Annotated in this window: 42 protein-coding genes and 1 other RNA gene (1 of these 43 running past the window's edge); 20 read left to right on the top strand and 23 right to left on the bottom strand. The window is 54.2% G+C overall.

Annotated elements, in window-relative coordinates:
• Nucleotides 1–196: 196 nt before the first annotated feature.
• A complete protein-coding gene (locus RC85_RS03145; protein WP_068258559.1) occupies nt 197–397 on the bottom strand; it encodes a DNA gyrase inhibitor YacG in 201 nt (66 codons plus the stop codon).
• 47 nt (nt 398–444) lie between these two features.
• Nucleotides 445–837, bottom strand: an RNA gene (rnpB, locus tag RC85_RS03150) — RNase P RNA component class A.
• Between the two features lie 125 nt (nt 838–962).
• Between rnpB and RC85_RS03155 the strand changes: the two genes are divergently transcribed.
• Nucleotides 963–2,141: a PDZ domain-containing protein gene (locus tag RC85_RS03155; protein WP_068258561.1), complete on the top strand. Its 1,179-nt coding sequence runs from the start codon at nt 963–965 to the stop codon at nt 2,139–2,141.
• A 67-nt stretch (nt 2,142–2,208) separates the two neighbouring features.
• Nucleotides 2,209–3,279 (top strand): A/G-specific adenine glycosylase, encoded by a 1,071-nt coding sequence (mutY, locus tag RC85_RS03160; RefSeq protein ID WP_068258563.1) that lies wholly within the window; start codon nt 2,209–2,211, stop codon nt 3,277–3,279.
• Here mutY and RC85_RS03165 read toward each other — a convergent pair.
• Entirely contained in the window at nt 3,276–3,938 is a 663-nt protein-coding gene (locus RC85_RS03165) for an NAD(P)H-hydrate epimerase (RefSeq protein ID WP_068258568.1), read from the bottom strand. The two genes, mutY and RC85_RS03165, sit on opposite strands and share 4 nt — an antisense overlap.
• A gap of 50 nt (nt 3,939–3,988) precedes the next feature.
• Complete coding sequence (locus RC85_RS27385) at nt 3,989–4,225, bottom strand: hypothetical protein (RefSeq protein ID WP_162273159.1); 237 nt, start codon at nt 4,223–4,225, stop codon at nt 3,989–3,991.
• Nucleotides 4,226–4,228: 3 nt separating this feature from the next.
• Here RC85_RS27385 and RC85_RS03170 point away from each other — a divergent pair, with 3 nt between their 5' ends.
• The 8 genes from RC85_RS03170 to RC85_RS03205 all read left to right on the top strand — a co-directional run bounded on the left by RC85_RS03170 (nt 4,229) and on the right by RC85_RS03205 (nt 13,191).
• Nucleotides 4,229–4,798, top strand: coding sequence for a paraquat-inducible protein A (locus RC85_RS03170; RefSeq protein ID WP_235033447.1), 570 nt, complete (start codon nt 4,229–4,231; stop codon nt 4,796–4,798).
• Nucleotides 4,791–6,290: an MlaD family protein gene (locus tag RC85_RS03175; RefSeq protein ID WP_068258569.1), complete on the top strand. Its 1,500-nt coding sequence runs from the start codon at nt 4,791–4,793 to the stop codon at nt 6,288–6,290. The genes RC85_RS03170 and RC85_RS03175 overlap by 8 nt, the downstream gene beginning before the upstream one ends.
• A gap of 7 nt (nt 6,291–6,297) precedes the next feature.
• The gene (locus RC85_RS03180; protein ID WP_084422312.1) at nt 6,298–6,801 is read left to right on the top strand and encodes a hypothetical protein; all 504 of its coding nucleotides are present in this window, start codon (nt 6,298–6,300) and stop codon (nt 6,799–6,801) included.
• Nucleotides 6,802–6,928: 127 nt separating this feature from the next.
• The gene (locus RC85_RS03185) at nt 6,929–7,873 is read left to right on the top strand and encodes a phosphatidate cytidylyltransferase (protein ID WP_068258570.1); all 945 of its coding nucleotides are present in this window, start codon (nt 6,929–6,931) and stop codon (nt 7,871–7,873) included.
• A 103-nt stretch (nt 7,874–7,976) separates the two neighbouring features.
• Complete coding sequence (locus RC85_RS03190; RefSeq protein ID WP_068258573.1) at nt 7,977–8,969, top strand: PhoH family protein; 993 nt, start codon at nt 7,977–7,979, stop codon at nt 8,967–8,969.
• 27 nt (nt 8,970–8,996) lie between these two features.
• The gene (locus RC85_RS03195; protein WP_068258575.1) at nt 8,997–11,390 is read left to right on the top strand and encodes an HD family phosphohydrolase; all 2,394 of its coding nucleotides are present in this window, start codon (nt 8,997–8,999) and stop codon (nt 11,388–11,390) included.
• Nucleotides 11,391–11,398: 8 nt separating this feature from the next.
• Nucleotides 11,399–11,905: an rRNA maturation RNase YbeY gene (gene ybeY / locus RC85_RS03200; RefSeq protein ID WP_068258577.1), complete on the top strand. Its 507-nt coding sequence runs from the start codon at nt 11,399–11,401 to the stop codon at nt 11,903–11,905.
• Entirely contained in the window at nt 11,902–13,191 is a 1,290-nt protein-coding gene (locus RC85_RS03205) for a hemolysin family protein (protein ID WP_068258579.1), read from the top strand. Before ybeY ends, RC85_RS03205 begins: the two co-directional genes overlap by 4 nt.
• A 49-nt stretch (nt 13,192–13,240) precedes the next feature.
• Here RC85_RS03205 and RC85_RS03210 read toward each other — a convergent pair whose 3' ends face one another.
• On the bottom strand, nt 13,241–14,527 hold the full coding sequence (locus RC85_RS03210; protein WP_068258716.1) for a SufS family cysteine desulfurase: 1,287 nt from the start codon (nt 14,525–14,527) through the stop codon (nt 13,241–13,243).
• A 61-nt stretch (nt 14,528–14,588) separates the two neighbouring features.
• A complete protein-coding gene (locus RC85_RS03215; RefSeq protein WP_068258582.1) occupies nt 14,589–15,047 on the bottom strand; it encodes an iron-sulfur cluster assembly scaffold protein in 459 nt (152 codons plus the stop codon).
• Nucleotides 15,048–15,995: 948 nt separating this feature from the next.
• On the opposite strand from RC85_RS03215, the gene RC85_RS03220 reads away from it, so the two are divergent.
• Nucleotides 15,996–19,091 carry a vitamin B12-dependent ribonucleotide reductase gene (locus RC85_RS03220; protein WP_068258584.1) on the top strand — a complete coding sequence of 1,032 codons (3,096 nt, stop codon included), beginning with the start codon at nt 15,996–15,998 and terminating at the stop codon, nt 19,089–19,091.
• Between the two features lie 135 nt (nt 19,092–19,226).
• On the opposite strand, the gene RC85_RS03225 is transcribed toward RC85_RS03220, so the two are convergent.
• The 5 genes from RC85_RS03225 to RC85_RS03245 form a co-directional block, all read right to left on the bottom strand.
• Nucleotides 19,227–22,472, bottom strand: a complete 3,246-nt coding sequence (locus RC85_RS03225) for a DUF7133 domain-containing protein (RefSeq protein ID WP_068258586.1) — start codon at nt 22,470–22,472, stop codon at nt 19,227–19,229.
• A gap of 112 nt (nt 22,473–22,584) precedes the next feature.
• Nucleotides 22,585–23,421 carry a class I SAM-dependent methyltransferase gene (locus RC85_RS03230; protein WP_068258588.1) on the bottom strand — a complete coding sequence of 279 codons (837 nt, stop codon included), beginning with the start codon at nt 23,419–23,421 and terminating at the stop codon, nt 22,585–22,587.
• Nucleotides 23,418–25,148 carry a DNA polymerase/3'-5' exonuclease PolX gene (polX, locus tag RC85_RS03235; protein ID WP_068258590.1) on the bottom strand — a complete coding sequence of 577 codons (1,731 nt, stop codon included), beginning with the start codon at nt 25,146–25,148 and terminating at the stop codon, nt 23,418–23,420. The genes RC85_RS03230 and polX overlap by 4 nt, the downstream gene beginning before the upstream one ends.
• A gap of 224 nt (nt 25,149–25,372) precedes the next feature.
• Complete coding sequence (locus tag RC85_RS03240) at nt 25,373–25,630, bottom strand: hypothetical protein (RefSeq protein WP_068258592.1); 258 nt, start codon at nt 25,628–25,630, stop codon at nt 25,373–25,375.
• Nucleotides 25,627–29,079: a hypothetical protein gene (locus RC85_RS03245; RefSeq protein ID WP_068258594.1), complete on the bottom strand. Its 3,453-nt coding sequence runs from the start codon at nt 29,077–29,079 to the stop codon at nt 25,627–25,629. The genes RC85_RS03240 and RC85_RS03245 overlap by 4 nt, the downstream gene beginning before the upstream one ends.
• Nucleotides 29,080–29,575: 496 nt before the next feature.
• Between RC85_RS03245 and RC85_RS03255 the strand changes: the two genes are divergently transcribed.
• Complete coding sequence (locus RC85_RS03255; protein WP_068258598.1) at nt 29,576–30,739, top strand: helix-turn-helix domain-containing protein; 1,164 nt, start codon at nt 29,576–29,578, stop codon at nt 30,737–30,739.
• Here the strand turns inward: RC85_RS03255 and RC85_RS03260 are convergent.
• Entirely contained in the window at nt 30,701–31,330 is a 630-nt protein-coding gene (locus RC85_RS03260) for a DUF2238 domain-containing protein (protein ID WP_068258600.1), read from the bottom strand. The two genes, RC85_RS03255 and RC85_RS03260, sit on opposite strands and share 39 nt — an antisense overlap.
• Nucleotides 31,331–31,414: 84 nt before the next feature.
• Entirely contained in the window at nt 31,415–32,458 is a 1,044-nt protein-coding gene (locus RC85_RS03265) for a hypothetical protein (RefSeq protein ID WP_068258602.1), read from the bottom strand.
• A gap of 438 nt (nt 32,459–32,896) precedes the next feature.
• Between RC85_RS03265 and RC85_RS03270 the strand changes: the two genes are divergently transcribed.
• Both RC85_RS03270 and rdgB read left to right on the top strand, forming a co-directional pair.
• Nucleotides 32,897–34,033 carry a hypothetical protein gene (locus tag RC85_RS03270; RefSeq protein WP_068258606.1) on the top strand — a complete coding sequence of 379 codons (1,137 nt, stop codon included), beginning with the start codon at nt 32,897–32,899 and terminating at the stop codon, nt 34,031–34,033.
• Nucleotides 34,034–34,038: 5 nt separating this feature from the next.
• Nucleotides 34,039–34,647: an RdgB/HAM1 family non-canonical purine NTP pyrophosphatase gene (gene rdgB / locus RC85_RS03275; protein WP_068258614.1), complete on the top strand. Its 609-nt coding sequence runs from the start codon at nt 34,039–34,041 to the stop codon at nt 34,645–34,647.
• 141 nt (nt 34,648–34,788) lie between these two features.
• Here the strand turns inward: rdgB and RC85_RS03280 are convergent, their stop codons facing one another.
• The 3 genes from RC85_RS03280 to mnmL form a co-directional block, all read right to left on the bottom strand.
• On the bottom strand, nt 34,789–35,190 hold the full coding sequence (locus RC85_RS03280; RefSeq protein ID WP_235033449.1) for a zinc metalloprotease: 402 nt from the start codon (nt 35,188–35,190) through the stop codon (nt 34,789–34,791).
• Between the two features lie 19 nt (nt 35,191–35,209).
• A complete protein-coding gene (locus RC85_RS03285) occupies nt 35,210–35,788 on the bottom strand; it encodes a hypothetical protein (protein WP_149753005.1) in 579 nt (192 codons plus the stop codon).
• 288 nt (nt 35,789–36,076) lie between these two features.
• The gene (gene mnmL / locus RC85_RS03290; RefSeq protein ID WP_068258618.1) at nt 36,077–37,174 is read right to left on the bottom strand and encodes a tRNA modification radical SAM protein MnmL/YtqA; all 1,098 of its coding nucleotides are present in this window, start codon (nt 37,172–37,174) and stop codon (nt 36,077–36,079) included.
• A 161-nt stretch (nt 37,175–37,335) separates the two neighbouring features.
• Here mnmL and RC85_RS03295 point away from each other — a divergent pair, with 161 nt between their 5' ends.
• The 3 genes from RC85_RS03295 to RC85_RS03305 all read left to right on the top strand — a co-directional run bounded on the left by RC85_RS03295 (nt 37,336) and on the right by RC85_RS03305 (nt 39,732).
• On the top strand, nt 37,336–37,776 hold the full coding sequence (locus RC85_RS03295) for an FHA domain-containing protein (RefSeq protein ID WP_068258620.1): 441 nt from the start codon (nt 37,336–37,338) through the stop codon (nt 37,774–37,776).
• A 375-nt stretch (nt 37,777–38,151) separates the two neighbouring features.
• Nucleotides 38,152–39,390: a DUF1559 family PulG-like putative transporter gene (locus tag RC85_RS03300; protein WP_068258622.1), complete on the top strand. Its 1,239-nt coding sequence runs from the start codon at nt 38,152–38,154 to the stop codon at nt 39,388–39,390.
• A gap of 162 nt (nt 39,391–39,552) precedes the next feature.
• Nucleotides 39,553–39,732: a hypothetical protein gene (locus tag RC85_RS03305; RefSeq protein WP_149753006.1), complete on the top strand. Its 180-nt coding sequence runs from the start codon at nt 39,553–39,555 to the stop codon at nt 39,730–39,732.
• Nucleotides 39,733–40,030: 298 nt separating this feature from the next.
• Here the strand turns inward: RC85_RS03305 and RC85_RS03310 are convergent, their stop codons facing one another.
• Nucleotides 40,031–41,293, bottom strand: coding sequence for an AraC family transcriptional regulator (locus tag RC85_RS03310; RefSeq protein WP_068258626.1), 1,263 nt, complete (start codon nt 41,291–41,293; stop codon nt 40,031–40,033).
• A 427-nt stretch (nt 41,294–41,720) separates the two neighbouring features.
• Between RC85_RS03310 and RC85_RS03315 the strand changes: the two genes are divergently transcribed.
• Both RC85_RS03315 and RC85_RS03320 read left to right on the top strand, forming a co-directional pair.
• Complete coding sequence (locus tag RC85_RS03315) at nt 41,721–45,041, top strand: DUF5107 domain-containing protein (RefSeq protein ID WP_235033450.1); 3,321 nt, start codon at nt 41,721–41,723, stop codon at nt 45,039–45,041.
• Between the two features lie 249 nt (nt 45,042–45,290).
• Nucleotides 45,291–46,775 carry a sugar porter family MFS transporter gene (locus RC85_RS03320; protein WP_084422313.1) on the top strand — a complete coding sequence of 495 codons (1,485 nt, stop codon included), beginning with the start codon at nt 45,291–45,293 and terminating at the stop codon, nt 46,773–46,775.
• A 645-nt stretch (nt 46,776–47,420) separates the two neighbouring features.
• Here RC85_RS03320 and RC85_RS03325 read toward each other — a convergent pair.
• The 3 genes from RC85_RS03325 to RC85_RS03335 all read right to left on the bottom strand — a co-directional run bounded on the left by RC85_RS03325 (nt 47,421) and on the right by RC85_RS03335 (nt 52,972).
• Nucleotides 47,421–48,173 carry an SGNH/GDSL hydrolase family protein gene (locus RC85_RS03325; protein WP_068258629.1) on the bottom strand — a complete coding sequence of 251 codons (753 nt, stop codon included), beginning with the start codon at nt 48,171–48,173 and terminating at the stop codon, nt 47,421–47,423.
• Between the two features lie 322 nt (nt 48,174–48,495).
• Nucleotides 48,496–51,291, bottom strand: a complete 2,796-nt coding sequence (locus RC85_RS03330) for an FtsK/SpoIIIE family DNA translocase (RefSeq protein WP_068258631.1) — start codon at nt 51,289–51,291, stop codon at nt 48,496–48,498.
• Nucleotides 51,292–51,859: 568 nt separating this feature from the next.
• Nucleotides 51,860–52,972, bottom strand: a complete 1,113-nt coding sequence (locus RC85_RS03335; RefSeq protein ID WP_068258633.1) for a hypothetical protein — start codon at nt 52,970–52,972, stop codon at nt 51,860–51,862.
• Nucleotides 52,973–53,172: 200 nt separating this feature from the next.
• Between RC85_RS03335 and RC85_RS03340 the strand changes: the two genes are divergently transcribed.
• Complete coding sequence (locus RC85_RS03340) at nt 53,173–53,808, top strand: YbjN domain-containing protein (protein WP_068258635.1); 636 nt, start codon at nt 53,173–53,175, stop codon at nt 53,806–53,808.
• A 148-nt stretch (nt 53,809–53,956) separates the two neighbouring features.
• Here the strand turns inward: RC85_RS03340 and rsgA are convergent, their stop codons facing one another.
• The 3 genes from rsgA to RC85_RS03355 all read right to left on the bottom strand — a co-directional run.
• Nucleotides 53,957–55,093: a ribosome small subunit-dependent GTPase A gene (gene rsgA / locus RC85_RS03345; RefSeq protein WP_068258637.1), complete on the bottom strand. Its 1,137-nt coding sequence runs from the start codon at nt 55,091–55,093 to the stop codon at nt 53,957–53,959.
• 106 nt (nt 55,094–55,199) lie between these two features.
• Entirely contained in the window at nt 55,200–57,242 is a 2,043-nt protein-coding gene (gene ftsH / locus RC85_RS03350) for an ATP-dependent zinc metalloprotease FtsH (RefSeq protein WP_068258639.1), read from the bottom strand.
• Nucleotides 57,243–57,374: 132 nt separating this feature from the next.
• A protein-coding gene (locus tag RC85_RS03355) for a RecQ family ATP-dependent DNA helicase (protein WP_068258641.1) crosses the window boundary here: on the bottom strand, nt 57,375–57,671 show its 3' end. 2,640 nt of this gene lie beyond the right edge of the window; 297 of the gene's 2,937 nt are visible here — the last part of the coding sequence; its start codon lies beyond the right edge, outside the window — the gene reads right to left on this strand; its stop codon occupies nt 57,375–57,377.

Consider the following 57,671-nt stretch of genomic DNA (forward strand, 5'->3'; position numbering starts at 1 on the left):
TTGCAATGTTCATTTTGCAATTTGCAATGTTCGACTGGTTCGCGAATAACATCACCCACCGCATTTTCATCAGCCCAGGCATCGCCCCGCGCGTTGTGCTGGACCCGAACGCGCGGGGCGATGCCCACGCGGTTAAACGATTTAGAAACCCTTCACGGCGTTGGCTGTTACCGCTCCGCGGCTAGGTGGCTTGTTCTTATTGCTCCTCCGACTCCTCGACGGCCTCGCCCTTGGCGGGGCCGCCTTCGTGTGGGACTTTGATTTCTTCGTCCAACCATCGGCCTAGGTCGATCATTCGGCAACGCTCGCTGCAAAATGGTGGCGTCTTGGTCTTGCTGAAATCAAAGGTCTCACCGCAACTGCTGCAAACCATGAACTTGGTTGGGTCTTTGGGCATGGTCGATTTGGGATTCAAAGGCAAGCTGAGTCGGTTCTAAAAATGAAATTGCGAGTGGGCTTGTAAGCCGGGTTCTGTGCCGCGGTAAGGCGAGCCCTGCCGCGACGACGATCATTTATCTTTGCACGACGATTGCTCGTCGCCTCCACTGCGACCTACCCGAATGTTCTTTTGCGCGACGGACCGCCGCTTCATTCTGTTTGGTCTAGCTCCGGATGGGGTTTACCAAGCCGACCGAGTCACCTCGGTCGCTGGTGCGCTCTTACCGCACCGTTTCACCCTTACCACGCATCCACCGTTGGCGGACCGTTCGGCGGTCTATTCTCTGCTGCACTTTCCCTAGCCTCGCGGCCGGTCGACGTTATCGACCATCCTGTCCTACGGAGCCCGGACTTTCCTCCAGTCAGTTTGACCTGACCAGCGATCGACCCGCCCGCTCGCAATTTCAACTGTAAATGATGATCGACAATCGACAAATCAGCAAGATCTACAGATGACTTTCGGTTTGCATTGCCGCTACACTGTGAATCGAGATACGTTGTCACGACGGTAAAGCAGACAAATCATGGATCAAATGAAACACCTTCGGCCTGCGGCATTGATCGCCACCACTTTGCTGGTGGCGGTTTATTGTCCTGGTTTGCACGGTAAGCTGCAGGGGCAAGACACCGCCGCCGTTGCAAAAGCAGCGGCATCCGGCATTGATTCACTCGACATTGACTACTGGGTAACCCAGTTGTCGCATTCGCATTACCTGCGGCGCGAAACGGCCGAGCAGAAATTGACCGAGGCGGGGCCGGATGCGGTCAAGGATTTGGCGGCCGTGATGTTAGACGGCGACCTGGAAGCGATCGAGCGTGCATCGTCAGCGCTGACTCAAATTGCCATCGATCATCATCCGTCCAAAGATGGCGGCGCGTGGCAGAATCTGGCAGACCTGTCAAATTCCACGACCGGTTTGATCGCGGCATCGACACGCCGAGCGGCGGACGAGATTCGTCGGCAACGCGGTTCGCAGGCTCTCGCCGAATTGCGTGCAGCAGGTGTCTTTGTTGGCGTGGCTGACTTTATGATTCGTGCCGTCAGCGAACCCAAAATCGTTGCCCAAATCGACGACAAGTGGAACCAAGACATCGCCGCTCTCGATTGGCTTCGTTGGCTCAACAGTGTCGATTCGATCAAACTGGTCGGCCCGGCAATCAACAAGGACGTCCTAAAACGTGTCAGCCAAATGCCTGACTTGAAGTCGTTAGCGATGGAAGATGGAATGCTGGCCCCCGAGGACTTGGAAGCTTTGAAACAGGTCCGAACGATGCGGTCGCTTGACCTGCGATACGTCGAACTGTCAAAGGAAGTTTCAACGGTCGTGGCATCGCTGCCGATTCGTGATTCCATCACATTGATGGGAACCGGCACGTCCGATGCAGACGTTGAATCGATGAAAGCAGCCGCGCCGGGCGTAACGATTGAACACAAGAAAGGTGGCTTCCTTGGCGTGAAGTGCATGGACCGTGCCGCCGCCTGCGAAATCACCGAAGTCGTCGCCGCCAGTGCAGCAGAACAGGCTGGCCTGATCCGCGGTGACGTGATCGTAAAGATCGGCGACGCGGTCGTCGAACAATTCAGCGATCTGCAAGCCAAAGTCAACCAGCACTTTGCCGGTGACGAGATGGAATTGAATTACCTTCGCGGCGGTCAGCTACAAACCACCAAGGTCAAGCTTCGCAGGTTGATCGATCGCTAACGCAGGCCCATCACAAGACCAGCCCGAACATGATCCGGTTTGGCAAGACGCGACGTATCGCAGCAGCGTGCGTCGGAAATTGCTGTCATGGTTTTCCAAGAACGCGCGAACGTTGCCTTGGCGATCGCTGCCAACGCCTTACCGCGTTTGGATCAGCGAGATCATGTTGCAACAGACGCAAGTCAAAACGGTGTTGCCGTACTACGATCGCTTCCTGAAAACCTTTCCCGATGTTTTCAAGCTTGCCGAAGCCGAAGAGGCAACGCTGATGCAGCATTGGGAAGGTCTGGGGTATTACCGCCGCGCCCGCAGCATGCATGCGGCCGCCAAGCGAATCGTCGAAGATCACGACGGCGTCTTCCCCAGCGACTTCGACGAAGTACTCGCACTGCCCGGCATCGGCCGTTACACCGCCGGCGCGATCTTGTCGATTTCGGGCGACCAACGCTTCCCCGTACTCGAAGGCAACACCCAACGCGTCTTCAGCCGCTGGGTCGCTCTACGTCGCCCACCCACCGAAACCCAGTCCACCAAACTGCTATGGCAGATCGCCGAATCCATGCTGCCGCCAAAAAAGGGGTCAGGACTCTTTAATCAAGCGGCGATGGAATTGGGGGCGCTCGTTTGCACGCCCAAGAACCCGAATTGCGGCGAGTGTCCGGTACGCAAGCACTGCGCTGCTCATCGATTTGGCAAAGAAGCTGAAATTCCCGGCAAGCTCGCAAAGATCAAGTACGAAAGTCGCCGCGAATATGCGTTCGTCGTTCGCGAAGCCGGCGCGGGCGATGATGAACCGCCTCGCTACCTGATGCGAGCGCTTCCCGAAGGTGTGCGTTGGTCAGGGTTGTGGGACTTTCCGCGAACGATCGAACGTTCGATCGACAGCGTGGAAGAAGCCGCTGTCGAAGTTTCCGTGTCGTTGAACCAGCCACTGCAAATTGGCGAACCGTTAACACGAATCAAACATGCGGTGACCAAGTATCGAATCGAATTACAGGTTCACCATGCGGATCTTCCGTCGCCAAGTGCAAGTCAGAATCATGATTCTGAATCACCCTGGAAATTCGTGACGGCCAAGGAAATGAAGAAGCTGCCGCTAAGTGTGACCGGACGCAAGATTGCGAAGCTGTTGGACTAGCCAATCGATCGCAGCAGCTTGCTTGGGACTCCGATCGAAACGACGTGAACTTGCCCAATGTGCTTGCTGGCGTTGGGGGAGGCAAAACCCGTTTTCGGTGCAACGAACGTTATCGTGTGATCGGCGATGAAGGTTGGATCAATCGCTTCGCCGGTGTCTGCGTTCATGCCCGTGGGAATGTCTAACGCGATGCGCATGCATGGTTGATTGTTGGCGGCGCGAACTAGATCTGCGTACATTCCACGTAGCGGCGGTTTGGATCCGGTGCCCAGCAATCCGTCGACGATCGTGGCGGCAGGATCCAGGATCAGTTGCAACCTAGATGACTCGTCGACCTTTTGAATTGGAATGTCCGAACGTGCTGCGATTTCGGCATTGGTTTTTGCATCGCCCGAAAGATCGCTGATCTCGCAAGTCGAAACAATTTGAATGGAGCGTCCCAGCAATTCCAAGTGCCGCGCGATGACATAGCCATCGCCGCCGTTGTTGCCTTTTCCGCAAAGGATCGTGATCAGTCCGGGTGGTGCAACGCCGTGGATCTTTTCAGCAGCGCCGCGGCCAGCATTTTCCATCAGTACAATCCCTGGAATTCCGTATTCATCGATCGCAATCTGATCAACACGACGAACCTGTTCACAACTGAGCGACTTGGAATTCATAGAAAGCTTTTAACGTAGGGAAGTTAATTCGCAGTGCCAACGGTCATGGATTATAGGGCAATTGTCTCCATTGACTGAAACGACAGTTGCGGAGGACAATTCCTTGTGTTGCTTTCCAGCTTGTAGGCTTGTTGTTCTTCCTGCGGCACCGCCGTAGAACCGAATTCATTCAGTTTTACCGTGAACCATTTTTGCAAGTGCAACGGAATAAATTCCGTTCTGCGTTTATTATGATGACCAATAATCAAGAACTGTTTCGGGCTTGCCATTGCTGTGGGCTGATCCATCAGATGCCAAACGTTGATGCCACTGCGGTTCAGGCGAATTCGGTCGCTTGCTGCACTCGTTGTCAGACTTGGTTGGTGTCGCCAACGCCTCGCCGCGTTAGTGCTTCGCGGACTGCGGCGGCGGCCGTGGGTGCGTTCATTCTTTTTTGGCCAGCGATCTTGTTACCGATTCTGCAAATTGAGCGTCTCGGTCAAACCGCTCAGCAAAGTATCCTCAGCGGGATCATCGATCTGTTTCATCACGGCAGCTACTTCGTCGGCGGCGTTGTCCTGTTGTTCTCGATCATTTTTCCGCTGATGAAAATTGTTTTGTTGATCGAGCTGAGCTGTTTGGAATGGCTGGGGACGCGTCACAAAGCGTTCACGTTGCGGATGATGGAACACGTCGGCAAGTGGAGCATGATGGACGTGATGTTGTTGGCGTTTTTGGTCATGTTGGTGAAGCTTGGCAACCTGGTGCATTTTGAATTTGGGCCAGCGGTGATCGCGTTTGTTGCCTGCGTTGCGATGAGCATGGCTGCGTCGTTATCCTTTGACCCACATTCCATCTGGGAGACGCCGTCCGATGCCTGATTCCTTTCCCGCTGCCAACGTTGTTGATCGGCCTCGCGCCGCTGCGCATTTGTCAAAGTTGTGGTGGCTGACTGGTGCATGTTTGTTGCTTGCGATCGGGCTGGTCTGGTCATCGTCGCGTGATTCCGGAATCGCGATTACGATTCAGTTTGATCAAGGTCATGGATTGAAGGTCGGCGATTCGGTTCGTCATCGCGGCATCGACATTGGACAGGTGACGGCGATCACGCTTAGCGAAGATTTGTCCAGCATCATTGCAAGCGTCAGCATTGATCCAAGTGCGTCGGCGGTGGCGACCGAGGGATCTCGGTTTTGGATTGTGCGTCCGCAAATTGATATTAGCGGCGTCAGCGGTTTGGACACTGCGGTTGGGGCGAAGTACTTAGCCGTCATTCCAGGCGAATCGGAAACGGTGAAGACAGAGTTTCGCGGTCTTGGCACGCGGCCCGCCGACGACCAGGGCAGCGATGGAATCGAATTGGTGCTGCGTGGTGATGACCGTCATGGAATTCATCCCGGCGCACCGGTGACATGGCGTGGGATCGAAGTCGGTCGAGTGTTATCGGCAAGCCTAGCCCCCAACGCGTTGAAGGTCGATGTTCACGTGCGAATCGATGACGGCTATCGGCGGTTGGTGACCGGCGGTTCCAAGTTTTGGGTGACCAGCGGCATCGACATTGACGTTGGCGTGACGGGCGTGAATGTGAATGCGGAATCTTTGGCGACGATCGCACGCGGTGGCGTGGCAATGATCAGCACCGCCAACGAAACGGATGCAGAGGTTGCGCCCGGTTCGGTATTCAAACTTCACGACCGGCGCGACGATGATTGGATCGATTCGGCGGTGGAGATCAATCTGCTGAAACAGTCGCCGCCAGCAACATTGAACGTCATTGCGACCTGGACTGAAACTTTTTTGGGGATCAATCGAACGTCCCAGGCAACGTCACTTGGCGTCGTGATCGCGGATTCTAACAACCAAGCGGTTGCGGTGTTTCCGGCTGATGTGGCGGCCGCGGGCGAAGATGCGAAAGAAGATTCGTTCGCCGCAGGTTATCAGTTGCGTGACGGGTTCTTTCCGATCCAGGCACAACCAACGATCGTTGGTTCGATCGCCAAGACCTTCTTCCCGCACGAACCGCCTGGTGGCCGCGTCATTATGCCGGATCGAATTCGCGCCGCCAGCGAGCCGGAAGATTGCTTTGTGGTTCGGGCTGACGAAAGTGCTGGCAAAGTCACCATGCAGATGATTGGGCGACAATCAATCTCACGTGGCGGCGAACTGAATGGAGACGCCAGTGCTGATTCCAGTGCTGATTCTAGTGCTGATTCCGGTGTTGATTCCGGGGGATACTGGAACGTTGCCAGCGGCGGGCTAAGCCGGTCAATGTGGCATGGCGCGCCCGTGATTTCGGCGGTGGATGAACGAATCATCGGTTTACTGATCGTGGAAAAGGCGGGTGCCAGAATCGTTCCTATTCCTGTCCAATGATGCGACTATGAAAGACAACCCAGCAGAACCTGAATCAGAACCTGAATCAGAACAGAATCAATCAAGTCCGCCCGCAGTCGCCCCCACGATGCGTCTGACTCGTACCGGTTTGATCGCGTGCTTGGCCACGATGGTAGTTTGCGGCTTGAGCGTTTATGCACTGTTCCCGGACAGTGTCGGTGGGCCGCCGTTGCCCGTGTTGGCGACGATCGAACTGGAACCGGTTGAAACCGTCAGCGGTGTCGGGGCTCTGATGACCGAGGTCGTTGTGATCGAGAATTTGCTGGACGATGAAATTGGAAAGCTAACGATCGATATCAATGGTCAGTATTTGTATCTGCAAAATTCGCCGCTCGCTGCGCGGGAAAGGTTAGTCATGCCGCAACGAACGTTTACGGACAAACGAAGTAGTGCTCGGTTTGACCCGGTCAAGTATCCCGTCGAAGACATCGTCGTCACGGGCCAGTTACCAAACGGGGCGCGAGGCGTGTCGAGGTTTGAGTTTGAGTAGGGATTTGGTATCCAAGCTATCGCGTGACGGCTGATCAAAGTAACGCGGTCAAGTTAGGCTCGAATAAAATTTCATCGCTCGGCTGACACGCTCACCTTCTTAGAAAGAATCCTTAGAAAGAATCTCTGTGTTAAAAGATCGCTTGCGAACCTCCGCCGTCATTATCACTGTCGTTGCAGTGCTGTTGTACTTGGACGGGAACTACAGCATCGTTGGTGCCGAAGGATTGTGGTTGTTGCCGTTGTTGTTGTTCTTTTCGCTTGGCACGGCGTGGGACATTGCGACGATGGTTCGCGCCAGTGGTCGGCAATGCCAACGCAACAGTGCGTTGGTCGCGACCGCGGTGGTGACTTTGTCATCGACGATCCCAATGGCGTGGCCGGTCGCCGGCGCGGTGTATCCGGCGGATTGTCCGGTTGGCGAATTGGGGTGGATTGTGATCGGTGGCATCGCGGCGGTCTTCATCACGTTGATGGTCGAAATGAATCGTTACCAATCGGATGAAAAAGGAACGATTGAGCGCACCTTTTCTGGCGTCTTTGTGTCAGCTTACGCGGGGCTGCCGTTTGCGTTGATGGTGGCCCTTCGATCGCTTGGTGATGGGAACTGGGGTCTGGCAGCTCTGCTGACCATGATCGCGGTGACCAAGTCCGCTGACGCGGGTGCCTATTTTGCAGGAAAGACCTTTGGCAAACATAAACTGATCCCTCGGCTTAGCCCTGGCAAAACCTGGCAGGGCCTCGCGGGCGGCATTGTGACCGCTACGATCGTTGCGTTCGCCTGTCTGAGTTGGCTTTTCCCGATGATTAAGGGGGGTGCCGACGGGCCGGTCAGCGAGGCCGTGATTGATGGACTGGCGACGCCGTTTTTCGGAGCCCTACTGCTCGGACCGCTGCTTGCGGTTGCTGGATTGATCGGCGATTTGGCGGAATCGATGATCAAACGCGATAGCGCTGCTAAGGATAGTGGCACCCTGTTGCCCGGTTTGGGCGGCGTTTGGGATGTCAGCGATTCGCTGATTGCAACGATTTTGCCAGCGTTTTTGTGCTTTGCGGCCGGCGTCGCGGCATGAACTAGACTTCACACTGAAAACTCACCGCTACCGGCCCAGAATCGATACAATTCGGGCATCGGCAATTTGGATGGCAAACCATCCATACATCCATGGAAAACCAATGACTGAAAACACGCTTTCGATTACCGATCGCGATGAAATCTTGGCCTTGTTTGGGCCACGCGACCAACACCTACGCAGACTGCGCAAACTGTTTGATGTCACCATCACTCAGCGGAATGGCAGCGTTCGAATCACTGGCGAAGAAGAGCCGGTTCAGAAAGCGACCCGCGCGGTGGAAAGGCTACGCCATCTGTCTCGCAAACAGGGTGAACTCAGCATCGGCGACATCGACAAGGCGGCCGCCGAAGAAGGCGTCACGCCGGCGGCCGATTTGAGGCGTGGCGGAAGTGCGTTGCATCAACCTGCCACCGGCGAAGAGATCAACATTCAGCACGCCGGTCGCCGGATCAAACCGCGAACCAAGGGGCAAGCACTTTACGTTGACGCAATTCGCGACCACGATTTGACATTCGCGACCGGCCCAGCGGGCTGCGGGAAAACTTACTTGGCCGTCGCCATGGCGGTGGAAGCCCTGCGTGCTGGCCACGTTCGCAAAATTGTCCTGGTCAGGCCCGCTGTCGAAGCCGGAGAAAGTCTGGGATTTTTGCCCGGCGATTTGCGAGCAAAATTGAATCCCTACCTGCGTCCGCTGATGGATTCGCTTGGTGAAATGGTTGACTTTAACCAGGCACGTGAGTTTATGGAGCAGGACATCATCGAGGTCATTCCGCTGGCGTACATGCGCGGCCGAACGCTCAATGATGCCTTTATCATCTTGGACGAAGCTCAAAATACGACGGTTCCGCAGATGAAAATGTTCCTGACCCGGATGGGGGAACAGAGCAAAATGGTGGTCAGCGGCGACGCAACTCAGTTAGATTTGCCTCGCGGCGTCACCAGCGGGCTAAAGGACGCCATTAAACGACTCGGAAACATCGATGACATAGGTTTGGTTAAGTTAACCGCCGGCGATATCGTCCGTCACCGTTTGGTGCAAAAGATTGTCGCCGCGTACGAATCAGATAACACCAGCGAGGAAGTGTCAGGTTAGTCATCGATTGATGACCAACCGCCCGCGATGAGTGGACAATCCAAACCGCGAAACCGCCAAGAGCGGATCGATTCGCTTGGCATCCAAAAACCACGACTGATTCAGTGGTGGCAGGATGCGAACAAGACCGACGTGTTTTCGCGTGTTGGAATCGCGATCACCGGTGCGCTGTTGCTGTTGGTTCTTTGCCAAAGTTGGCGACCGCCATTCGCCTATCGCGTCGGTGCGATCCCCGCACGCGACCTGGTCAGCCGGGTTACGTTCGAGGTGCCCAACATCGAAGAAACCAAGGCGATTCAAAACACGCGTCGCCGCGAAACATTAGCGTTCTATCGCAACCGAACCGAACCGCTGAAACAATTGCAGGCGGCACTGCGTGACCAATTGTTCCTGGTGCTCAGCGAGAGTTCCTATGAAGAATTGACCGAAGAAGAAAAGTTGGCGTTCAGTCAGTTCTATGACATTTCGCAAGTCAGTCCGCCCGCGGAAGGCAAAACGCTGGACACACCAGCGATGCGTTTTGCGATGCTGAAAGATGTGCTGTCCGAAGACAAGGAATTGAAGAAGCTGCAGGAAGCACTCGACATTGCGATGAAGAAGAATTTCGAGAAAGGTGTGATTCTTAACCTGACGCACAAACCGGATCAGGGCAGCAAGGATCTGATCCAGGTTTACCGTGCCGGATTGCCTGATGAATACAAACCGGTGGACGTGAGTGATGTTCGAATCGCTGAAGCGTCGCTGGAACTTGTCAAACAATTGAAGGAACAATTTCGCACGCGGTTTTCTGGCGAAGAATCAAAGACGGCATCGACTCAGAAGGTCGCGCAGATGATCGGCGACTGGATCGTCACGCGGCTGAAAGGCTACGAAACGCTTCAGTACGACGACGAGCGCAGCGAACAGGCTCGCAAGGAAGCCGCGGCGTTGGTCGAGCCCGTGATGACGCCGTACCGCTTTGGTGAATCGCAGTTGGCCGAAGCGGGGAAACCGTTGGCGACCAAGGAAATTGGTCTGCTAGAAAAAGAGTGGGTAGAGCTGATCGGAAAAATGACGCTATCGGATAAGCTTGCCCGCGTCGCGGCCTATGGCGGAATGATTGCGGCGCTTTATCTGTTATGCGGTTCCTACATTTTCTTTGTTGATGATCGATCGCTGCTGTTGGATCGATGGAAGCTTGGCAAAGTGCTGGCCGTTGTTGTCGGGGCGATCGTGCTGGGGTACTGGGTGTCGGGTGACCGTTGGCGAGGCGAGTTGATTCCGCTCGTGATGGCGTCGATCGTGTTGTCAGTTGTCTACGGACGTGAGCTAGCACTTTTGTTGATGGCCGCCGCCTGCATTTCAACGACGTTATTCTTGGGCAGCGACTTGGCCGAATTGGTTTCCATGGCAGCCGCCTGTACGAGCTGCATTTTGTTGCTCGGTCGCATTCGCACGCGAACTCACTTGTTGTACGTCGGTGCTGTTTCTGGGTTGATTACGTTGATGACCGTTGTCGGCGTCGGGATCGTGACCGGTCAAACCCTTTCGGCTGGGGCGCTCGGTTCAGGCATCGAACCGGTGTATCGCGGGCCACAAGCCGACATGGTGTTCTGGGGTTTGCTGAAAGAAGCGATGCGGTCGGGCGTTTACATTTTGGTTTCGTCGCTCGCGATGACTGGTTTGTTGCCCTTGGTTGAGAAAGCGTTTGGCGTGCAGACGGACCTTAGTTTGCTGGAACTTGGCGACGCGTCGCACCCGCTGCTTCGCCGATTGGCCCAGCGTGCGCCGGGGACTTACAACCACTCGATCAATGTCGCCTCGATCGCCGAAGCTGCGGCCGATTCGATTGGTGCCAATGGATTGCTGGTTCGCGTCGGAGCGTATTTCCACGACATCGGCAAAATGTTCAAACCTGAATACTTTATCGAAAACCAATCCGCGGGAGTGAACCAACACGATTCGCTGCAACCGGCCATGAGCACGTTGGTTATCATCGCGCACGTCAAAGACGGTGCCGACCTGGCACGCAGTCACCATCTACCTGAACCGATCATCGATTTCATTCTGCAGCATCACGGCACAACGTTGGTGGAATACTTCTACCGCGAGGCCGCCCGCCGCAGCGAAGAAGACCCCAACGGCGAATCAGTCAGCGATAAAGATTTCCGTTATCCGGGACCGAAGCCGCAAACGCTGGAAGCCGCTGTCATGATGTTGGCTGATACCGTTGAAAGTGCTAGCCGAACGCTGGTGGACCCAACACCGTCGCGAATCACAAACTTAGTTGAATCGATCTCGAACAAAAAAATGGGGGATGGTCAGTTCGATGAATGTGGACTGACTTTCAAGCAGCTTGACCGAGTCCGACGCAGCCTCGTGAAATCGTTGACCGCGATCTATCACGCTCGAGTCAAATATCCCGGTCAGCAATCAGCCTAAGCGAAAAAGTGAACGAACCTCCGCCGGAACCTGACGCCCCGAACCTCGACGTTGAAATTACGATCGATGCACAGGTCCACGCTCCCATTCATTCATCGTTGATCACGCAAGCGGCCCGCGCCGCGGCGATTCAGCAAGGCTTCCATCGCGGCGAATTGGGCGTTCGCATCACGGACGATGAAACCATCAAGCAAATTAACGCAAAGCATCTTGGGCATGATTACGCCACCGATGTGATCAGTTTCGGTTATTCCGCCGAAGGATCAACGATCCAAGGTGAATTGGTCGCCAGTGTTGATACGGCTCGTGCGCGTTCGAGCGAACTGGGCTGGTCGATCGATTATGAATTGGCGTTGTACGTCGTCCACGGTGTCTTGCACATCACTGGTCTGGACGACCACAACGACAAAGACCGTGCTGAAATGCGCCGCTGCGAAACGGAAGTGATGACGTCGCTTGGCATTAACGACATCGTTCGATTTGGTGTCGATACCAACGAAGGGGATTCCGAGTGAATCATCTCTACGTTTGGTGGGCCGTTTCGGCGGTCGGGTTTATCCTCAGCAGCATTGGCGGACTGGGCAGCGAGCTTCTGGATCGGTTTGCCGGTCGCGCATTGGAAGCCTATTGTCGGCTGAAGAAAAATCGCGATCGTTTTGGTGCGGTGCTTGACCATCAAGACGACGCAATCGACGGGGCAGGCTACCTGCGGATGATCGGAACCGTGATTTTCCTGATTGCTGGAACAGGAGCGATCTTTATTAATCATGTTTCGCCGCCGCCGATCCGATTGATGGTTTGGGGCGTCGGCGCGGTCGGCATCATGATGATGGTGCATGTCTGGTTACCAGCCGCAGTCACGCGGTTTGCATCAACACCAGTGCTGTATCACACGTGGCCGTTTTGGCGTTCGTTGTCGATCATCATGAGCCCGTTGTCGGCTCCGGGGCAATTGGTGGATTTGGTGACGCGTCGATTGATGGGCACCGCCGAGAACGAAGACGAAGACGAAGAACAACTGGAAGACGAGATCCGAACCATGGTCACCGCGGGAACTCGCGAAGGCTACTTTGGTCCGGGTGTTCGTGAGATGATTCAGGGCGTGGTGACGCTGCACGAAAATACGGTCTCGCACATCATGACGTCCCGCGGCGAAGTCGATGCGATCGATGTTACGTGGGATTGGGATAAAATTTTGACTCAGGTCGTCAAAGCAGGACGCACGCGTTTTCCCGTCTACAAGGAAACACTCGATCAAATCGTCGGTGTTCTTTACGTCAAGGATTTGCTGCCTTACTTGGCCGATTCGGGTATCAAGGGCAAGCAGTTGACGGATGTGATGCGTCGGCCATGGAACGTCGCTGATTCGCGTAGCGTTGAATCAATGCTTCGCGAATTCCTACATTCACGAAGCCACATGGCGATCGTGTTAGACGAATTTGGTCAGACCGCCGGTGTCGTTACGATCGAAGATGCTTTGGAAGAAATCGTCGGCGAAATCGTTGATGAATCGGATGCCGAAGAAGAGTTCGGCGTCGAAGTGATCGACGATGAAACGGTCGAAGTCGACGGCCGTGTGATGATCGATGACCTGAATGAAATGCTCGATTGGGGTTTGCCCGAGAGCGAGGATTACGAGACTGTCGCGGGCTACGTGCTGTACCACATCGGTGCGATTCCCGATGAAGGTCAGAAGCTAACGATCGAAGAGATTGAGATCGAAATTCTAAGAGCGAGCAATCGCAAAATCGAATCGATGCGGATCCACCGTTCGGGGCAGCCCAACCAAAAAGTTGGGTAGCGAGGTTTGGAAATCCGCTACGTCAATGAGTCCTCGGTTTCTAGCGGCTTCACGATCGCTTTCGTCGTCGCCCCGTCGGTGCAAACTTCTTTTGCACTTTCGCAAGCGATTCGATGAACTGGTCTACTTCGTCCATCGTGTTGTAGAAATAAAAGCTCGCGCGGCTAGTCGCGGTCACGCCCAGGTATTCATGCAGCGGCATCGTGCAGTGGTGTCCGGCGCGGACTGCGATGCCGTCATGGTCGAGCCCCTGGGATACGTCATGCGCGTGGATGCGATCGACTTGAAAGCTGACGATCCCACCTTTCTTATCCGGCGTCGGACCGATCACTTTCACTCCGTCCATCGATCGCAGTGCCGCATCCGCTCGTTCGCACATGCGATGTTCGTGATTGGCAATGTTGTCTAGGCCCAGCTCGCTGACGTATTGCATCGCTGCGGCCAAACCAATTGCTTCGGCGATCGGCGGCGTTCCGGCTTCGAATTTGTCCGGCAGTGCAGCGGTCGTAAAGCCAGAGGTTTTGACTTCGTCAATCATCGCTCCGCCACCCAAAAACGGTGGCATCGCGTCCAGCAACGTTTGCTTGCCGTACAGAACGCCGATGCCGGTGGGGCCACACACCTTGTGCCCGCTGAAGACGACAAAGTCGGCATCCCAGTCTTGAACGTTGACGGCACGGTGCGGGACCGCTTGGGCAGCATCGATCAACACGATCGCGTCGTGATCATGTGCGATCTTGGTCCATCGCTTCACGGGGTTTTCAGTCCCCAACACGTTGCTGGCCGCCGTGAAAGCAAACAGCTTGGGTTGGTGTTTCTGCAACGCCGCCTGAACGACTTCGTCGCTGATCAGAAAATCATCATCGATCGGCAGGAATTCAATTTTGCAACCAACGCGCTGGGCCAATTGTTGCCAAGGAACGATGTTGGCGTGGTGTTCGGCGATCGTCAGCAAGATCACATCACCCGGGCCGATGTTGGTATCACCCCAGGTGCGTGCGACGGTGTTGATCGATGCGGTGGCACCGGCCGTGAAGATGACTTCGTGATCGACCGCTGCACCGATGAAGTTGGCTGCGACCGTTCGGGATTGCTCGTACGCCGCGGTTGATTCTTCGCTGAGCGTGTGGATGCCGCGATGAACGTTGGCGTAGTAATTTCGGTAGCAATCACCCATTGCCTCGATGACGGCGACCGGTCGCTGGGTGCTGGCAGCGTTGTCCAGAAACACCAGCGGAGCACCGCTGGCGGTCGTACGGCCGAGGACCGGGAAGTCGTCGCGGGAATCAAGCAGGGGCTGCAAGGTTGCTTCGTCAGAGGCGGTGAGGGCCGTCATGGAGAGAAAGGTTTTGTTGTTTGGATCGGACAAGTAAATTCGCGACTCTTCGTCAACCGGCTCAGGTTTCTTCACCCAGCGTTGGGCCGCCAAACTTTCGTCGAGCGCCGTTGGATTCGACGTCGTCGTCTCCGGCGGCAACAGGCGACTTCAACGCCCCCTGCAAAATTCGCCAAGACAGCAAGCAGCATTTTTGGCGGTTGGGCGTCAACGGGTGTCCGAACAATTCAAGCATTTCGTCTGCTGTGAACGCTTGGATCTCTTCCATGGTCTTGCCGTCAATTTTTTCCATCAGCATGGAAGCCGAAGCTTGGCTGATCACGCACCCATCCCCGTCAAACCAGGCTTCGATGATCTTGCCGTCGTCGTCCATCTTCAAATCAATGTGAACGACATCGCCGCACAGCGGATTTTTCCCCTCGTCGGTATGCGTCGCCGTATCCAGCGGGCCACGATTGTAGGGATCCTCGTAGTGATCGAGGACATGTTCGGCGTAAATGTCTGGTTCGCTTGGGGACATCGCTTCGTTGCGTTTTAGAGAGTGTTTTAAGAGTGTCTGTTCGTATCTGTTCTCTGTTCGTATCTGTCCTTGGGACTTCTACTCAAAGTCTATGATCGTTGTCAAAAATCGCGAGGGCACTGCAGGTCAGTATCAACGCAGAACAATAGTCTTTGTTGCCGGGCCAAATGGGGCAATCGCCCAACGCCGTGAAGGGTTTCTAAATCGTTTAACCGCGTGGGCATCGCCCCGCGCGTCCATGCGGGGCGTAACGCGCGGGGCGATGCCCACGCGGCTAAACGAACTAAACCGTGTTTTCCGGGACCAAAACTCTTCACGGCGTTGGCAATCGCCCTGTGAAAATCTCGGGAAAATCTCGGGAGGATCCCGGCACCAAACACCCACCAATAATTTCCTAATTCTGACAAGTTTTCCACTTCAGTCATGCAAATGCTATCAAAGATTCACTAACCCTTAACGAGCGTTGATCTTACGTCGCTTCGGTAGTCAATTGACACCCGTTGTTCACCTGTCCCCCGCGGCGCTTAAACAGCCTGCTGGCAACGGTTTAGGACGTTCAGAAATTTGAATTTGACTCAGTCGGCCAAATCGCTAGGATTCTGCAGTCGCCCATATCTAGTGGTCAGGGCAGGCGGTAGCCACTACCGGTAGTGCTGTCATTAACGTTTGCTCAAACATTGAGGGCAGCGTTCTTGTTGGCACTTGCGGTCTCAAAAATTTCTTCCGAGGGATTGAGGCCGGCTAGCTTTTAGGCGACAAATGTACACTGTTTGGTTTGATATGTATTCTGGCTAGTAGTCGCCGTTTCGCACGGAGTTCGTTCTGGCTCGCAACGATGGTCCCTGATCCGATTGATTCGGTCGGAAATCGATTGCGAGATTCGGAGCGCCGCGAAGCTTGGCGTCGGTTACCGGTCCCACGGATGACACCTAAGGAGTCTCAAAGTTTATGGCCACCGTTCTGTCCACCCCCAACGTCACTTCCACCACCGGCAACACGTCGAGCGACGATGCCGCGATCCAAAAAGTCAATCGAGAGCACGGCGTGAAGTACGCTGCCGATCGATTTGGCAAAACAAAGCGACGTGGTAAAAGCGGTTTGAAGATCAAGTCGCAATTTTGCCCTCAGAACGATCAAACGCCCTTCGAAACCACTCAGTGGGATTTGCGAAGCGCGTCGATCAAGGATGAAAGCGGCAACGCATTGTTCGAGCAGACCAATTGCGAAGTCCCTGCCGGTTGGAGCCAATTGGCGACCAACGTTGTCGTGTCAAAGTATTTCTACGGCGACCCCGGCACCGAAGGCGAACGTGAACGCAGCGTTCGTCAATTGATTCACCGCGTCACGCGAACGATCACCGATTGGGGGTTGGCCGACGGCTATTTTGATTCGCCCGAAGACGGCGATCGATACTACCGCGATCTGACTTGGTTGTGCCTGCACCAACACGGTGCGTTCAACAGCCCCGTTTGGTTCAACGTTGGTCTGCACGCTCAATACGGCGTCGTCGGCGACAAGTGCAATTGGCACTGGGACGAAGCCAACGCGACGACGGCTCAGCCAGAAAATCCCTACGAGTATCCGCAGGGTTCGGCGTGCTTTATTCAAGCGGTCGAAGACAACATGGAAGACATCATGCGTCTTGCGTGCAGCGAAGCGATGTTGTTCAAATTCGGCAGCGGCACCGGCACCGACTTGTCAACGATTCGCAGCCAGCGTGAAAAGCTGTCCGGCGGCGGAACCCCATCGGGCCCATTGTCGTTTATGCGAGTTTACGATTCGATCGCAGGTGTCGTGAAGAGCGGCGGCAAGACCCGACGTGCTGCCAAGATGCAATCGTTGAAGGTCTGGCACGCGGACATTCTTGAATTCATCGAATGCAAGTGGAACGAGGAAAAGAAGGCTCACGCTTTGATCCGTGAAGGTTACGAATCGAACTTCAACGGCGAAGCCTACAGCAGCGTTTGTTTCCAAAATGCAAACCTGTCGGTGCGTTTGACCGACGACTACATGGAAGCAGTTCGCGATAACAAGCAATGGCAAACTCGTTGGATCACCGACAAGCCAACCGACGATGCTCCTTCGTATGACGCGAAGGAATTGCTGAACAAGATGGCTGAATGTGCATGGCACTGTGGCGATCCAGGTGTTCAGTACGACACCACGATCAACAAGTGGCACACCTGTCCTAACAGCGGTGACATTAACGCGTCGAACCCGTGCAGCGAATACATGTTCCTGGACAACACGGCGTGCAACTTGGCATCGATCAACTTGATGAAGTTCGTCGGTCCAAACGGCGACTTCGATGCCCAGCGATTCCGTTCCGCATCGCGTCTGTTCTTTATTGCTCAGGAAATCCTGGTCGATCACGCCAGCTATCCGACTGAACCGATCGCTCGCAACAGCCACGCGTTCCGCCCGCTGGGTCTTGGTTATTCCAACCTGGGCAGCGTGCTGATGACTCGCGGAATGGCTTACGATTCCGATGCCGGTCGCGGCCTTTGCGGATCGCTGACTGCATTGCTGCACGGCGAAGCCAACCGCACCAGTGCCGAATTGGCGGGCGTTGTTGGACCGTTTGACGCGTACAGCGAAAACGAAAAGCCGATGCTAAACGTGATGCGAATGCACCGCGAAGCCTGCGACGAAATCAATGATGACGGTCCGCCGGAACTGAAGGAAGCCGCAACCAAGTTGTGGGATACCGTTTTGGAAGTCGGCGAAAAGTACGGTTTCCGAAACGCGCAAGCGACCGTGCTGGCACCGACTGGAACCATCAGTTTCATGATGGACTGCGACACGACCGGCATCGAGCCCGACATCGCGTTAGTCAAGTACAAGCAGCTTGCCGGTGGCGGGATGTTGAAGATCGTCAACCAAACCGTCAAACGCGGCTTGGTCACGACGGGCTACAGCGAAGGCCAGATCGAAAACATCTTGGCCTACATCGACGCCAACGACACGATCGAAGGTGCACCGGACTTGAAGGACGAACACCTACCGGTCTTTGATTGTGCATTCCAAGCCGCCAACGGTGTTCGCAGCATCAACTGGCGTGCTCACGTCACGATGATGGCGGCCGCACAACCGTTCCTGTCCGGTGCGATCAGTAAAACGGTCAACATGCCGTCCGACGTGACCCCCGAAGACATCGCCAGTGCGTACGCTTGGGGCTGGGAACTTGGTTTGAAGGCGATCGCGATCTACCGCGACGGCAGCAAGCAATCGCAGCCGCTGAACACCAAGACCGACAGCGAAGTTTCGGCCGATCAAGCGACGAAGACGATCACCAAGACCGTCGAGAAGGTTGTCTACAAGCCACGTCGCGAACGTTTGCCCGACACGCGTCAAAGCGTGACGCACAAATTCACGATTGCGGGTCACGAAGGCTATCTGTGCGTTGGGCTTTACCCCGATGGACGTCCGGGTGAGATTTTCATCACGATGGCCAAAGAAGGGTCAACGATCGGCGGCATCATGGACAGCTTCGGAACGGCGTTGTCGATCGCGTTGCAATACGGCGTGCCTTTGGAAGTGTTGGTCAACAAGTTCAGCCACACCCGGTTCGAGCCGATGGGTCACACGTCCAACAAGGACATTCGGATCGCCAAGAGTGTCGTCGATTACATTGCCCGTTGGTTGGGAATCACTTTCATGAGTGGAAACGACTACGGCGTCAAAGCTGGTGACAAAACGAGTTCCGGCAACGGTCCCGAAGTGGTCAACACCAGCTCGGTGATGAACGATCTGCGAGAAGACGCCGGTGCGGCAGTCGCGTTGGCCGAACGAGCAGCTTTCCAAGGTCAATCCGAGCAGTCGTACGCCAATGGGCATACCAACGGCACTTCCAATGGAGCATCAAACGGAACCTCCAATGGTCATGCCAAACCGGCGACCGATGCCGATGGCGGAAACCAGGGCGACCAATTCGCTCGCTTCCAAATCGACGCACCTAGTTGCGATAACTGCGGCAGCATCACGGTTAGAAACGGCAACTGTTACCTGTGCCACAACTGCGGCAACAGCATGGGCTGCAGCTAAGACGTCTAACGACATCTAATCAAACGCCAAAGCGGCCATCCGGAAACGGGTGGCCGTTTTTCGGTTGAAGTATCTCGTTAACCAGAATGAACGTAGGCCGGAACAAGCAAAGCGCAGTTCCGGCAATTGCAAAACCTACTCAATGTTCTTGCTGGTATCCCGTTGATCTTTCAAATACTCAATCAAGTCTAAAAACTCGATCGGAGCGATTTGAGTGATCAGTCCTTCGGGCATCGAGCTTGCGTTCATCGGTTTTCGGATTTCGATGATGTCTTTATCGATGTCAACTTGCTTTCCGTTGGCAATTCCGAGCGAAAGTACCGTTTCGGTTTCCTTCAAGATGAAACCGGTGTTGGCGATGCCGTCTTCATCGAGGACTGAAACTGTTTCGTAGCCTTTGGAGATTTCTTCGTTGGGCAATAGCACCGATGTGATGATCTGTTTCCGATCCATCCGTTTGCCAACATCCGAAAGATCAGGACCAAACTTCTTGCCAAGCTTTCCAACTTGATGGCACGCAGAACAAACTTGCTTGAACACCGCTTCTCCGCGTGATGCTTTCCCGCCGCCAACGTTAGCAAGCTTGTCGATGGCTTTCTTACGATCCTTCATTCCCGCGTCCACATTTTCCGCGATCGCCAACAGTTCGACCGCCGCACCACCTGGCCCGCTAATCTTGATGTGCTTTGCCAGATGAGCCTTTGCTGCGGGTGACGAATCGATCAGTAATTCATCAGCACTCTGGCCGCTCCAAAACGGTTTTAGGGCATGCAGCGTATGTTCCAGCGTGTAATCGATCCAATAGTCCATCTTTGAATCCACGACCGATAAAGCGATCGATACCGAATCGGGCGTTGTTAGAAAACTGGCTCCACGGACGGCTTCCAATCGCACTCGCGGATGTGGATCGTTCACCGCCGCCGCAATCCGCATTTTGAAACCAGCAACTCGATCGCGTTCATTGGTGATTGAATGAATGGCGGCAGCCCGAGCTCGGAAATCTTTGCTTTCCAGGATTCGGTCCAATAATCCTTCATCCAAATCACGAAAGCTTTCTTGAATCCACATCGCTTCGCACCATTGGCGTGGGGCGTCGTTGGTTTCAATCCATCGTGCCAACGCGTCGTAAACGTCGGCTTTCTCGCGATCTCTTATTTCACGCCGGGCTCGATAACGCGTCCGCAATTCGTACGCGTTCAATTGGTCCAACAGTTCGCGGATCGATTTACCAGCTTGCGTGATTGGCGACAGCAAAGGTTTGTTCTTATTGACCAGGCGGTAAACCCGTCCATGTTGCTTGTCGCGATTGGGATCGCGTTGCGAGTACTGCATGTGTCCGATCAACGCGTTGCACCAGTCGCCAAACCATACCGCACCGTCCGGGCCAATCTTTGGATCAACCGGTCGGAACACCATGTCAGTTGATGCGAGCAGGTCTTCGATTCGTTCGCCCTCGAATCCGGCGGTGCCTTCTTCATCACGAAGGTTGAATCGTGGCATTCCGTGCAGGTTGATCACGCACGCGTAGATAAACTGTCCCTGCATGTCGTCGGGCAGGTGACGCGAGGTTAGAAACTCGCTACCCACGGCGGGGCGGATTCCTTCGTTGTCAAAATTAGGTCGCAACGTTTTTCGCGTGCTGACTTCCTTACCCGAAAGCGGGCTGACCCAATGCTGGCGTGCGTTGGTTCCGTCACCCACCATTCCATTGCCCCACTGATCAAACACCAAGCACCAAGGATTCCCATAGCCCGGTGTGCGGTAGTGCGTGAAGGATTGCGAAAGCGGATCGAACACGTATCCGCCGGACGTGTTCTTGTTGCGAAATGCACCCCAAGGAGTTTCCAACGTCGTTGATAGCGAGATCCCCTCGAGCATGTGCAGTTGCCCGCCATGCGAATACTCCCACGCGCCCATCGTGTGGTGTGTGTCGTCCGTCGCGATGCCGTCAATCATCTGCTCGACCACGTCGGCACGGTCATCCCCGTCGGTGTCTTTCAGAAACAAAATCCGAGGTTCATCGACCACTAAAACTCCGCCACCGAAGAACTCGAAACCTGTTGGGCAGATCAGCTTGTCGTAGAAGGTCTTGCACTGATCGGCCATCCCGTCGCCGTCGGTGTCTTCTAAAATCAACAGCTTGTCGTCTGGTTTGGAAGACCCCGGTTGCCACTGGGGATAATTACTCATGCAAGAAACCCACAAACGGCCTTGGTTATCGAACGCGATTTGATTGGGGTTGGCCAGTTCAGGAAACTCTCGCTCCGACGCGAACAGTTTGACTTCCATCCCCTCGGGCACCTTCATCGTCGCGATCGATTCTTCAGGCGTCGTGTATTTCAATTCCTCTGGTTCCCGCATCTTGCGAAATCCTTCGTCACGCGATCCGAACATGGTTTCCGGAGTAAAGACTTCGCCGGTGCTGGAATCATCCGGCTGATCGGCCACGTCACGACCGGCAGCCAAATCCCAAACGTATTGATCGCGGACAGCGACGATGTTTCGGATCTTGGCGTACTCCGTTGGGAACGTTTCGGTGTCCCAGGTTCGTCTTCCGCCGTAGACGTACCAACCGTTCAGCATGCGGTAGTCCTGTGAATGGAACCAAGATTTATCATTCACCCATTTGCGGACTTCAGCAAAGCGTGATGTCTCGATGCCGGTTGGATGCGGAGATTGAAACAGTGATTCGTCGATCAAGACGCCCACCAATGCATCACCCCGCTCGTTCAAATGAGCACCGTTGGCCGTGTACTGATTGCCAAGTTCGGCGGCGAAGGCCTTGCTGGTTGGCGTGAATAAATCCACAAATGGATAGCCATTTTCCGATGCCAATCTGCTGATTGCATCGGAGTACGCCTTCAAGTTTTGGTTCTCAACAACGCCGGATGGTTGCAGCGGATTGCCAGTCGATTCAAACGCGATTGGGCTCATCAAAACGAACGACGGCTTTTTACCCTGCTTGGTAAAACGCTCGGTCATCTGATCGATGTAGTTCCGGTAATCGGCAACAAAATTTTCCAGGTTTCCCGCATCGCGACCCGCAAATGATTCATTGAAACCAAAGAAGCATAGGAAAAGCTCTGGTGAGAACACTTCCATCGGATCATCGATGGTGGTGTAGTTCCCTGGTCGCTGTTGGTTGCCAACTTCATCGGCGGGCCAACCGAAATTGCGAAAGACAATCTCTTTGTCGGGATGCCGCGTGAGCAGCAGCGATTCAAAGTGCCCGAACAGGTTCATGCGTTCGGCCAGCGAATTCCCAACCGCCGCAACGCGAACGCGGTTCGTCAAATCGAGCGATTGGGCAAAGCATGCAGACGGAAGACAAACCAACAACGCAAACGGAAAAATTCGAACGCTCTGAATGATCTTCTTCATGACATGCTTTTCCGAATGCGGGGTCGGTGAAAGGGAGGCCCCAGTAGGATACACCGAGCGATCAGCAGCTACGGCCTACAATCTACATCGATTCCCGTTCGCTACCCCGAACCTACTTCACGGCCACGATGTAACAGATCCAACTGGGGTCGCTGGGGGCTTCGACGCATCGTCCCCAAGTTCCGTCGCCTTCGCCATCTTCGTCTTCGCGTTCCCAGTAGACGTGGCTTTCTTTGAATCCTGCTTCGGCCAACATTTCGCGGACTTCGGGGATCGTCCAGAAACGCCACTGGTACTCAAACGCTTTTTTAAGCTTGCTACCATCGGCGAATTTGAAATGGATGTAGAACGTTGCGTCAGCGGTGATGGGATCAAAGCGTGCTTGATACCAGTGATACTTGAACCCCTTCTTTCCCTTTTTGATCGTCCGCTTATCAACGTGGTCTTCCGCGTAACACTCACTGCCGCCCATCATGTCCATCACCATGACACCTTCAGCGGCCAAGTTGGCGCGAGCGATTTTGAAATAGTCAACGACTTCGGCTCGTGTTTTGAAATACCAAAACGAAAAGTTCTGAGCCGCTAATACGTCTGCCTGAGGTCGGTTGCGTTTGCGAACATCTTGTTCCAGCAAACGAACACGGCTCTGTTGTTCTTCATCCAGCTTTGCCAGATTGTTTTCGCGTCCCCAATCGAGTGTTTCGCTGCACAGGTCCACCCCCAGCGCGGTCCGCTTTGGATCCGACGCGGCCCAGTCGCAACAGACCGCGAAAGTTCCACAAAAGTCTTCTCGCAATCGCATCGGTTTTTTTCCGAACGCATCGCGATAGGCTTGTTCAAAAAAACTGACTTCGTGTTCAGGCGTCTGAACTGATTCTTGGTAACAGTGAAACTTGTCGGCCTTTTGAGCCATCGTCAATTTTTGTTTCTTTTTCTTTTTCTTGCTCATGTTGCTTTTTCAAGGAGAGATTTTATTGCTTGCCATGCCTGAGTATTCGCCACATCATCCGCCAAGAACCCAGCCCGTCTGGCTTGTTGGATTCCATGCTGCATCACATTCATGCCGTCGGTTGAATGGGCATCCGTGTTGATCACAATCGGGATGCCCAGCTTCTTTGCCTTGGACAAGTGTAAATCGTTCAAATCCAGCCGCGCGGGGTTGGCGTTTAATTCCATCAACTTACCATGCTTGGCCGCGGCATCCATCACTTGATCCATGTCCACGTCATAGGGCGGCCGACGATTGATCAGCCGGCCGGTCGGGTGGGCGATGCAACTGACGTGCGGATTTTCAATCGCACCGAGAATTCGGTCGGTAATTTGGTCTCGCGGCTGTTTTTGGCCGTAGTGAACGCTGGCCAGAACCCAGTCCGCCTCGGCCAAGCAATCGTCGGCCAAATCCATTCCGCCGGCTTCCAAAATATCGCATTCGATGCCCTTCAGGATCGTCAGCCGGCCTTCATATTCGGGCCGGATCTCGTCGATCATCTTCCACTGCTCGCGAAGCCTCGTTTCATCCAGCCCCCGTGCCATCGAAACTCGTTTGCTATGGTCGGTGATCGCGATGAAGCTAAGCCCACGTTCGATCGCTGCTTCGGCCATGTCGCGAATCGTGCCGGTGCCGTCGGTTGCCGAAGTGTGCATGTGCAAGTCACCACGAATGTCCGAAAGCTGAATCAGGGTTGGCATTTCTCCAGATTCGGCCATCGCAAATTCCAGCCGGTCTTCACGAAGCTCCGGTGCAATCCATGGTAACCCAATCGCTTCGTAAACCTCTTCTTCGCTGGCACCCGCGATTTTGGTGTCGTCATCGACCTTGAATACACCGTACTCGCTGATTTTCAGCCCACGCTCTTTGGCGATTCGGCGAGTGTGAATGTTGTGGGCCTGAGATCCGGTGAAGTACTGAAGCGCCGCGCCAAATTGGTCCGCGGCAACGCATCGCATGTCTACTTGGAATGCCTTGTCCACGCGGATCGAAATCTTTGTGTCGCCACGCCCGATAGTCGACGCGTGGTAGGTGTATTTCTCCAAGTGATCCATGGCCGATTGAGGATCATCGGCGACGACCAACAAATCTAAATCGCCGATGGTTTCACGAAGCCGGCGATAGCTGCCCGCCCACTGCATCTTTTGAATGCCTTTGCAGGACTGCATATGCCCGCCGATGTCCGCAGCCAGTTCGTCGCCCTTGTGCCAGCGAATCCGCTCGGCTGCTTGCTGGGCGATGGCCAGTCCATCCAGGATGGTCGCCTGCGATTTCTTACCGAATCCTTTTAGGCCAGCGATTTTGTCTTCGTGGCAAGCCTTGCGAAGATCTTCCAGCGATTCGATCGCGAGTGCGTCACGCAGCTTCACAGCCTTCTTCGCGCCAAGCCCGGGAATGCGAGCCATTTGAATGACAATTTCGGGAACGGCCTGACGAAGTTCTTCCAGTTGCGGCAGCGAACCGGTGTCCACAAGCGTCTGGCATTTTTCAACGAGTGTCTTTCCAACGCCGGGCACCTTTGCAAGATCTCGGCTTGAATCGGCCAAGATATCGGCAACCGATTCATCGAGTTCGCGGATTGCTTTGGCACCGTTTTGATAGGCGCGAATTCGAAACGGATTCTCACCACGGAACTCAAGCAGTTCCGCCATTTCCTCAAACACTTTTGCAATCTTACCGTTGTCCATCGCTGCCACTTTTCGCTGTGAATACCGTCGAATAAAAGACAGGTTTCGGTGGCTCCACACGGCCTACGTTTGTGAATCGCCAAGGAATTGGCATCACGTGGTGGCGTTCACCGAGAACTATCGAATTAACGATCACAATGGAAACGATACGTCTGCGATCGCCAACCGGGCAAGCAAGCTTTGATGCCATCCTGATCGGCAATGCCAAGCCTTAATCCAACGGATTACTTTCGTTGCTTGGCAGCTTCGATCAAAGCTTCGACCTCAAGAACTTGTTCGTAGGGCACGCGTTGGCGTTCGTATTTGTTGGACATGAGCTCGTGGAGCGTTTCGAGATCATCCAGCGGCATGACGTCGTAATGGGTCCATTCCGCATCCGACTTCAAACGAGCTCGCAGCTTCCATTTCCCGCCGTGTCGCGTTGCGGTCACCAGCCGGGTCGCGCCTTCTTCGGTTTTCTCTCGCCATTCGTGTTTTTTCATGATCCATTTCCCATTTGACGTCGGAAGGCGTCGAAGGCGTCTCGGAGTGCGGCGGGCGGGCGGCGTCGATTGCCAGAATCGCGGATGCCTTTTAACGAATCGGATTGTTCGCTGGTGCTGCGGTTTTTGCCGGTTGATGGTGGGCGAAGTCCGAGGCTGCGGAGTGCTTCTTCGGTCGCTCGATTGGCGGCAGGATCGTTCTTGTTTTTCGCTGCATCAAGGTCGCCGATGTCTTTCCAGCGATCTTGGAATTGCTTCAAGTCTTGTTCTGTCCAGTTGAGTCGATCGAGTAATTCTTGGTCGGGTGCATCGCGAGTTTGGTCGAGGTAATCCAAGACCATGTCGGTTGCTTTGCGAGTGTACTCGTCGTTGGCGGCACTGTTTTCAGCGGATTGCTGAGACGACTCAGCGTCGGTGCCTTCTCCGCTACCATCACCAGACCCCGGGCGTCCTTGGGATGATGGCTTGGGTGAACGGGACTGGGTTGCTGAATCATCGTCGGTCGGCGTACCCGTTTGGTCAGAGTTGCCGTCGGTGGATTCCGAACCCGGTTGTCCTTCCTTGGGTTCGCCGGAGGGTTTTTCAGAAGAGCCCTGGTCAGAAGAACCCTGGTCAGATCCATCCGAAGATGAGTCAGTTCCCTGCTCGGAACCTTGATCCGATTTCTGCTCGGAACCCTGCTCGGGTGCATCACCCTGCTTTGCGGGGTTCTGTTCGCCAGCTTGCTGCTCGCTAGCTGCGTTCTCACTGGCGTTTTCTTGTCCGCTGCTCTGATTGCTGGAATCCTGCGACTGATCACCTTGGCCTGATTCTGATTGTCCCGATGGATCGTCGGGCATTGCGTTTGAGTCTGCCGGCTGGCCTTGTTCAGACTCGCTTGGTTTGGCATCTGACGACTTGGATTCCGATGGGGCACCGTTTGACGAATCACTTTCGCCAGACTGCTGGCCTGATTCTTTTCCAGCGGGCGATTGGTTGGGCGATTGGCCTTGGGATGGTTCGCCGGATTCAGGCTGCTCACCTTGTTGGCCGTCTTGTTGACCGCTTTGGCCCTGCTGTTGTTCTTGCTGTTTTTGATTCAAGTAATCTTGAATCCGCTCGAACGCCTCGCCGTCGTGTTTGGGCGAAGACTGCTCGCCAGACTCGCCTGACGAACCATTTTCGCCTGCTGATTCGCCTTGTTGTGGCTCGGTTTGGCCTTCACCGTTCTGACCAGACTGATTTTGCTGCGAATCCTGACCGGCACCTTGTTTGGATCCATCCTGCTGACCAGATGGATTGCCCTCGCCGGGTTGTCCTTCACCGGGTTGTCCTTCACTGGGTTCTCCCTCACCGGGTTCGCCTTGCATCGGTTCACTCTCACCGGCACCGCCTTCGCCCGGTTCTCCGGGACTGCTTTCTCCGGGCGTGCTTTCGCCGGGACTGTTTTCGCCGGTGCTGTTTTTACCGCCACTTGGCTTATTTTCGCCTTGGCCTTCACCGCCCGACTGCGCCCCTTCGCCTTGGCTTTCCCCTTCGTTCTTTTCAGACTGATCCCCTTCGCCGCCGCCGGATCCTTGTTGTCCGCTTTCGCCAGTTTGGCTGCTTCCCTGGTCACCTTCGGCACCACCGCCGCCCTGTTGCTGTTCGCCTTCGCCGGCACCGTCGCCGGAATTCTCTTCAGATGAATTGGGATCAGACGCTGGTTGGTCGTCGGGTTCGGACAGGCCCTCGCCCGCGGCATCTTCATTCGGCGGCATTTCATCCGACGCGACGATTCGCAGTTCGATTGGATCGGTCTTTGATCGGTTTCCTTGGACTTGGTCATTCGCTTCGCTGGACTTGTTGTCGATTGCGACTGCGGTGATTCGCACGACGTCGCCAACGGACAAACCAAGTTCGGCTGGCCTGAATCGGTACTCGGCCACTTGGTTTCCGCGTTTCCCGGCAACGTCTTGCCACAGAACGGGTTCGCCGACGTTTCGAATGCCGCTGGTGATTTGAAGTCGAATTTCGCTGAGTCCAAAATCTGCATCCGAAGCATGCACTTCGATGATTTGTTGCGTTCCGATCGGCACATCCTTTGGCACGCGAGTGGGCAACATGATTGCGACTTCGGGCGGCAGGTCGGCGATGATGTCGATCGGGTAGATGATCGGATCCGGGTTGTTGGCATTCGCTTCGTCCCAGACTCGAATACGATAACTGTCGCGGCGCACCGAGGCTGAACGTCGCCCATCAATCTGCAACGCAAAGTCAACCGACAACGATCGGCCGTCATCGCCCACGACCATCTCGATCGCTCCATCGGTTGCCTGGGTCGTATCGCCGACCGTCTTTGGGTTGAACTCAATCGCAGCCCGAGCGATGGGGCGATTGGTGGTGGCGTTCAGCGTGATCGCGGTTCCTTCGATCGCTGAAATCGATCCGCTGGTTCGCGTAAAGGGTGCGATACCTGTGTAGCCCGGTGGTCGATAATTGACCGAATCAAGTGCGACGACGGGCACATCTTTGACTCGAAATTCATAGGCCTGCGAAGTCGCATCGCCAGCCTTGATTAAGTAAGGCACATCGCCGCTGGCGGAATGATCCAGCGTGATGTCGGCGATAAAACCAAACGCCCCCAGCGATTCGTCTCGCTGCATCGTGGTTTGCTTTGCGCCGGTGGAGTACTGAATTTCACACAGCGCGGTTTCGTCTGGTTTCAAGCCGCGAATATCAGCGGTCACCTGAACGCTTCGCCCCGCGATCGCTTCGGCGTCACCGGGCGTGACGTCTTTGATCGACACTCGCGTGACCGGCGCGATCGATGCGGTCGGTTTGATCAAGCGACGCACGGACTGCAATGAATTCTTGGGCGACGCGGCGGCATAGAAAACCAAAGACGCCAGTGCGACCGCGGCAGCCAACCACAACTTCATGTTCCCGGTCGCTTCGTCGGGCAGTTCATCGTGGCGTTTCAGGTAGCCGGCAGTCGATGTGCCAATCGACTGAACGACTCGCCCCTGCAGCCCGTTTTGACTGGTGCTTTCTTTCAGCGTGACGTAGCTGGTCAAGGATTGTCGAAGACTCGGGTAGTTTTTTTCTAAGCTTCGGGCGGCATATTCTGGGCTGATCGATTTGCCGATTAGCGGAAAGATGCGAAGCCACGCATAGGCAAACACACCCGCGACCAAGCTGACCAAAGCTGCGATCCTGGCCCAAGAATTGACGCCCGACAGCGACGGTCGAGACAGCACCCAGTGATCCAGCAGAATCCAAGCTCCGATGGAGATGACAATTCCCAGCACCAGTTTCAAGCTATGCCGAACCAACTCGCCCCACCAAAGTGCGCGACAAGCCTCGTCGATACGGGCTGCGATCAGCCGGTCGGCTGTTTCGCCTGCGGCTGATTTGTTTCGGGCGTTTTTCTGAGTCGCTGACCGATTCGACGTCGAGGCAGGACTGGCGGGTGGAGGAGCAGCAGGCATGAACAATTGTTAACGGAAGCAAATTGCAAGATCGGCGTGGCAACGATCCGACGATCTTCTGCTGGAAGTATAGCCCAGCCGGGGATAGTCTAGCGTGCTGTCAGTCCAGCTAGTTCCGTCCTGGAGTGTGGGTTGTAACGATTGAGCGAGTTCTGCGGACTTCGAGTGATCTTTTTGGACCCGCAAAATCAAGTTGAATTGATGACGAATTGCATTTTTTTCCTGTTCAGGTTCGACTACTGTTGAGTCAGTTAATCCTCCGCCGAAAGGTGGTGGTAAATCCTGGCCAGTAGAATCGCGATGGCGGCGTGCTTCTGACCAATTGCTAGGCTGTTTGATCGATGTGAATTTTCGCATCGATCGAGGGAATTCTCGTGTTCTTTGTACGAATCAAATGCCTTCTCGGCAGTCGTGCATGTCCAAAACGGGGGGTTCCTAAGCTGGTATACTTCCACAAAATTCTGCCCGTGCCCAAACTCAATTCACTCGATTTCATATGAGATACGCCTTCCGTCTTGCCGAATTGCTCGGCCATACCCCGGACCGCAGAAAACGTCCGGGGACAATTAAGTCAATTGTTGAGCACACTGGTTTGGACCGCCACCAAGTCGCCTCGCTTTTGAAGAACGAGGCGAAGTACATCCCGCTGGATGCTCTTTCGCGGATTTGTGACTATTTGATCGATCATGGATATGCGACCGCTGATGAATTGCCAGGTTCGCTGTTCGCTGTTAACGCAGAGAACTTCTGGGAATTACTTGCCCGCCGTGGCGAGATCGAAATTGTCCTTGGTGTTCGCGAAAGCACCGAAGGCGGATCGCCTGACAATGCAACCGTCGTCGCGAGCGATGCGGTGTTGTTCGGCGAATTGCTGAACGGTGTGTCCACGTTGGGAGGGGCGGCAAAGCACCAAGGTTCCGCCGATAAGGATGCGTCCGAAGGCGAAGATTTGCCAAGCAACGGCGAAACGTTGATGCCGAACAAGATTCAACAAACGCTCGTTTGGAGTCCGGGTCAGGTTTCCATCGAAGACGCTCGAGAACGTGCAAACGAAGTGATGGAAGGGTTTGTGGAAGCGACCGGCGACCGCGGGATGGTTTGCATCGGCAGCGTCAAAAGTAACCCAGTCGTCGAATTGTTGTTTGCAGACGTATTCGGATGCACTCCGTTTGTCACCGAAGACGACGTTGACGATGTGTCGGCGAGATCATGCCCGTTTTTCCTTCGCTACCGCGATAGTGATCCGCAACCAGGCGGAGCGTCCGCGGGTGTGCGGTTGAGTAAAAATGAAGACGCGCCGGAGCCAGGTTTCTATTACGAAAAAGATGACGGAACTTGGGCCTACGCTGGCGGTAAGAACAAAGACACGGCGCTTGTGTTCTACATTTTCCGCGAAGCACTTGGGCGACTTGACATGGTGTTGAGCGGGTTTTCGGGACGGGCAACGCGATTGCTTGCGAAGACGATCGCAATCCGAGGCGAAGAATTCTGGCCACCGGTTTATGAAAAAGATGGCGTCCAACTGGGGGCTTACTTGGTGCAATACGAGGACAACGAGCATGCCCCCACCCGCGATGACTTGATGTACAACGCGGGCGGAGCAGCGACGATCATGCCTCTATCAACCGAAGCGATCGCCAAGCGAATGGTTCGTCGGTAGTTGAAGCAACGAAGCGGCAGCAATGATGCTGCCCAAAAGTGCCAGTGCGAGGTCTTTCTGGGGATCCCAAACGTCGCCCTGTTGCCCGTTGTAAGCTTCGGCTTGCCCGGGCGATAACTGGACGGCGATTTGCCATTCCAGAATTTCATAGACCGCACCGATCGACATTACGACGGCAATCGACATGATGGCCGCGCCCGTAGGACGCATTCCGAACCCGCGGCGCAGCCATTCGGACGCAGGCGGGACAATCAATAAACCTGATGCAAAGTGTACGAATCGGTCGTAGTGATTTCGTTGCCACCCCGTTTGCTCGGACAACGAAAACCCCGTCAACCAAGCGAAGAATTCGTCATACGGTACAAACGAATAAATCCACGTTGCACCGATCAGGTGAAGCCACCAAAACGCGATGATGCAGCCGAACGATAACGAAGTCAGACCATAGCGAACGACGACGAAAGCGAGCAGCAATAATCCGACGGCCGTTGGAATATGTTGCAATAAGAGTTGTTCAGGATAAACGCTGATCGCAAACGTCAAGCACGCCGCCATCATCGTTGTCGCGATCACCAGCAGTCGCGTTTTCATGCGTTACCGTTCTTGAAATAGCTAATGGGCTAGAAACGAAGCGGCTTGTTCCGGCCTACGTTTATTACCCATTCTAAGCAGACTTTAAAACCGCCAACTGGCCTGGATGAATACGCCGTCATCGAGGTCTCGTTCTAGATCTTCGCTGACGTATTCCAGTGACCTTCCAAAAGCGTAGCCTGTTTCGATGAACAGGCCGCGGTTGCCAGCTCGAATGACTTCATAGCCGGCCATCAATCGATAGTCGCGAATCGTCAATTGATCCTTGCGGCCGTTGTCACGCGAAACCGCCCACGAATTGCCTCCGAAACCTGCACCAAGATAGACCCAGCCTTCGGCTTCGCCGCCTTGCTTCCACAAACGTTTCGACAACCTTGGTCTGGGGATCATGCCATCGAATTTTAAGTCGGGCGATGGCGTCCAGGTGAAACCAATCGCAGGCAGCAGGCTAACGTCTTCGCGGTCTAAGTAAACCGCGCCGACGGACACCTTCCAAACATCGCTGCATTGGTAATTCAAGAGTCCCAAACCAAAGATTCGTATCGCACCTTCGCTGGTCGTCAGGTCGCTGCGAACGGCGGGACTGACGATGATGGTCGTGGAGATTTTTTCAGTCCACGTTTTCTGGTTCAGAAACGTGACTCCGGTTTCGTACAACGTTTCCGGAACATCTAAATCGTTTCCAGAAATGCTGATTGATGGGCCGTTTAGATGGGTGGCTCGAAAGTATGGACGCAGGCCTAGGATGTTTTCCAAACTGCCAAGCGGAACTCCAAAACTGACCCGAGCTTCCTCGAACGTCATGTCCAGGCCGCCAAGCTTGCTGCCGGTGTCAAACAAGTGACCGCCCAAAACTTCGGCACCTTGATAGAAGCTCTTGCGAAACCGCTGAATCGGAATCTCGGCCATCTGATCGATTTGCTGGGGACGAAAATCGATCGGCGGAGCGACAGCGTTGGAGTCGAAAACCGAATAGGGCTCCGTTGCATCAGGATGGATTGCTGATGGCAGTGGTGGTGATTGACCGAAACAGTTCGGCATCGTTGTGACGGTTGCGACGTAGAAACATCCGAGCAACAGAATTGCGGGTGGCGTAACCCAAGAGATTGCAAATCGAAGCGTGGCCAAACTGATTCCTGTAACGTGCCGGAAAACAGTGGACTAACAAATTTGCGTGAGCTTGGTCTATAGAAATCAGGAAACTCGCTCGCGATTTGCCCCGACGAGCGAGTTTCCTGATGTTCCAAACTCTTGGTTCAGCGAAGTCCGCCCCACAGACTTGTCTGAACACCGAAGCATCGCACGTAAGTCGAGCGTGTGCGAATAATGAACACCTCAGTGATCCGTTTTCGTACCGCAAGCGTCCACGTATGCCGGTTGTCAGGTTTGGCTACGGCTCCTCCCCCCGCCTTGTGTGCGTTTTTTGAGCGTCTTGGATTCCAATCGGCAAAGCAGAATTTCTTGGGCTTTTAATGGTGATTGAAAATTTGCTATAGGCGACCGGTACCAGGCGATTGGTTTAGCCACTCGTATCCCCACGCTCACTCGTTTGCCACGGCAAATTCCATGATTCGACGTTTCTCGCCCGCACTTTGTCTTGGACTGATCTTCAGCACCTGCAGTGTCGCACACGCTGAACTGCCCAGTCTGCTTCGGATTTTTGGCAAAACAAAAGCAGCCGAAGTCGATGCCTCCAAGGTCTATGAATTGACTCAGGAAGATGGGCCTTGGTTGATCCTTGCATCCACGCTGGTTGGCGAAGGGGCTCGGGATCGGGCGAACAAGTTGGCAGTTGAAATCCGCAGCGAGCTTGGGTTGCCGGCATTTATCTACAAAGAAGACTTTGATTTTTCGGGCACGCTTCGTTACGACCAAATGAATTCAAAGCGGGTTCGTTATGCCAATGAATATCAGTACGAAGCCTACGTTGTTTTGGTCGGTGAGTATGACCGAGTCGACCACCCCAGCATTGAACGCGACCTGAAATCGATCAAGGTCGCAAAGCCGAGAGCGCTGGAAGATCCACGCGAACGTGCGGCTGAGCTGAACGGAGAAACGCAGGCCGGGGCCGTCAAGGTTGTCGCGACAATGTTAAAGTCCATGTCATCCGGTGGCAAAAAGCCAGGCCCGATGGCGGGCGCGTTTGCGACGCGCAATCCAATGTTGCCCGAAAACTATTTCGAGTCGCCCGTGGTGGATTCATTCGTCAGCGAATTGAACGAAGATTTTGATCAACACAACTTGTTGCAATGCGATGGGAAATTCACTGTCGTGGTAAAAACGTTCAGCGGTACCAACACAATTACATCGAACAGCAAAGAAGAAGACTCGTTCGTCCCGACCGGGAAGAAACTGGACAAGATGGCCAGGGACGCAAACATGATGGTCAGGGAACTTCGCAAGAAAGGCGTCGAGGCCTATCAATTCCACGACCGTGAGCGATCGATTGTGACCGTGGGCAGTTTTGAATCGCTTGGTAATGAGTTGCCAAACAAGGGCTTCCAATACAACCCGCAAATTCTGCAAACGATGCGAACCTACAGCGCCGTCAACGTTGATCCGCAACTCGCTCGCCAAGTCCCACGCAATTCAGGTCGCGCAAGTAACAACATCAACATGATTCCGTTTGACGTTGAACCAACACCGATCGCCATTCCAAAGAAAACCAAACGCAGTCTTTATGGTTCGTTGGGACGTCGGTAAACAACATGTTCGATTTAGTTCTTGGAACCAACAACCAAAAAAAACTGGTTGAGCTGCGGCTGCTATTGCCCGCGGATCGTTTTACGCTGACGACGCTTGCCGAAATCCCGGAATCGATTGACGTCGATGAAACGGGAACCACGTTCACTGAAAACGCTGCCTTGAAAGCGACTCAGCAAGCCAAGTTACTGGGCCGATGGGTGTTGGCCGAAGACAGCGGTTTGACCGTGGACGCTTTGAAGGGCCAGCCCGGTGTGTATTCCGCTCGCTACGCCGGCCAGCACGGTGATGATGAAGCGAACAACGAAAAGCTATTGAAGGAGCTCGAAGGCGTTCCGATGGATCGTCGAACAGCAAAGTTCAATTGTTATCTGTGCTTGTCGGATCCAGATGGCAACGTTCGGCTGGAAGGTCATGGAACCTGTGGCGGCGTGATCGCGACCGAGCGATCAGGAAACGCCGGATTCGGTTACGATCCATTGTTCGTGATCCCAGAATATCACCGAACGTTTGGCGAGTTAGACTTGGCGGTCAAGCGAGCGATCAGCCATCGCAGCCGAGCTCTTCGCAGCTTTGTGCCAAAGTTAGTGCGGCTGACGAATCAAGTCGATTAAGCGCAGCGAGGATTTCATGGAGAGACTGTGTTGAAGCGTAGCGAAACTCGCCAAGAGTTTCGGCCTGTGTTGAAACGTAGCGAAACTCGCCAAGAGTTTCGGCCTGCCGTTGGGGATTGCCGAAAGTCTTGGCGACTTCCGCTACAAAATGCTTCGTGGGAATCCCCAGTGCGCTGCCAAGGCATCGGCGGCTTCTTCGATATCGGTGATCTCGTTCCAGGGACCGTTTCGCAGGTATGCATGAGCGAGTTCGTGTGCGATGACGTACAGACCAAACTGGTGCTCGCACGTCGCTAAACGCTCTTTCAAAACGACGCAACGACTTCCGATGCCGTCGGCCGATGGCAACGCCATGATCAGTTTTAGTTTGTCACCACGCGAATGATTCATCTTCGTAATCGTGAACCGAACGTCGCTGGTGAAGTCTTCGATGACAGGTTCAGGCAACCGGCCAAGCACTTCGAGTAATCGCTGGCGTAGCGGATCACCTTGTGCGAATTCAACGACCAGGCAATCCAGCGGCGATGCAGGAATTTCACACACGATTGGGATGACTGCTGAATTATGGATCGGGTGAAGACATGAATTCGCGAACCGTTACTGATTCGCGAGCAGAAGGATCGTGCGGTTGATTGACGCCTGAAATCGGTTCGCCTGAAATCGTTTCAGCAGGGTGAAACGCATTCTCGACATCAATTCTACTCTGTTCCTGCTTCAATTCACTCATCAAGCGTCGTTCTCGTTTGGCTCTGATCAGGCTGAAGACAAAGATCACCATAAACACCGAGCTGATGACCAGCGTTGCGAAGGCCAGGTTGGCGGCGTACGCGTCAACGTTCTCGCCGTCTAAGTCGGGGACGACGAAATCACCCACTGGTGGATCAATAAATTGTTCGGCCAGCGCAATCCCGTATCCGCATCTGGCCAGGGCTGCGACAACGGCAAACAACATGATCGTGGCCGCGGCGGTAACCGAATTGCGGCGTCGGTGCGGGTTCAGCCCCACCACACCGCAGAAAAGCACAGGAATGCCGAACATCATCGGAATGAACAACGCAGGCATTTTTAGCGGTGTTCCCACCATCGCGACTGCGGAAAGCCCGCAGAGAAGCAGACCGAAAATTATGCTGACTCTTGCCATGGCGGAACTGTAGCGTCCCGGTTACCGCTAAGCGAGTCCCGTTAGCTTTGTTGGATTGGGCTGGGGAGATTTGAAGGTGCGCTCTGCCGTAACTCGCTTCACTCGCTACGGCCTACGTTTGACGACCATTGTCTTCGGTCCATTGGAAACGATGATGAAAGCGACCTGCCCGTAGCTGATCCCGCCAGGGTTCAGTCGAGCCTAATTCGACTGTGGACTGAACCGATCGAGAACTGAACCGATCGTGAACTGAACCCTGGCGGGATCAGCTACGTTTAACATCGTCACTTAGCCTTGTTCCATCTTTAAGACGGGCAGTCGGCCGCGTCGTTCAATCTGGTTGCGGATCGCGTCGGGCGTGTTGTCCGCTGGGACTTGCCGCTCGCTGGGTGGAATTTCGGGCGGGACGTATCGGCTGCCTTGGCGAGATCCTCGGGCGGCGAATTCGGCTTCGATCGATTGCCGGATTCCCGATTTTCGTAAGCACCATTTGGGCTCGATCAAAAAATCCGGCGGTGCATCACCGCTGACTCGTTCGACGATCGTTTCAGGCGGAATCCGTTCCAGAAAATCGACAACGGTTTTCACGTAGTCGTCACGTTCCATCATCTTGATCTCGCCACGCAACACCTGTTCGCCCAGCGGCGTGCCGCGAACCGAATACAGGTTATGCAGCTTGATCGCATCGAATCCCAGCCTGCCAATTTCGGCCGCCGTTTCCATCATCATCTCGTGCGTTTCGCCTGGGATCCCCAGAATCACATGCGCACAGCATTCAAACCCGCGACCTCGGCTGCGGTCGATTGCATTGATAAGATCTTCGTGGCAATGCGCCCGATTCATCCACGTCAGCCCATCATCGTGGATCGTTTGCATTCCAAACTCCAACGACACGTATGACCGTTCGCCAAGTTCTTCGATCAGTTCCAGAACCGATTCAGGCAAACAATCCGGTCGCGTTCCGATCGCCAGTCCGACCACGGGCGCACCAGATTCTTGGAAGCTGAGGGCCAACTCAAAGACTTCCCGCAATTGCTCGACGGGTGCGTAGGTGTTGGTTGCGGGTTGGAAATAGGCGATGAATCCGGCGACCTTTTTGTACCGCTCGCGAACCGTCACGATGCCGCTGGAAAGTTGGTCGTGGACCTGTTTCAACCGCACGCGTCGCGAGGGGCTGAACGAACGATTGTCACAAAAATTGCATCCGCCTTTGGCGACCGCTCCGTCAACATTGGGGCAAGTAAACCCAGCATCGATGCTGACGCGTTGAATCCGGCCCCCAAACCGGCGGCGAAGTGCAGCACCAAAATTGTTGATGGGTGGCCCGTCGATTGGCCCGTCGATTGATTCGTCGATTGGTTCGTCGATTGGTTCGTCAATTGTCATGAACGACTAAGCGATTGAGGAAAAAGTGGTTGCCAAACGGGGTATCCGGGTCAAAATGGCGATGCGTGAAGTTTTTCACGAATTCCCGTTTTTTGACAATGTATCCGTTGTCTCTGTTACCGTCGCCCTTATTCCCGTTTGCCATAATTAAGAGTAGTCCCGTGCCTGAACAAGAACCCGAAGTTGTCTATGCCGGTCCGTTCGGACAGTTAACCCCCGTCGGTGGCGGTGATCCAATTCCGCTTGTCAAAGAGCGTTTGCTAATCGGACGTCGTGGCGAAGTTGATATCCAGTTGAAGTTCCCGAACGTTTCGAGCCAGCATTGTCGCTTAACGTTGGAACATGGTTACTGGTTCGTCAAGGATCTGAACAGTCGTAATGGAACGAAGGTTGACGAGCGAGCCGTGATGCGGAAGCGAGTCGATCCCGGCAGCAAGCTTTCCATCGCCAAGCACCATTACGTGTGCGAGTATGAACCGCAGTCGCTCGGGGCCTACGGGCCACCGCCTGCGGACGATGATTACATGGAAGAGCTAATGAAGAGTTCGCTGATGGATCGCGCGGGCTTGAGCAATCGCAAGAAAACTCGCGGTAGCGAGTAGGTGATTTCGCGTTGCTTTAGAGGTGTTTTTTTGCCGTGAACGCTCGGACGTTGTCGTCATTTCTCCCCAGAAGTCGGGTTAAGACTGCGATCGTCTCAGAAAATGATGGGTTTTTACAACAGCCACGCTGGGAAGTCCTTTTCTGGCCGTTTTAACGCCCAGAGCGAGTGCAGCAAAATGAAAACTTAAGTGCGGATTCATGTGATGCATTCGATGGCCGACTTGATACCATCTATAATGGAAAACGCTGCGGCGGGTAGGTTAACCCGCATCGCAGTGCATGTATTTTGCCGCGTTCGGCGCGGCACAGTACCAGTTTTCCCCTTCGCGGGCGATGGCTCGATATAAACTTTTTTTCTCCGGGAGTCTTTCAAGATGAACAAGAACTTTTCTAAGACCCGTGGTTTCACCTTGGTGGAACTGCTGGTCGTGATCGCCATTATTGGCGTGTTGGTGGGGCTGCTGTTGCCAGCCGTCCAAGCGGCTCGCGAAGCTGCACGGCGCATGAGTTGTAGCAACAATGTCAAGCAGTTGGGCCTTGCGCTCCACAACTACCATTCGGCCTTCAATCAATTGACGATGCAGGGAACGGGTACAAAATCGGGGACTCCTGATGGGCCTCTGACTGACGTTGCCCATATCTATGCTGCGGTCAATGCCCACAATTCGATGCAGTTGAGCGCGATGGTTGGATTGACTCCATTTTTCGAGCAGCAGGCCCTTTGGGAGCAGATCTCCAATCCGCTGTGGGTTGACGCGAACGGCAACGGAACGATTGACGCTGGCGAACAGTATCCGGCAATGGGCCCGCACCCGCTAACAGGTGGTGTTGTTTATACACCATGGTTGACGGAGATAGCAACGCTTCGCTGCCCCAGTGACCCGGGAACGGGGCTGCCAGCAAAAGGCCGCAGCAACTACGCCTTTTGCTTGGGCGATTCGCAGCGGACCGAAGCATCGGGGGCTCGCAACGCTGCGTTGGAGCTAAACGGCGGTCACTTCGACACTTGGGATCCCGATGGATTCGCGGTGAATGCAAGATCAGCGCAGCGTGGAATGTTTGGAAAGCATTACCAAGGCGGTTTTCGAGATTGCTTGGATGGTTTGTCCAACACAATTGCGATGGGCGAGATTGTGACCTACTTAGGTGACCGAGACGTTCGCTCGAGTGCCGCGAATCGAGCTAATTCTCACCTTCACGTTGTGAATTGCGATGACGATCCCGACCCGTTGCGTCCGCGATTCTGGAAGCCGCAAGTTGAGGTTCCGGTTGACGTCGATACCACCCGCACTCGCGAAGCGCGTGGGTACCAGTGGGCTGTGGCGAATATGATGCAAACAGGATTTGTCACGATCAAGCCTCCGAACTCGCTGATCTGTTCAGGCAACGCGAGGCAGGCAGGAGTCTTTGGCGCAAGTAGCAATCACCAAGGAGGCGCCCACGTCTTGATGGGTGACGGTGCTGTCAAGTTCATCACCGATTCCATCGAAGCGGGTAACCAACAGCAACGCAATGTCACGACCGGCACTGGTCCGGGCGTCATTAGTCCCTATGGTCTTTGGGGGTCACTTGGTACTCGGGCCTCGAAGGAAGTCATCGACGAAGAGTTTTGATCTTCGCAAGCCCGTTTAGCAATTCTTGATTGCTAAATCATTAGCATTGGCGAGCTAAGATCGGTGGTTTTAAAACCCTGAACTTAGCTTGCCATTCTTTCTAGGTAGTCACGGCCAATGTTTGGCCAGGTTTCAGTTAACAACGATTTAAAGAGTTCGATCATGTCATTTAGAAATGTCTGTTTCTCCATCGCCTTTGGTTCACTGATGGCAATGGGATGCGGTGGTGAATCAAACGCCGTTATTTCCCCTCCTGAAGGTGCACGGGAAATGACACCCGAGGAAATGGAAGAGTTCAACAAGAACGCTGCTGGCGACATGGAACCAGTCATTCGGGACTGAGTGCTAGATGGCGAAGGGGCAAGGCAAGCTAATCGGCCGAAGCCCCTAAGGTAGGCCGTAGCGAGCGGAGCGAGTTACGGCAGTGCAGCAAAAATGCTGTAACTCTCCACTAGTATTCCGCGTCACCTCAATTTTCGGGTAGCGGAACTCGCCAAGAGTTTCGGCTACGAGAGGGACGCCGAAAGTCTACGCGACTTCCGCTACCTCCTAACCGAAGATTGAGCTGACATGGACTGCTAGTTTCGGCTTACAAAGTCTGCCGATTGGCGTGCCTGTACGCGATAGCGAAGCTGTCGAGTCAATTCCCATGAAACCGTCGGCGGTACTGTCCCGGAGTACAGTCGACGGTGCGGCGGAATGCGGTGACCAAATGTGCGGACGTTTTGTAGCTGACCATGTGGGCAATTTGCTCCAGGCTGTAAGTCGTTTCCGCCAACAGCATCCGCACGCGGTCGATTCGCACTCGTTCAATTTCCTCTCGCGGTGTGCGAGATAGAATCTGGCGAAAGCGTCGTTCCAGGGTCGCTCGCGAGTAGGCGGTCGCTCTTAAGACATCTTCCACGCCAATGCCGTCGCACGCGTTTGATCGAATGTACTGAACGGCGGCGGCGAGATCTGTGTCTTCGATCGCCATCACATCGGTCGACATTCGCACGCAAAGTCGTGACGGTGGAATGAGGGTTCGTTTTTGTTTGGGCGTGGCCCCAGACATCAGTTCGGCCAAGGCGGTCGCCCCTTCAAAGCCGATTCGATGAGCGTCGGGTTCAATGCTGGTCAGCGGCGGATTTGCTAGGTCGCAAATCACTTCGTCGTCATCGACGCCCAGCACTGCGACTTGATCAGGCACCTTTAGTCTCGCGCGACGAGCAGCGATAAGCACCTGCCGGCCTCGCATATCGTTGCAGGCGAACACACCAAGCGGCTTTGGCTGGTCCTTTAACCATTGCTCAAGCTCCAGGTCGTCCAGTTCGCCCCCAAGCTCTGACGAAAGAGTTCCTGCGGGCTCGCCGACCGAAATCCCAGGGCTTTGTGGGGGCTTTCGCGACCCGGTTGAATCTTCGCTGGAATTGCCAGCCGGCTGGTAGTCGCGAGCGTTGACGCCTTTTTCTTTACAGATCCGCAAGAAAGCATCCCGACGTTCGTCCGAGAAATCGATCCCGTCGTAGCCACAAAATGCCAGCTCGCGAAACCCACGCTGCTGAAAATGCTCGATCGCCATTTCTGCGCAGGCTTTTGAATCGGTGTTTAGCGCCACGCCGCTGTCCGGAATAAACGCACCTCTTAAATCGACTGTCGGAACACCAAATTGCCGCACTGAATCGGCAATCATTTGGGTTTCAATTCTGGCAATCACGCCGTCGAAGGTTTGTCGTTTTACGACATCTGGTATGTCTTCCTGCAGTCCTCGTTCGAGATGCAAGACATGCCAAGGGCCGTGGGCACGCATGAACGAGGCGATGCCCATCAAGCAGTTTCGCCCATATGCACGAGACGATTCGATCAGCAAGAGGACGTGAGGCATTTCGGGAATGTCCTCCGTTTGCGGCGATGTGTTTTTCATGGTCTGGTCACCAGGGCTTTTCTCGCTAAGCAAATTTTACTGCGTTAATTCCATGACAGAAAGCCGGTTTCAACCAGCCGTGCAAACAATGTACACAAAAAAAACATGACAAAACCCTGCTGCAGTAAAAGTGAAACGAAAAGATGCCCCCGTGCAACGCCTAGACCTTTCGTGTCGTTTAAACTCTGTTGTTGGCTGGCGAGGTCATATTTACGACAACGTTGCGATGCAGCGGTATCAATCGGCTTTGAAAAGCGAAGAAACGTTTCGAATATCCGGTGCTTTGTCTAGTCATGAGCGACCGACGGACGAATGAACGGCGGATGGACGGAAGAATCAACGAGTAGCGAGTTCAAAAACATCCTTTCCAAACTAATTAAATCCTTACCGATACCACTGAAGCGACAGGGGCAATGGAATAATGGACATGAAAATGAAACAAGTCAAAGCATGGTCTGAATCGGTTGCGATTCCCACTTATGGAATTGGTCAGCCAGACCGCAATCCGATGTTTCTGGAAAAGCGGGTCTATCAAGGTTCCAGCGGAGCGGTTTATCCGTTGCCAGTGATCGACCGAATTGATGACGAAAAACAAGACAAGGTTTGGCAGGCCATTTATCTTGAGAATCAATTCTTGAAGATCATGATTCTGCCCGAATTGGGTGGCCGTATTCACATGGCACTCGACAAGACCAACGACTACCACTTTGTCTATCACAACCAAGTGATCAAGCCTGCGTTGGTTGGATTGGCGGGCCCCTGGATCAGTGGCGGTATCGAATTCAATTGGCCGCAACACCACCGCCCCAATACCTACGGCCCCGTGGATTCCACGATCGAAGAGAATGAAGACGGGTCGTGTACCGTTTGGTGCCACGAAATCGATCGCATGCACCGAACAGAGTGCCGGCATGGTTTTACGCTGCACCCCGATTCGGCCTATGTGCAGATCGATGCAAAGATGTTCAATCGAACAACATTGCCTCAAACGTTTTTGTGGTGGGCCAACCCAGCCGTCTCGGTGGGCGATGATCACCAATCGATTTTCCCGCCTGATGTCAGTGCGGTGATGGATCATGGGAAACGTGATGTGTCGAACTTCCCAATCGCAACAGGGACCTATTACAAGGTCGATTACGGTCAAGGTCCCGAACAAGCGGACAACGGAAAACCCGGCACCGATATTTCACGCTATCGAAATATCCCCGTGCCGACGTCCTACATGGCAGCGAAGAGTGATTACAACTTTGTCGGCAGTTACGACCACGGCCACCGCGCCGGGTTGCTGCATATTTGTGATCACAATGTCAGCCCCGGCAAGAAACAATGGACCTGGGGCAATGGCGAATTCGGGCAGGCCTGGGATCGGCATTTGACCGACGAAGATGGACCTTACATCGAATTGATGTGCGGCGTTTACACTGACAATCAGCCGGACTTTACTTGGTTGATGCCGGGTGAGCAGAAGGCGTTCACGCAGTACTTTATGCCATACAAAGGCATCGGGCTGATCGGCAACGCGACGATCGAAGCAGCCGTCGGAATGTCGGTTGATTCAAACGTTGCAACGATCCGAGCCTACACGACGTCTGAACAGACCGACGCCGAAATCCGTTTGTCGCTGCGTGGCGAATGCTTGGGGACGTGCAAGTTCAATGCTTCACCGGCCGACCATTTTGAGTGCGAGCTTTCGGTTCCCAGCGACGCAGTTCTCAGCGACTTGACGGTTTCCGTTTACGACGCAAGCGGCCGCGTTTTGGTTTCGTACACGCCGCCAAAATCAAAGCACGAAGTTCCAGAAGCCGCCAAGGAAATTGACGTTCCCCAGAAGCTAGAAAACACCGAGGCGTTGTTTCTAGCCGGCCAACACCTGGAACAGTATCGGCACGCGACGCGTCAACCGATGGATTACTACGACGAAGGACTAAGCCGCGACCAGGGCGACGCACGATGCAACAATGCGAAGGGAAAGCTGCTGGCACGTCGCGGCTGTTTTGCCGAATCGATTCCTTACTTTGAAAAGTCAATTCAAACGCTAACGCGGCACAACCCGAACGCTTACGACTGCGAACCGCTTTACAACCTTGGGTTGTCGCTTCGTGCGGTGGGCCGTTTGGGCGATGCGGGTCGCGCTTTCGGAAAAGCCAGTTGGGGTGGTGCTTGGCAGGGACAGGCGTTCTTTGAAATGGCTCGGTTGGCGGGCCGGTTTGGCAATCACGACGAGGCGGTTGAAAGGTGCCAGCGTTGTCTGGAAATCCAGGGCAACCATGACCAAGCAAGGCACTTGTTGATCTCGCTTCATCGCGGCACGCCGAAGCATCAGGAATTGATCGAAGATTACCTTAGCGTGAATCCGTTTTGTTTCGGTGCTTTGTACGAACAAGCCGTTGCGACGGAGGACTACGAAACCTACGACGCCCGCTGCCGCGATGACGAGAACACGGTGATCGAGTTGGCGTTGGATTATGCCGCGTTTGGCGATGATCAGACCGCAGCAAACGTGCTGGAACATTTGCTTTCGCGAGTACCGTCGGCGTCCTGCATGGTGTACTACCATCTCGCCAGCCTGTATTCCAATCTCGGTCGGGACCAGGATGCCGCCAAACAACGCGAACTCGCCCGATCGACCGAAACGTTGATGTTCGCGAATAAGCTGGAAGACATTCCGGTTCTTGAATCGGCCATGGCTGCCGAAGGCGGTGATGCGGTTGCAGCGTATCAGCTTGGCAATCTTTGGTACGACCGACGGCAATACGACAAAGCCGTTAAGTGCTGGGAAGAATCCAAGCGTATCGATCCCTCTTTCCCAACTGTTTGGCGAAACCTGTCGTTGGCTTACTTGAACCAGCAAGGCGATAACGACGCTGCCTGGGACGCGATGAAGCAAGCGTTCGATCTGAATCCAACGGACGCTCGCGTGTTGTTTGAATTAGATCAATTGGCGATTCGTCTTTGTCATTCGCCTGCCGATCGTCTCGCACGATTGAAACAGTATCCGGATTTGGTTGACCGTCGAGACGACTTGTACTTGCAGTGGGTCACGCTGCACAATTTGGTCGGTGATCATCAAGCCGCGTTGGACGCATTGTTGCAGCGGAATTTCCATCCGTGGGAAGGCGGCGAAGGCAAGATTCCATTGCAGTACGCGACGGCATTGACGCAGTTAGGCTGCGAAGCTCTCTGCAGCGAACAACTCGACCAAGCCAGCCAGTTCCTTGAACGGGCAACGCATTGGCCAGAGAATCTTGGCGAAGGCAAACTGATCGGGACCCAAGAAAACAACATTCATTACTGGCTTGGATGCGTTGCCGAGCAACTCAATGATGCGTCGGCTGCGGAAGAGTGGTTCCGAAAAGCCAGTTCAGGGCCAAGCGAACCGACTTCGGCGATGTATTACAACGACCAACCACCGCACATGGTTTATTACCAAGGGTTGGCGTTTGAAAAGCTTGGGATGATGGACGAGGCGAAAACTCGTTTTCAAAAGCTAATTGACTACGGCAACCAACACATCGACGAAGCCGTAACGATCGATTACTTCGCGGTATCGCTGCCTGATTTCTTGGTGTTCGATCCAGACATTCAATTGCAACATCAAATCCACTGCCGTTACATGATGGCGCTAGGCTATCTTGGGTTGGGTAAATCAGAAGAAGCAAGCAAGCTGTTCACCGAGATCCTTGACCAACAGCCCGATCACCTTGGTGCCAACATTCATCAAGTGGTTTCGCAAACCGCGATCAGTTAAAAAGTCGGAAGTCCGGTAGTGATGAATCGGGCAGCTACGAATCGGTAAGCTGTGACTTGGTAAGCTATGACTCGGGAAGCTGCGAGTCTGTAAGCTATGAGTCGGTAAGCTATGAGTCGTGCGGTTTTAGAGGTCTCCCAAACACAGTGACCGCGACTCACTTCTCCCTTTGGGAGAGGTCGAGCCAAAGCGAGGGAGAGGGTTTACGATCAATCTGAAATCAAAACAACTCAAACCAAGAGATCCGAAGTGGCATTCAATGAAGATTCCGACGCCAACGAGCGTCGCGCAGATGCCTACCGTCCTGCAAATCCCATCAGCGAAGATTCCGCAGACGAAACCCTGAACAGCACTATCAATACCCGTTTCATTTGGGTCATTTGTTTCGTTGCCGCCATGGGTGGCCTGTTGTTCGGTTACGACTGGGTGGTCATTGGCGGTGCCAAGCCATTCTATGAACCGTATTTCGGAATCTCGGATTCACCGACCTTGCAAGGTTGGGCGATGAGCACCGCGCTGATCGGTTGTTTGTTGGGAGCCGTTGTTAGTGGAGCACTTGCCGATCGCCTGGGACGAAAACGATTGCTGTTGGTCGCGGCGTTCCTGTTCACGTTGTCGGCCGTCGGGACGGCATTGAGCATCGATTTCACCTGGTTCAACATCTTTCGATTCGTCGGCGGCATCGGCATTGGCTTAGCATCCAATCTTTCACCGATGTATATCGCTGAGATTGCACCGGCAAAATCACGAGGACGATTGGTGTCGGTCAACCAACTGACCATTGTTGTCGGCGTCTTGGCTGCTCAGATTGTGAACTTGCTGATCGCGGATCAGGTGGTTGAAAATGCAACCGCAGAAGCCATTCGCCAATCGTGGAACGGGACGCATGGTTGGCGGTGGATGTTTGCTGCGGAAACCGTTCCCGCGGCGGCCTTCTTTTTGATGATGTTTGTCGTTCCCGAAAGCCCCCGGTGGTTAGTCCGCGACGGTCAAGACGACAAAGCAAAATCGGTGCTAGAGCGCGTGGGCGGTTCGGATTACGCCGAGAAAGAATTGTACGAGATCAAGGAATCGATCGGCCAGGAAGCACAGACGAAGGTCCATTTGTCTGAGTTGTTTGAACCCAAGATTAGGAAAATCCTGGGCTTGGGGATCTTCTTGGCCGTGTTCCAGCAGTGGTGCGGAATCAACGTCATTTTCAACTACGCCCAAGAGATTTTTTCAGCCGCTGGTTACGACGTCGGCTCGATCATGTTCAATATCGTGATCACGGGCATCGTCAATTTGGTCTTCACCTTCGTTGCGATCTTCACCGTTGACCGATACGGACGCCGCGGATTAATGCTGGTGGGTTCTTTGGGGCTAGCGATTATCTACGGGATTCTGGGCAGTTGTTACTTCGCGGAAAGCCAGGGCGTTCACGTGCTGATTTTGGTGCTCAGTGCAATCGCCTGTTACGCCATGTCATTGGCCCCGGTCGTTTGGGTTTTCCTATCTGAAATTTTCCCCAACCGAATTCGCGGTGCAGCGATGGCGGTCTGCGTTTTCAGCCTGTGGCTCGGTTGCACGGCGTTGACATTCACCTTCCCAATCCTGAATGACCAATTAGGAGCCCACGGAACATTCTGGCTCTACGGCGTGATCTGCGCAGTCGGCTTCGTCGTGATCTTGTTGAAACTTCCAGAAACGAAGGGCAAATCACTGGAAGAGATTCAAGAATCGTTGATCAAGTAAACCTTGATTGGCCGGGCAACGTGCCGGCGTAATAGACGTAGGCCGGACCGCTAAACCTTTGGCATTGACAATGAAAATGGATATTCGTTTTATGTTCCGTGCATCGATGAATACGCCAACGGCGTTAAACAACCTAGCCCAGGGTTAAAGCTTTGTGAGCGTAGCGAAGCAAACTGCAACCCTGGGTTGATGTCGATATCTCATCGCCCGTCCCCTCGCCGATTTTGGCGGCAAAGCCGCCAAAATCGGCGAGGGGACGGCTCCGCTGGTGCCCGCGTGCCCCAGGGTTGCAGCGTCAAATCGCCAAGGCGTTTGACGACTTTAACCCTGGGCTATGTTGTTTAACGCCGTTGGCGTACGGAATGAAAGCTGCGCAAACAAAAGTGACCGCGACCCCAAACTTTTAGCGGCCCAGACGTAGGCCGGAACAAGCCGCTTCGGCGCAGTTCCGGCAATTGCACTGAACGGTTTCGGCGATCCAACGCAGCACCATATTATTGCCGGAACTGCGCCGAAGCGGCTTGTTCCGGCCTACGCAGTTTCGGCAACTGCATTGAACGACTTTTGGCGATCCAACGCAGCACCATACCATTGCCGGAACTGCGCCGAAGCGGCTTGTTCCGGCCTACGCGAAAAGCTTGGCTATCATTTTTTAAACAACGCCAGAATCAGATCGGCTACCACTTGATGGCCTTTCCGATTGGGGTGATTGGCTTGCGAAAGGAATGTCTTGACGTTCGCGCCGCCTGCAACACGCTTTTGAAACGCGGCATAAGAATCAACGACGGGGACACCAAACTCTTTGCCTAGCTTGCGAACTGATTCTGCGTGCTTGGCTAGCTTGGTATTTGGGTCGGTGATGTCTTCGTGCGAATCAGGCGTGGGCGTCAACAGCACGACTTTGACTTCGGCCTGCAACGCTTGCTGAATCATCGTCCGCCAATGCGTTTCCGCGGCTTCGACACCGATGCCTCGATCGTTCAGGCAGTAGTCGATAAAGACGACATCAGGTTTCAGCGTCAGCACGTCATCGGCGAAACGCTTGGATCCGGGACGAGAATTCTCGCCGCCGATCGCGGTCGTGCAAACGTCAATCACTGCCGTTGGATACTGTTTGCACAAAGCTTGGTGAAACAGGATCGGGTAGGAATCAAAGCGTTGGATGGTGGGCGTGCGGAAATAGCCGGCCGGAACGGAATGACCATGGAAGACAAAACGTACCAGCCGGTTTTTGGGCCAAGTAAGTTTCATCTGCTGTTTCAGTTCATCAAAGCTCTGCTGCTGAATCGATTTCGCTGAACTCGGCATACCGACATCGTCAGCACTGGCTGCTGGTACGGCGATCCAGGCCAGAAGGAGGGCGATACCAAGTTTGCTTAACGTCATTGATCGGATCATGTTTGCTGACTTTCAACTGCTGTGTTGGATGAGTTTGCGGAACTGCCCCACCAATTGTCATCTGTTTTCCAGTCGAAATCGAGACAGGAGGCGTGTTCGGATTTTGGGGGATCGAATCCCATAAAGATACTTCGGGACAATGCCTAAGCTTAACCGTGCATCCGACTCGATTCTACCAATCCAAACGCTTTGACTGGATTTAGAAGCCTACTGCTTGGAAACCGAAACCATCGTTACGAAAACGTCAGGCCCTCCGGGACTAACGCGCAGTAATCAATAAGACGTCCCCTGCGAAAGGCGGCACTTATTCCCCGCTCGTTCCTTAAACGTCTTCGTACTCTTCCTCATCCTCAGCATCTTCGTACTCGTATTCGTCTTCTAATTCCTCACCGGGTTCTTCTTCCTCTTCTTCATACTCTTCTTCTTCAACGAGTTCTTCCTCCTCGTATTCCTCTTCATCATCGACCTCTTCTTCTTCGTCCTCGATCCCTTGCATTGCATTCCACTGGGGCATGGTCAGGATGACCTCGCGAGCCTTGCTGCCGTTGTAGGCACCGACGATGCCGTCTTCGGCCATGAAATCGATCAGCTTGGCGGCGCGGCCGTAGCCGATTCCAAGACAACGTTGAAGCAAACTGCAAGAACCACGGCCTTCGCGAATGACAACTTCGATCGCGCTGTCGTAGAGTTCATCTTTCTTCTTTAGCTCGTCCAGCGATGCCGTTTCGCCACTGCCTTCTTCATCGACCTTCAAATTCATCAGCTCGCCGACGAAGTTCTGCTTGCCCATGCTGCAATGAGCACAGACGGCATCGATTTCTTCATCAGAAAGATAAGTTCCCTGTCCGCGAATCGTCGTGCTGGTTCCCGGCCACAGGAAAAGCATGTCACCGTTGCCCAGCAATTTGTCAGCACCGTTTTCGTCCAACACAACACGGCTGTCAGTCTTCGATGCAACCTGGAAACTCAAACGTGCCGGCAAGTTCGATTTGATCAGGCCCGTGATCACGTCAACGGTTGGTTTTTGCGTTGCCAAGATCAAGTGAATGCCGACCGCACGCGCCTTTTGAGCAATCCGAACGATGTGAGTTTCAACATCCTTACCCGCGGTCATCATCAAGTCTGCCATTTCGTCGGCGATGATCACGATGAAGGGGAGTTTGTCTGGGATATCTTTCGCTTCGTCCGCTTCGTCGATTTCAAGACGACGCAGCACCTCTTCGCGACCCAGCGCGTTGAAGCTGTTGATGTGACGCACGCCCGCTCTGGCAAGCAAACCGTAACGCTCTTCCATCTTCTCGACCGCCCAAGCCAAGATGGCTTCGGCTTTTTTCATGTCCACGATAACGGGGTGCATCAAGTGCGGAAGTTGACCGTAACCGCTAAGTTCGACCATCTTGGGGTCGATCATCAACATGCGAACTTCGTTAGGGCGGCAACACATCAGGATCGATGTGATGATGGCGTTCAAACAAACACTCTTACCGGTACCGGTTCGGCCTGCGATCAACAGGTGAGGCATCTTGGCCAAATCGACGACCATCGGATTACCCGACACGTCTTTGCCCAAGAAAACAGGAATGTTCATCTTCGCGGCGCGAGTGTCGGATTCTTCGATCACATCACGCAACATCACGACTTGCCGGTTCTCGTTGGGCACTTCGATCCCAACCGTGTTCTTTCCTGGAATCGGTGACACGATTCGCACGCTCGGAACGCGAAGGGCGATGGCCAGGTCGTCGGCAAGTCCGGTGATCTTGCTGAGCCGCAAACCGGCTTCGAGTTCGATTTCGTACTGCGCGATGACGGGACCGGTTTCGATTTCGACCACGCGAATGTTGAAACCGAAATTTTTGAAGGTTTCTTCCAGGATCAACGCTTTGCGACGGACTTCGACCAATTGGTCTTCGTACGAAATATCATCGCTCTGTTCCAACAGTTGCAGGTTTGGCAGTTGGTAGTCTTCGCTGCCTTCGGGGGCGTTGACATTGATGCTGTCGTAGAATTCTTGTCTCGGATCTTTCTTAGTCTTAGGTTTGGGGGCACGAACTTTGGGATGCGATACTGGGTGCGGTTCATCTTGCCGCAGCGTGACGGTTTCGTCCTCGACTTCAATTTCTCGCGTCGGACTTTCGGCGACCTCTGTGTCTTCGCCTTCTTCGTCCTCGTCCCAGTAATCTTCTTCTTCCTCGTACTCTTCTTCGTCTTGATCCGATGGCGAAGAACCCATTGCTGTTGCGGCGGCAGCCAACCCCGCGGCCGCGGCTGCGCCGATTGCGGCGGTCGCCGTTTTCTTGGGACGATTGAACTTGATCGTCGGCTCATGTCGCTCTTTGATTTCCAACTCGCTCTCGTCGCCTTCTTCATCACCTTCAAAATCGGCGTCGTCTGATTCGGCTTGGTCGCCATCGATCGTGATGGGTTGTTCCAGATCGGTGAATGGTTGGCGAGTTCGTCCCGCCAGCGGAATGAACTTGCCGGCTCGACGAACCGAACCAGTGGCCCGAGCTCCCCGCGACATGATCGCCCGCCCCGCGTACAGCAATGCGTAGTCGGTTGTTAAAAGCAGCCCAATCGTCAAAGTCGTCAAGGTTAGAATCCATGCGCCGGCTGGGGCAAAGTGTTCCAGCAACCACGTCGATGACATCGCGCCCAGATATCCGCCGTTGCCCACCACTGGCATGCCATCAAGTTGCGTTGGAAGCAGCCCGGCACCGGTCGCTGCCGCCAACACGACCACGGTTCCACCAAAGGATCGTAGAACCGGCGCATTCATCGTCCCGCGTGTAATCAACGCAGTCGCCGTTCCGCCCATCGCTGCGATCACCAACGCGGTCGCCAGGCCAACACAATCCAGCAAGATCGACGAAATCATCGCTCCCCAATATCCGCAGGCGTTGGTGATCGCGGGATTCGTTGGGTAGATAACGGTATCGGGCTGATAGAAATTGCTGATCGGCCAAACCGGTGTGTCCAGCGGATCGGCGGCGCTGCGAGTGACCACCGAAACGGTGACGATCAGCGTGATTGCAAAGAGTGCAATGGCGGTGATATCGCGAGCCAAATTGGGCTCGCGGATCGGTTGGTCGTCATGCGATTCGATCGAGGCAGCCGACATGATGCTGTTGAAACTCCGTTTAGATAACGCTCGGGGGCCTACGTCCGTGCAGTCCCCTTTTGTCTGATCGGCATGCAATGACCGGCGTGACAATTCCAATAGGATTTGTCCGCATAATCGGAACCGGGGCAGTGTTTCGTTAAGCCGCGTTGGGCATCGCCCCGCGCGTCATGCGTTGCAATACGCGCGGGGTCAACTTGTCACGCCCCTTGAAAGTAGGCCGTAGCGAGCCATAGCGAGTTACGGCGTTGCGCAGATTGCCGTAACTCGCTATGGCTCGCTACGGCCTACCTACTGGCCGCCAGTTGTGATCGCGCCGGGACAAGCCCGAAGCGGAAATTGATCGAGTTGCCTCCGACGATTCGAATGGCCGCATTGGACTGGAAGCGAACAGCCCACAGGGCGACACAAATCTCGCCTTTTGTGTCGCCCTCTGGGCTTCGCAATCAGCGATTTATCGGTCCGGTAGCTGACGCCACCGGCAATGATGTGTCGGCCTCCGGCCTGTGTTGCACGCGAGAATCCCAGGTCAAAAGCCGCAGAAGATTTGTGGGGTACAAATAGGCTGCTAGTGCTTCGGAAATGTTCCCCAACCCATCAGGCTGCCCTCAATTTGATAGCCGGCCTTTTCCCAGCGTCGAAAGATCCAAACACTGACAAAATAGACTGCTGTGAAATCACAAAGCTTTCGGAGAAAAGTTGGCACGACTGTGTTGGACCAAAGATATAAGTCGCCTGGCGTTTGTGAAAAGAGGACAAGGTAGAGCATGTTGGTCAGGTATCCCAGCAAGATCACAACCGCTAGGAACGCCACCCGAATTCTCTTGCCGCGTTTAGAGACATTCGATTGGTCACCACCTTCCGATTCTGGAACGGCGGACTGCACCACCGCCCAACCCGCCAGCACAATGACGCTGACGCGAAGAACTCGCCATAGAAAACCCAATAGCAGCAACCCGGCCGAATTGCCCGGATCAAAATTGACCACGGTGTCTTTGAAGTGTTCCCGTATCATTTGATTTGAGCTTTCACGAATCGTCAGATCGACTGCGACTAAAAACGTGAGAAGCATCAAGCCTTGAATGCTCCAATTGCGATCATTGGCACGGTCGATTCGTTGGACTTTGCAATCCCGCAATCGTAAACATGTGACGGGTGAAAGCAATTGAACCGTCACCAAGCACCAAGGAATGATCAACAGGCCGCTGATTGCCGAAACGCCGATCATGCGAAAGGGCATGGCCCCACCCGGCACATCGGATTCATACCAATCGTAAAAGGCGATCCAACTGCCCAATTGAAACACTGTCGGAATCAGCGATAGGCTGGCTACCCACAATAAGATCCAAGTGCTGGAAGTGTTGAGGCAACGCCAAAGCCACCAAATTGCAATGTGGATGCAAAAAGCGGACCACAAACCGGTAGACAGACCCATACGACATTCAGAGAAACTGACCAAGATTGACGACGGAAAGAACCGATGCATTCCCAACCAATGCAACAATAGGTCTGGAATCAGGCCCATCGCCAGCCAGAACGATATCGATATCAGAACGGTCCTGCAAAAGTACCGATCACGCTGCATTGCAGAGTTTTCCGCAGAGTTTACTGCTGGGTTTTCCGCTGGGTTTTCGGCAGAGTTTTCTGCTGGGTTTTCATTCAGGTTTTCGTCAGAAATCAAACTTCACTCCCATCTCATATTCTCCATTGTCCGAACCCGATCCTTCGCTGCTGTCTCTAGTGACTTCGATGGAGAGGTCAGCGGTGAACTGAAATCAGACTACTTTGACTTTTTTGTTCACTGGGCGACGAAACAGGATAACCTAGATGGGTAGGCCGAGGCTCGGTTAGTTGCATTCTACGAATTTGAGGAACATTGCTGTGGCAGTCAATCAATTCCGCATTGAAGCATTCTTTGAAGAGGAAGAACTTCGGTATTTCCGTGCTGGGGAAGATGCCGAGTCTGGATCTTGGTTTCTGATGTTCGGCAGCAAGACCGGGGTCAATGTTCGACTACTTGAAGACGGTGAGTGCATTCTGATTCGCAGTCAGCCGCTGGTTCACTTGGATGAATTTAGTCGCGAAGGTCGGTGCCGGGTTTGGGAAGCGATGGCGCACCGCAATGACCAAATGGTGGTCGGGCGTTACAGCGGCACCGAAAACGTCGTCGTCGAAGCCGCACTGCCGATCGAAGATGGCGAAATCAGCGACAATCAATTGAAGCGGATGCTTGCCGTTGTCGTCAACGAATCCAATCACTACGGGCCTCACCTGCGGCAAATTGCTCACGACGAAACCGTCAAGGTGCGCGAAGATCCGATCGACGGACTGATGCGACAATTGCTGGAAGGCAGCGAACTGGAAGACGATGACGCCGCACCCGTTGAACTGGGTCCAGAACCGTTTTTAGATTCAGACGAATCATCAGGCGACGACGACGAAAACGAAGAACAGATTCAAAGCAAACTTCGCAATGAATCTGATGGTGATGATCGCCAAGATGATTCATCCGATTAAAACGTAGGCCGGAACAAGCCGCTTCGGCGCAGTTCCGGCAATCCAACCGTTTCATGCAATTGCCGGAACCGCGCCGAAGCGGCTTGTTCCGGCCTACATTGATTCGGAACCTCCATCGAGTTTTACGATGCGTACGCGGGCAGCGCAATCACTCGTCAAGCAACAAATCTGATTCCAGCAAATGACAATAGGCATCGTACCGCCTTGCATCGATGCGGGCGTCGGCGACTGCGTCTTTCACGGCACAATCATCTTCACTTAGATGCAGACAATTGCCGTACCTGCAACCGCTGACGTAGGGCCGTAAGTCGGGCATCAATCCGGCGACTTCTTCGGCCGAAATGTCCCATAGTTTGAATTGTCGGATTCCCGGTGTATCGAAAACCGCTCCGCCATCATCAAGCGGTATCAATGTTGTCGCGGTCGTGGTGTGGCGTCCCTTGCTGTTGTCCTGACTGACTCGACCAACAGCCAATCCTAGCCCAGGTTTAATCGCATTTAGCAAACTGCTTTTGCCAACGCCACTTTGCCCAGCCAGTGCGGTTTGCTTTCCGGCAATCAGGTGCCGAAGATAGTCCACACCCACACCGGTTTCTGCGGACGTCATCAGCACTCGCACGCCCATCGCCGCATAGACGCCGATCAATTGCTGCAGCGACACCGGTTCCACCAAATCAATCTTGTTCAACACTAGAACAGGCTGAACATTGCACTGCGACGCGGTCAGTAAAAACCGATCGATCAATACTGGTTTTAACGATGGCTCGGCAACACTGGCAATGATTAGCAAGTAATCGACGTTGGCCACCAAGACGTGTTGCTGTCCACGACTGGTTCGACTGATGATGCCGCGTCGCGGTTCGACATGTTCGATCATGCCATCGATATTGGTATCACCGCGAAACCGGACCAGGTCACCTGCGACAACCGCGGATCGACCGTCGATGCTGAGCGATTTCAATACCTGACGGATCGCGCATTCGTAGATCGAACCTTGATCGTCTAGCACTTTGCACTTCAGTCCATGGGCACTGATGACTCGGCCGGAACGCAATTGCGGATGAGTTGCCGAAGCATCCTTGTCGGACTGATCGGCATCGCTGACGACGGTTCGCTTCCGCGTCAAATCGCCTTTGCCGCTGACCCGCTCGCCCAGATTTAGATCGGCAAGCTTGTCAGATTTCCCGTCGCGATAGTCCCGCGTCAGATCGGCGTCACGCACACGCCCTTGATGGCTCTTGCGAAAGGAGGCCCGCTGCTTGGCGTTCTTTTTTTTCTTAGCCATGGGCTCTGTATAAAGTAGGCCGGAACAAGCCGCTTGGGCGCAGTTCCGGCGTCTGCCCTATTGCCGGAACTGCGCCCAAGCGGCTTGGTCCGGCCTACGTTGAGTACTAACCTTCCTTTTTGACCGCCGTTCCGGGGCTGTGCTCGGCTGCACTTTCGGGCTGCATTGTCTGGGTTGGACCATCGTCTTTGCGGTTGCGAACCTGGATCGATTCGCCGATCAAATCCGTCAACTCTGCTTCGCCGAGTTCCTCGTGTTCCAGCAAAGCTCGCGTGATCGTTTCTAAATCCGAACGATGCTCGCGGAGAAGTTGCTCGGCCTTCTGATCGGCCTCCAACAACAATCGGGCAACCTCTTCGTCGACCAATTCCTGAGTGTGATCACTGAACTGGCGTGTTTGGTGAATTTCGCGTCCCAAGAACGGATCTTCGTCGCTTGTCTTGTAGCTGACCGGGCCAATCTTGGCACTCATGCCCCAATGGGTCACCATCCGCCTGGCAATACTGGTCGCCCGTTCCAGATCGTTTTCCGCACCGACGCAAGTTTCGCTGTAGATAATTTTTTCAGCAGCACGACCGCCAAGCAACACGATCAATTGATGTTCGAGTTCGCGTTTTGAAATGCTCAGGCGATCTTCGCTTGGTACATATTGTGTGACGCCAAGCGCGCGACCACGCGGAATGATCGTCACCTTGTGAACAATGTTTGCTCCGTCCAAATGCCAAGCCGTCAACGTGTGCCCAGCCTCGTGGTAAGCAGTCTTTTCCTTCTCGCTTTCTTGCAGCACCTCTTCGCGTTTGGCCCCCATCAGGATCTTGTCGCGAGCTTGCTCAAAATCGCTCATATCGACAATTTTTTTGTCTTGGCGAGCGGCCCAGAGTGCGGCTTCGTTGACCATGTTGCGAATGTCAGCCCCGGTCAGTCCAACCGTTCCTGCGGCAAGCCGTTTCAGATCGACATCTTCGGCGAGCGGAACATCGCGGACGTGAACCTTAAAAATTGCTTCGCGACCCTTCATCGTTGGCCGACCGACGGTGATGTGTCGGTCAAAACGACCAGGACGCAGCAGTGCTGGATCCAATACATCGGGCCGGTTGGTTGCGGCAACGACAATGACCGCTTGGTTGCCACCAAAGCCATCCATTTCGCCAAGAATTTGATTCAACGTTTGCTCGCGCTCGTCATGACCGCCACCCAAACCGGCACCACGTTGGCGTCCGACTGCGTCGATTTCATCAATGAAGATAATCGCGGGACTGTTTTCTTTGGCTGTCTTGAACAGGTCACGAACGCGGCTAGCACCGACACCGACAAACATCTGAATAAATTCAGAACCGTTGACCGAATAGAAAGGCACACTGGCTTCGCCGGCAACCGCGCGAGCCAACAGCGTTTTGCCGGTACCGGGCGGTCCATTAAGAAGCACTCCCTTGGGCACGCGTCCGCCAAGTGCCTGGAATTTTTCGGGCGTTTTTAGGAAATCAACAATTTCCTGCAAGTCAGCTTTGACGCCTTCCAAGCCTGCAACGTCACTAAACGTGACCATTTTGTCACTGGCCTCGAATCGCTTGGCCGGGCTCTTGCTGAAGCCTGACAACAATCCGCCGCCGCCCATCATGTCGTTTCGCGACCGACGCAGCATCAGAAAAAAGAACACCAAAATGCCGATCGGCAAACCGACCATCGCCAGGAAATAGATCACCTCGGCGGTGTTATCGCGTTCAGGGTACGTGAAATCTTCGATGCCAGCTTCACGCAGCTCTTTCTGGAATTCCACCACCCAGCCCGCATCGGTGGGGCGGTTAAATGCGAACTCTTTCAGGTAGGTGCCCTGCTCTGCCGCGGCTTCGTCGTCGGCGTCGGAGTTTTCGCCTGAATCCGCTTTTTGCAGCGATTTTGGAACTTCGGGGCGGATTTTGAAGTCGCCGACGACACGTTCTTGATCGATTCGAACGGACTGAACGTTTTCCTTTTTGAGCTGGTCATAGAAAAATTTCGCGGTAACCACCGACCTTTCTTCGTTACGACCATAGAACAGCATCATCACCAACGCAGCGATGACCAATGCGATTAGCAGTGAGTTATTGCCCCGTTTTGCTGGACCGTTTTCCTTGTCCTCGGGAGCGTTCGAATTGCTAGGTTTATCCATGTGCTTCGGTTTATCCGTTTCAGCTATCTCAGGTGGCCGAATGCGTGCTCGGCGCGTTGATTGATCGTAAGTGTTGATTGATCGTAAGTGGTGAATTGTAGTGCTTCGACGACAAAGTGACTAACCGTCGGTTCATTGGCCCGATTCCGAATCTCCTTGCAAGTTCCATTCCGGGCGAATCGCGTGCCCCGCCTGGGCGGCCAATTTCAGATCGTTCGCCAATTTGGCGACATCCACCCGACGAATGGCCGCAATTTGCGACGCCGAATAACCGTCACGGAACAGCCGCCAAGTCCAATAGGCGTCCGACGATTCAGAATTCTGAGCAACTTCGGGCTGCTCAATGGGTGAGCCGTGACGCGTAAGCGGCCGGGAATCGGGCGTTGGAATCGAATCCGATGAACCACTGGAATCCGGCGTTGCGTGGGA

The organism is Rubripirellula obstinata (assembly GCF_001642955.1).
Classification (GTDB): domain Bacteria; phylum Planctomycetota; class Planctomycetia; order Pirellulales; family Pirellulaceae; genus Rubripirellula; species Rubripirellula obstinata.

Excerpts from the sequence above, each read along its gene's own strand:
- RC85_RS03145 (WP_068258559.1), bottom strand. The coding sequence starts at position 397 with ATGCCCAAAGACCCAACCAAGTTCATGGTTTGCAGCAGTTGCGGTGAG.
- RC85_RS03155 (WP_068258561.1), top strand. The coding sequence starts at position 963 with ATGGATCAAATGAAACACCTTCGGCCTGCGGCATTGATCGCCACCACT.
- RC85_RS03165 (WP_068258568.1), bottom strand. The coding sequence starts at position 3,938 with ATGAATTCCAAGTCGCTCAGTTGTGAACAGGTTCGTCGTGTTGATCAG.
- RC85_RS27385 (WP_162273159.1), bottom strand. The coding sequence starts at position 4,225 with ATGGATCAGCCCACAGCAATGGCAAGCCCGAAACAGTTCTTGATTATT.
- RC85_RS03170 (WP_235033447.1), top strand. The coding sequence starts at position 4,229 with ATGCCAAACGTTGATGCCACTGCGGTTCAGGCGAATTCGGTCGCTTGC.
- RC85_RS03175 (WP_068258569.1), top strand. The coding sequence starts at position 4,791 with ATGCCTGATTCCTTTCCCGCTGCCAACGTTGTTGATCGGCCTCGCGCC.
- RC85_RS03180 (WP_084422312.1), top strand. The coding sequence starts at position 6,298 with ATGAAAGACAACCCAGCAGAACCTGAATCAGAACCTGAATCAGAACAG.
- RC85_RS03190 (WP_068258573.1), top strand. The coding sequence starts at position 7,977 with ATGACTGAAAACACGCTTTCGATTACCGATCGCGATGAAATCTTGGCC.
- RC85_RS03195 (WP_068258575.1), top strand. The coding sequence starts at position 8,997 with ATGAGTGGACAATCCAAACCGCGAAACCGCCAAGAGCGGATCGATTCG.
- RC85_RS03210 (WP_068258716.1), bottom strand. The coding sequence starts at position 14,527 with ATGACGGCCCTCACCGCCTCTGACGAAGCAACCTTGCAGCCCCTGCTT.
- RC85_RS03215 (WP_068258582.1), bottom strand. The coding sequence starts at position 15,047 with ATGTCCCCAAGCGAACCAGACATTTACGCCGAACATGTCCTCGATCAC.
- RC85_RS03220 (WP_068258584.1), top strand. The coding sequence starts at position 15,996 with ATGGCCACCGTTCTGTCCACCCCCAACGTCACTTCCACCACCGGCAAC.
- RC85_RS03225 (WP_068258586.1), bottom strand. The coding sequence starts at position 22,472 with ATGAAGAAGATCATTCAGAGCGTTCGAATTTTTCCGTTTGCGTTGTTG.
- RC85_RS03230 (WP_068258588.1), bottom strand. The coding sequence starts at position 23,421 with ATGAGCAAGAAAAAGAAAAAGAAACAAAAATTGACGATGGCTCAAAAG.
- polX (WP_068258590.1), bottom strand. The coding sequence starts at position 25,148 with ATGGACAACGGTAAGATTGCAAAAGTGTTTGAGGAAATGGCGGAACTG.
- RC85_RS03240 (WP_068258592.1), bottom strand. The coding sequence starts at position 25,630 with ATGAAAAAACACGAATGGCGAGAGAAAACCGAAGAAGGCGCGACCCGG.
- RC85_RS03245 (WP_068258594.1), bottom strand. The coding sequence starts at position 29,079 with ATGCCTGCTGCTCCTCCACCCGCCAGTCCTGCCTCGACGTCGAATCGG.
- RC85_RS03255 (WP_068258598.1), top strand. The coding sequence starts at position 29,576 with ATGAGATACGCCTTCCGTCTTGCCGAATTGCTCGGCCATACCCCGGAC.
- RC85_RS03260 (WP_068258600.1), bottom strand. The coding sequence starts at position 31,330 with ATGAAAACGCGACTGCTGGTGATCGCGACAACGATGATGGCGGCGTGC.
- RC85_RS03270 (WP_068258606.1), top strand. The coding sequence starts at position 32,897 with ATGATTCGACGTTTCTCGCCCGCACTTTGTCTTGGACTGATCTTCAGC.
- rdgB (WP_068258614.1), top strand. The coding sequence starts at position 34,039 with ATGTTCGATTTAGTTCTTGGAACCAACAACCAAAAAAAACTGGTTGAG.
- RC85_RS03285 (WP_149753005.1), bottom strand. The coding sequence starts at position 35,788 with ATGGCAAGAGTCAGCATAATTTTCGGTCTGCTTCTCTGCGGGCTTTCC.
- mnmL (WP_068258618.1), bottom strand. The coding sequence starts at position 37,174 with ATGACAATTGACGAACCAATCGACGAACCAATCGACGAATCAATCGAC.
- RC85_RS03300 (WP_068258622.1), top strand. The coding sequence starts at position 38,152 with ATGAACAAGAACTTTTCTAAGACCCGTGGTTTCACCTTGGTGGAACTG.
- RC85_RS03305 (WP_149753006.1), top strand. The coding sequence starts at position 39,553 with ATGTCATTTAGAAATGTCTGTTTCTCCATCGCCTTTGGTTCACTGATG.
- RC85_RS03310 (WP_068258626.1), bottom strand. The coding sequence starts at position 41,293 with ATGAAAAACACATCGCCGCAAACGGAGGACATTCCCGAAATGCCTCAC.
- RC85_RS03315 (WP_235033450.1), top strand. The coding sequence starts at position 41,721 with ATGAAAATGAAACAAGTCAAAGCATGGTCTGAATCGGTTGCGATTCCC.
- RC85_RS03325 (WP_068258629.1), bottom strand. The coding sequence starts at position 48,173 with ATGATCCGATCAATGACGTTAAGCAAACTTGGTATCGCCCTCCTTCTG.
- RC85_RS03330 (WP_068258631.1), bottom strand. The coding sequence starts at position 51,291 with ATGTCGGCTGCCTCGATCGAATCGCATGACGACCAACCGATCCGCGAG.
- rsgA (WP_068258637.1), bottom strand. The coding sequence starts at position 55,093 with ATGGCTAAGAAAAAAAAGAACGCCAAGCAGCGGGCCTCCTTTCGCAAG.
- ftsH (WP_068258639.1), bottom strand. The coding sequence starts at position 57,242 with ATGGATAAACCTAGCAATTCGAACGCTCCCGAGGACAAGGAAAACGGT.